Raw genomic sequence first — 51,781 nt, forward strand, 5'->3', positions numbered from 1 at the left:
AAACTCTCGGATAACCTAGCCATGGTGGCATGGTATGCCGTGACCTTGTTGGGATTAACGGGAAAAGTCCGATTCTTTTGTCAAGACGAAACAAGGATTGGTTTGAAAACCATCAGTGGTCGTAAAATAACGGCTCGTGGGGTCAAACCCAAGGCAAAAGTCCAGTGGCAGTTTCAGGCTACATGGTTATACGGCATCGTCGAACCTGCGACGGGAGAAAGCTTTTTCTATGAATTTAGTCATCTCAACACTGACTGTTTTCAAATATTTCTTGACCTTGTTTCAGAGAAATTTGCAGACAGCATAATTATCATGCAAGTTGATCAAGCTGTTTGTCATCGGGCTAAGCGTTTGCGATTGCCGAGCAATGTCATTTTGATATTTCAGCCTGCTCATTCTCCAGAATTAAATCCGATTGAGCGTGTTTGGTTACATTTGAAGCAAGGGTTGCGATTTGCGTTACCCAAAAACATGGATGAGTTGCGGCTTTTGGTCAAGAATCGCCTCTCTGAGATGACTAAATCTGTAATTGCTTCTCTTGTCGGTAGAGATTCCATACTGGATGCCCTATCTGTTGCCTCTCTTTTGTGATTTGGTATAAAGCCTATATCACTGAGAATATCCCACATAGCTCGGATTACTTCAAAGCTCGTTTGGTATGCGGTTGCGGTTGCGGATTTGGCGGCTTGGATTTCGGCTTGGGTCAATAGTTGGCTTAGTTTTTCATAGCATCGATGCTGCCATGTGTTGCCTTGATGATTGGCTTTCACCCAAATATCGGTGAGGGTTCCCCATCCTGATGCTTTGGCGAGTTCTACTTGTTGTTCTGCTGTTGCTGATGATATTGATTTGCTTAGGGCGATCGCTTCGACGGTTGCTTCGGCTTTTACTCGCAGGGGGCTATCAAAATGCTGCTCGATTTCTGGCGTGATCTCAAATATGGGTTGGTACATTTTTGGCTTTTTCACTAGTTTTTGTTCTTGCGAACAAGCGCTAGCCATAAAAAAAGACATGACAACTAAAGTCATGTCTTTTTTTGAATTGGTTCAAAAATCGTCTATTTGAGTTTGCCTTTGGTTTTTAGCCAGTTGTTGAGGTCAGCGATCGTCTCTAGGTCAAATAATGCTTCAGCTAAATTTTCTAACTGCTTTGCCGATAGCTTATTCACCTTGCCCCTCAAGCTTGGGGTGATCTGTCCAAACTTGCGACCAAGCATCCGCAGCAACATCGTGGATTGCCCTTTTACTAGACCTCTTTGCTCGCCTAGTTTTAAGCCGTGTTGCTCACCCTCTTCTCTTGCATCTTGATATACTCGCGTTTGCTTTAAATCGCTGTATGTAAACATTGCTTCAATCTCCTGCCGACTGAGTTTTGGGAATTTATATACCAACACTATCTCTATTAATTCTAGTACCTGCTCTTGAATTTCGGTATTGTTTTCTCGCTCAATCTTCTCACCTAGATGTCTTGCCATAGCTACAGCTTGACTTTCACTCGATAAAATTAGCTGAATAATCCCGATCGCAAAAGAGTCTGTCTCTCGCTCTAGTAGGTCTTCTAAGTAAACTCGCTGTATCCTTTGACAGTCGAGCATTTCCTGCACATGGCTTCTTGGCTCTGGTTCATAGCTACGCCTCGCAAAGATAGCGATCGCTTGCCATTCCTGTTGAGGACGATATTGGTTTAGGTATAGATATATTTCAGATAAGTACTCCCAGTAAAAGTCTTCCTTTTGCTGAAATTGCACTTCCAGTAAATATATCGGTTTGTCTTGGGATTTGGGGCTAAATATGCCATCAAATCGAAAGGCTTTTTCTTTCACTTCTACTGAGCTAAATTCATAGCCTTCTGCTTCAGCGATCGGGCGTTCGATTAGCTCGAAAAGCAGGGTGTGAAAGGTGTTGAATAGTTGATAGAATATCGTGTCTGTCTTCATGAACAGTTAGTTTACAGTAGCTCTGAGGATTATTCTTGCGGGATTTGCGATCGCTTGATAGTTTCATTGCTTCTCTAATTTTGCTGGTATATTCATCGCGTCGGGCGATCGCTCTTTTGTAGAGAGTTCCGTTCAGTTTGAGGAATAGTTCGCGGAATCCGAGCAGGTTACACTCATGTAAGTCTGCGGGTTGCAAGCTAATTAAGTGCGACCACCAAAAAATTCCCAACAGTATCACATTACAAAATTATGAGTCCAGACATTTCAGTGTTATCGAAGAAGATAAAATTCAGATAAGAGTTTTATCTGGCTATGGCTGCAAGCTATAGTAATGTTAATAATCAAGTGACAATGTAAAACTACGTCAGCAATTTCAATCAAGGGTGATTTTATGGAACCGATAACTGCGATCGCGGCGGCGGAAATTGTCAAAATTGCTTTTCAGGAGTTTGCTAAGTCTGGGGCTGGGGAATTGGCTAAGAAATCTGTCGGTGGGGCGATCGACTTAGTAAAAAATCTGCGCGACAAAATTAAAGCCAAATTTCAAGGCAATGAACGTGCTGAAAAAGCCTTAGCTGAGGTTGAACAAAATGGTAATTCAACGGCACTAGACAAAGTTACCAAACATCTAGATCTTGAGTTGGATGAAGATGAGGCATTTGCTACGGAAGTAAGGCAGATTGCCCAACAAATTATCAATATCCAAAATCAAAACAATTCAAGTAGGGAATATAACAACTACGGGCGCGATCAGATCAACATCGAAAATATGCAAGGTAATCAGAAAATTGGCGGGGCTTAACCATGTCTCGGCAATATGACAACCGTGGGCGCGATCAATTCAATATCGAACAGGTTCAGGGAAATGTAATAGTTCAGAACCAGCCTATTCGTTCGCGCAACGAGCTATTAATCTTGCAAGCAATAGAACAAGAAGTTGACTCTAGACTAGCGCAGTCGCTACACAATCATGTATTCGTTACTTTGGACAAGGAATCTCATCCAGAACAAGTAAAACGATTGTGGGATGCAGAAATTAAGATTGGTGCAAAGCCTCGACAACCTATCCCGCCAAAGACAAGCATTATAGAGACATTCGAGCAAACAGAAATTGCTGGACAGTTGCTAATTTTGGGCGCTCCAGGTTCTGGTAAGACAACAACGATGCTAGACCTCGCAAAAGCGCTTGTTGCCAAAGCGGATCAAGATTCAGTTCGACCAATCCCAGTACTTTTTAACCTGTCGAGTTGGACAGATCCTCGTCAGTTAATGACTGAATGGTTAGTAGAGGAACTTAAATCAAAGTATGGAGTGCGTAAAGATATTGCTAAGAAATGGCTGCAAGAGAAACTAATTTTACCAATGTTAGATGGTTTAGATGAAGTCAAAATAGAGCATCAGGAATCTTGTCTAGCAGCAATAAATCTATGGTTGCGGGGAGATTTGCGTCCGCCATCTGTAGTGGTGTGCAGCCGTCAAGAGGAGTATGCCAACTATCAGACACGATTAAATCTCAATGGTGCGATTTTGCTGCAATCGCTGACAGACGAGCAAATTCAAGAGTATTTATTGGGGGTGAATCGGACAGAACTATGGCAGTTACTACAACAAGATACAGAGTTACTGGAATTAGTCAGAACTCCGTTGCTATTGAGCATAACAATTTTGTCCTATACAAAACTTTCTTTGCATCAATGGCACACATTAAATTCGACGCAGCAACGGGTAAAACTTTTGCTGGATGCCTACGTTCAAAATATGTTCGAGAGGGAATTGAATAGTAGGGCTTATAGGAAAAAAAGAATCCCATCAGAAAAACAAACACGGCAATGGTTGAGAGTTCTCTCTCTAAAAATGCAACGAGAGTCACAGACAGAATTTTTGATCGAAAGGATGCAACCATCCATATGGCTATCAGGAAAAAAACAGAGCGGACGGTATAGGCTGGTTTTTGGGCTGATTTTTGGGCTGATTGGTTGGCTGATTGGTTGGCTGAGTGGTGGGCTGATTGGTGGGCTGATTTTTGGGCTGATTTTTGGGCTGAGTGGTAGGCTGATTTTTTGGCTGAGTGGTGGGCCGCTTAGTTCAATCAAATTAGTGGAGACATTCAACTGGTCTTTTAATGATGCGATTTCTGGGCTGCTTGGTGGGCTGCTTGGTGGGCTGCTTGTTGGGCTGCTTGTTGGACTGCTTGTTGGGCTGATTTTTGGGCTGAGTGGTGGGCTGCTTGTTGGGCTGCTTGTTGGGCTGATTTTTGGGCTGATTTTTTGGCTGATTTTTTGGCTGATTGGTGGGCTGATTGGTGGGCTAATTTTTTCAGAAATGGATGTTAAGGCTCATCCAAATCAGGGGATACACAAATCAGTAAGCAATGCTCTTCTTGTTACAGTAATTGGTGGGCTGCTTGTTGGGCTGCTTGTTGGGCTGCTTGTTGGGCTGATTTTTGGGCTGCTTGGTAGGCTGAATTTGGGGCTGCTTTTTGGGCTGATTGGTGGGCTGATTGGTGGGCCAATTGGTGGACTAAGCGGTGGTGGTGTAGCATGTATCCAACACCTTTCTTTACGTCTCATCCTTTACCACAATGGGAATATTCCATGGAATTACGCGCGTTTCCTGAACTACAGCACTGAATTACTTTTTCTCCAGCGCGTGGGAGGACGCTATCGCTTTATCCATAAGCTATTACAAGAACATTTTGCCGAGATGGAGATCTAAAGACACTATGCCTTTATTTCCTCTCAATAACAACGATTTGTCCGACATTCGCTTGATTGCTTCCGATGTTGATGGCACTCTTACCCACAATGGAAAATTCTCCTCTGATTTCATCTCAACTCTTCTCGATTTACAATCAGCAGGAATCAAAGTCCTATTAGTGACAGGTCGCTCGGCGGGTTGGGTCAGTGCTTTGGTGAATTATTTACCTGTTTCTGGGGCGATCGCGGAAAATGGTGGTTTGTTTTTACAGCCAAATGGTCAACAAAATTTGCTCTCTTCTATTCCCAATATATCTAGACATCGCATTCTGCTAGAAAATGCTTTCCATTACATTAAGCAAAAATTTCCTCATCTTCAGACTTCCACTGATAATCAATTCCGTATTACCGATTGGACTTTTGATGTCAATGATTTATCAACCGATAATATTCAAGCCATCTCTTCACAATGTCAACAAATGGGTTGGAGTTTCACGTACAGCAATGTCCAATGTCACATCAAACCACCGCACCAAGATAAAGCAACTGGCTTAGATGCTGTACTCAAAAATCATTTTCCTGAACTCAATTCACAGCAAGTCCTAACCATTGGCGATAGCCCCAATGATGAGGCTATGTTTAATCCTGCAAAATTTCCCGTTTCGGTCGGTGTAGCAAATGTTCGTCACTATCAAGACAAGATGCTGCATTTACCTAAATACATGACTCATGACTCTGAGTTTGCTGGCTTCCAAGAGTTAGCCCAGCTATTACTCAAAAATAGTGTCTTAGATGACAGAATGTAAGCGAGACAAACCTATTCAGACTGATATCTATGAAATTTTGATCTTTTTTTGATCTTTTATAGATCAGATCTAGAGCGATCGCTGTATGCTTAAATTGCAGTTTTTTATCTATAGGAGATTACTTAGTTAGTTTTCCCCTTCAAACACAAAAAAGCCAGTGACGGCAAACCACTAGCTTTCTTGTAACCCCGAAGGTTTTTAAATTTAATATCCAGGAATGGACAGATGTTGCTTGGAGGCAATTTTGTTCAGCGCTTTCTTATATCTTAACGCAAGATATAAGTTTAGCAACAGTTTTTGCTGCAAATTTTTAATAATTTTGCAAAAAGCAATTATTGATTATAGAACTGAATTCAAAAAGTCTGTTTATTTCCTGATTGAAATCGCTACAAACCTTACAATCAGGACAATTTAGATGTTTTTAAAGTCACAAGACTTGTTGGAGGAGATCTATCTAAAGATCGTCCTTGACAAGCTCATGGGAGGTCAAAACTAATGACCTCTTTAAATAACCAGTATTCTTCCCGAAAGTTTTCACCAACTAAGTCCCATAACCCCTGCCCGATCTGCGATGACATCACAGGTAAATGTCGAACTGCTTCGGAAAATCAAGATTTTGTTCTGTGTATGACCCATCCTAGTGATGCAGATCTCGCAGATTGGAAATATCTGGGTGAAACCAATGGCAGTTATTTTGCAGGCAAATATGTAAGAATGCGCCCCGAATCTGAGTCAGATCGCCAAGAGCGTCGTGATAGAAATCTAAAACTGCGGATGGCTCAACAAAAAGCAAAAAGGGGCAATCTCGCTAAGTTGCCTGATACTGCCCAACGCGATCGCCTTTATCAAAATTACTTACAAAAACTTGATTTAGATAGTTTAGATAGAGCTGATTTAGTCAGTCGTGGCTTGTCTGATGCTGAAATTAAGAGTTTAGGCGCTAAATCAACTAATTCTGGCTATATTCTGCCAATTAAGAATCCTAATGGCAAAATCCTCGGTTTTCAAATCCGTTTACGCGATGCTGCATCAGGACGCTATCGCTGGCATAAGCCTTTTGGGATATCGGCTCAACAACAAAATGGTGAGTTACCTTTAGCTTTTCATGGTGATATTCAGGTTGATTGTCAACGTGTAGTTTTAGTTGAGGGTACTGGTGTTAAGCCCTATCTTGCTGCTAAATTGCGTGGTTGTGTAGCGATCGGTGCTTCGGGTGGTCAGTTTGTTGCTAGTAAAGAAACTTTACAAAGTTACTTTGCAGAGATTGGGGCTAAACCTGAGCTAACCAGATTGGAATATGCGATCGATGCAGGTGATATTGCTAATCCATCTGTAATGCGCCGCCATGAGAAAAATCTGGATTTTTTAGCTGACCTTGGCTATACCATCGATGTTCTCTGGTGGGGTCAGATTGCTAAAACTGATGATGATATTGATGAGTTATCTGGTGATGCAGCGATTCAGCTTTTGACGGTTGAGCAGTTTTTCCAGATTGCGAATTACCAACCCAAGCCAAAGTTTTCTCCGTTCCAATGGTTGAAGGATAAACTTTTTCCCAAGAAGCCCGCTAATGGTTTTGCTAATAAATCTCAAACTAGGCGATCGCCTCAATCAGTCTTACCCCAATTGAAATATGAGGCTGGGGCAAGGATTGAAACTTGGCGCGATTCGCTATTAACTCACAAACATGTCCTAGATGCTTCAGCAACTGGTACGGGCAAAAGTTATGATGCAGGGCGTTTGCGTCCTGAGTTATTTGATGGTGTTGAACGGATTATCTATATATCTAATGATTCGCGCAATGTCACCACAGCAACTTTGCAGGATTGGGAGATTTTGCCTGCGCGTCACAATGGTTTGACTAATAAATCTGGTAAGTTACGCCGTGTTAAGTCGGGTGAGTCTGTGCATACTCAGGCGAACTGCTCTCGGACTGGAGCTATTTCGGCTCTGCGGGATAAAGGAGTTGCTGATACTAAGGTCATTTGTGAAACTTGTCCTTTACTGAATGCTTGTCGTGGCAATTCAGGTGATGGATTTGGCTTTAGACATCAAAGAGCGATCGCTTTTAATTCTAAAATCTTGCGATCGCATCCTGCGAGTTTGCCTAGTCCTAATGAGTTTGATTATTCCAAAACTTTACTGATCTGGGAGGAAGTTTCGGAAAGTTTAACAACGATGCGTCAGATTTCCGTTGGGCGTGAGGATGTGGATCAGGCGATCGCTTTGCTAACTCGTTCTGAGATTAATAACAAATTAGAGATTATTAATGTTCTCAATAAGTTGCATGGTTTATTAACCGATAAGTCTTACCACGGAATTGATTTCCAAGCGATTAAATCGGCTATCCCTGAAATTATTGATACAACTTTGCTGGCTGATTTGCTGAAACCCGATTTATCTATTCTCGATACGGTTGATGGAATTGCTGATTCTGAGTTTGAAAATGCTAAAGGGAAGGATAAGCGCGAGTTGGCTAAATTTCATGCTTTGCTAAAACGCGAAACTACTTTCCATGCTGATGAAATTAAGCAAAAGATTGACCGTGAGGTTTTGAAGCAATGGTTGGTGGAGTTTTTAGATATTCTTTCTGGGGCTATTTCCCATGGTGATTTGCATATTCAATATGAAAAGTTAACGGTTTCTTTGGGTGATTCTCGGTTGCGGGAGATTGCTCACAGGTCTTCGGCTAATCTTTATCTGGATGCCACGATTGATGTCACTGATCTGCAAATGCGTCTCAATGCTCCTGTTCATACGATTAAGCAATCTGGTCAATTGGTGATGCCGCAGGTTTATCAGGTGAATAATCTAGGGCGTTTGGGTTTGCAGCGACGTGAGGAAAAGACGGCTAAAGTTGAGGCAATTATTGCTCATCTTACTGAGCTTGATCCCACGACTAGGGTGATTGATTTTAAAAAGTTTGCTAAGTCAGATACTCATGGCTTTTGGTTCCGTGATTCCCGTGGCTCCAATGATTTTAAATCGGCTAAAACTTTTGTGATTGTCGGTACTCCTTGCGCCAATATTGCCATGCTTCGCGCTGATTATGTTGCAATGACGGGCTTACATCCAATTGATAAAGATGCTGATTTTGCGGCGTTTGTCGATCGCCATATTTTGGCGACGGTTATGCAGTGTTTTGGTAGGAAGGCAGGCGATCGCTTTCAGAATGGTGATGTTATTTACTTTTTGTCGGATTTTAATCTGGGTGATATGCCCCATACGCTTATTAAATCTGGTGATATCACTGCGGAAGCGATGTCTAATTTGGAGCTTTTGCAACTTAAGGTAAATCAGATAATTAATTCTGTAACTGATGGTGGTTTTGATTTGCTGAATGCTTCAGAACGCCAGTTATGTCAGTATTTCGGGATTAAGCGCGGGATACTGCGTTACCATTTTGATTGGATCAAATTGTTATTAGATTCTCTATATAACCAATTGATCCATAGTTTTAATGAAAGTCTAGTTTCTCTTACGGATTCTCAGGATCTTGAAATTGTTGATCTTTGGGTTGGTGCTACTGAGTTGTTTTTGACCGAAGAGATACCAATTAAGGAGACTTTGGCTGGAATATTTGAGTTTTTCACGGAACATATTCCACTCTATTTACATAGTCATGTTCTGGCAAGACTTTCAACTTATTCTCGTCATAAGTTATTCTCGACTTTGGTTGTTTTAGCGATTAATGAGTAATGGCATTGGTCAGCTAATCGGGGATAAGTGCTGAAACGTCCACTTTGTGACAATAACAAAGGCGCAAATACGTCGCGCTTTAACTGTCCAGTGCCCTTTGCCTAGTTGTTTTGCTGATACATTCTATCTATATAACCTAATCTATGCGATCGTTTAAATTCCCTTGCGCTTAACTAATTCCATGAGCTTACGTTTACGCGCATTTACTTCAACTAATTGATTTCTATAGGTGAGCCATTCCTTTTCCTGTTTTAAACCTTGATATCCATTGCGTACTTGTTCTAGCCACTCGATCGCCTGTTCGTAATCATCGGATTTGCCTCGAGTAATAATATCCTCAGCTAGAGACTTCGCTTTTGTGATGACCCATTGCGGATTAGAACTAATCACTGCTTTCATGACCCGCAATCTATCGTAAGTTCGGCAATAGCTAGTATTAGCGATCACGATCGCCTGATCAAATAGTTCCTCTTCTAAAAAGATAGCTACCTTGGCTTCAGAGGTCGCAAAGGAATCTAGTTGTAATAAATATTTTAGTAAGTTATCTTTAGTCGAGTTCCATTTATTCTTAGTCAAATCGCGAATTTGATGATAATCCGCAAGAGAAGGGGTTAGTTTAAAGGCAATGATTTTAGCATTGAGCAGAGTCCCTGATTCTCCTAAACGCTCTGCTAATTGAGCTGTCCAATCCGCAAGTTCTTTAGAGCGATAACGTTTAGCATCGGTCTCTTGTAATTGCAATCCCTTATTGGCAATATATAAAGCCTGTTTTTCAAACCCATGCTCTAGCAATTTCTGAGCTATTTCAAAAGCATCATTTTCATCATCTACATTTTCCGCAGTAGCGATCGCTTCATTATGTCGGTCTAACTTGAGCAACATAATTACATAGTCTGTAAAGAAGTCTGCATCTTTAGCAAGATTGAGGTATTCATCAAAACGCTCTTGGGCTTGCAAAATTTTGAGTCGAATTCTTCCTAATGGACGTAAATCTGTTTCGTGAACATATGCATTGGCTCCCTTTTGAATAGTTGTCCTTTTCCTTTGGGATTGAGTTGAGATTTGTACGGCTGGATGATTAATAATTTCAGGCTTTTCTTTACCTTGCAGGACTGCTTGTAAATAGGGATCATCCCAACCTTGTATCAAGGCGGCGAGGCTAAAGTCAAGTTCAGCACAGAGAACATCTTGTGTACCTTCAAATTCTGTAACCCATTTTTGCCGATCCTTGACAGAAAAATCTGTCCAGAGAATTGCTTCAGCCATTTCTAGATCGAGATGATAAACCAAGTCAGAAACATCACCCAAATAGTTTTCTATTTCTTCTGTATAGTTACATAGCTCTTCCGCGATCGCATACAACATCACAAAAGCACGAAAACTATCGCCAGCCTCTAGAAATACGTTGGCTTTTTCGATCTCTTCATAAATGATGTCCGTGAAAGGATCATCTTCATCGTAATAACTATGTTCATAATTGCGTAAAGAACTTTGTAATGAGTAGGATAGTTGCCGACGAAAAGGCGATCTGTCAATTTCGGGATGTTGAGTTTCTGTTTTACTAGTTTTTTTATTCGTCTTACTAGCTTTAGATTTACTCTCTTTAATATTGGTTAAAAGTTGGATCTGAATATCAATGAGATCTACTAAATCAGGTGATTTAGCAGTAAGGTTATGCAAAAGATTACGGGTTTGTTCTAGATCTAGCTTTTCTAACATTTCGACTAAACTAGGACGCGCTTCAATTTGAGGTCGCTCCATACCTACTAATAGAACTGCCACAATATGCTTACACCAACCACCAAAATCGTAAGGGCATGAACACTTTGCTGTTTGAATGCCGCGATCGCTAAAGCCAATGCTCACGCGATAGTATGTACTACCTGCTACTGAAGCTTGTAAAGTCTGATCTCGTAAGACTAAATCTCTCACTGCTTGCGATCGCGCGTATTCTTTACCACGCTCAAAAGATTTATCGCTTGCATTTTTGCGAATCATGGATTCACTGATCTTTAGTGCAGGCATATGCAACTCATGACGTTTGTTATCGTGATTTTACTATGAGATTGGCGATAGCCATTACTTCTAGTAACTAATTAAACTTTCCGACTTCTTTTGTTCTTTAATTCTGCTTTCGATTGCATTTTAAAGATAGACAATCAGGATTGATTTATCTCTGTCTTACCTAAATTTTAATGTTTGAGGTAACTGACGGATAACGTTACCCGTCAAATCAGAAATTGACATAAAATGCTTATAAATAGTCGATTTAATAAGCACAAATTAATCTATATCAACGCAAGAGATAGCTAGGACATAAAACCAAAAAGATGAGTGGCGGCGCAAAGTGCCACCACTCATCTTTTTGGTTTTGATCTGTCCTAAGTGAAACTTAAATTGCTATATGACTATTGAATCTATTTTAAAAGCAGCACAGTTTATAAAAAATTCCAAACATAAGTTACACTTCATAAGTGTTGTTTACCAAGATATCCTGTGACCAAGATTATTGCCCTGTTTAATCAGTCTGGTGGGGTTGGCAAAACCAGTCTAACCATGAATCTGGGATACCAACTTGCCCAACGCGATCGCAAAGTCCTGCTCGTTGATATGGACCCGCAATCATCATTAACATCATTTCTAGGGCTCGATATCTACCAACTAGACAAGACTATTTACCAGTCTATTACTCAGTACGAGAGCTTACCAATCCACCACAATATTCATGGCATGGATTTAGTCCCATCCAACATTCAGTTGAGTGCTGCCGAGATGGAATTGGTTTTAGCTGAATTTCGAGAAGTGCGTCTCAAGGATGCGATCGCTACAGTCCAAGAGCAGTATGATTTTATCTTGATTGACTGTCCTCCCAGTCTTGCTATCCTTAGCTATATTAGTCTGATTGCAGCTACCCATGTTTTAGTCCCAATTCAAACCCATTACAAAAGTCTAGTTGGTTGCAATTTGTTACTAGAAACTGTTGCGCGTGTGCGTCAAAGGGCTAACCGTAATCTTAAAGTTGCAGGTTTTATTCCCACTATGCACGAAGGTCAAACCCTGCAAGCGAAAACTAGCCTCAGTACTATTCAGACCCAACTATCATCAATTGCCACAGTCTATCCTCCCATCCCAAGGACAATCGCCTTCCCTGACTCGGCACAAATGCATGAACCTTTAGGATTACATTCCCCGAAACACCCTGTTATCGATATCTTAAATCAAATTACAGATTCATTGGAGACAATTTAATGGCTAGCAAGCGACCTTTACCAGCATATCAAATTAGCAATGTTCGCCTATTGGATGAATTGACACCAGCAACTAATCAGACAGTTAAAATAGATCTGATTCAATTGCCTATTAAACAGCCTCGACGATATTTCGATCCGCAAAAGATGCAGCAACTTGTGCAGTCGATCCAAGAACATGGCATCTTAGAACCACTATTAGTTCGTCCTTTGGCAAATGGACAATATGAATTAATTGCGGGGGAAAGAAGATTTCGAGCTGCCCAAATTCTTGAACTAGACACAATACCGATTATCAGTAAAGATGTTACGGACAAAGAAGCAATTCAAATAGCTCTTGTCGAAAATTTGCAGCGTGAAGACTTAAACCCTGTCGAAGAAACCGAGGCTATTCTAGAGTTGTTATCCCTTTCCCTTGACGTTGAGATCAGTGATATTACCTCCACCTTAAACCAAGTCGCCAACGCTAAAAAACGTGGTTTAGAATTGACGGATAACGTTACCCGTCAACTTGAAGCAATCGAATCTTTGCTAGCCAATGTTGGCAGATTTAACGCTGAATCTTTCCGCACAAACCGTTTACCGCTATTAAATATGCCTGATGTTGTTTTAGAAACATTGCGTCAGGGCAAATTAGAATTTACCAAAGCAAGAGCGATCGCTCGTATCCGCGATGAAGTTCAACGTCAAGAATTACTTGAAGAGGCGATCACTCAAAATCTTTCTCTTGCCCAAATTAAGGCTAGGATTGCTGCCGTTAACTCTGCTAAAGATACGACAGTAACAGAGCCTTCTCTCAAAGATTTGATGAGTGATGCTTTCACCGCAATGAAAAAATCAAAGGTTTGGGATAATCCTAAAAAAACTAAAAAGCTGGCTAAGTTACTAGCGGAAATCGAAACTTTAATTCAGGATGAGTAAAACTCATTGTGGTTCTGCCGAACATATACGAACTTTCTCAAGAAGTATCTCAACTAGAAAAATTTGAGCAAATTGTTTCTGGTAAAAATATCCAGATTGAGCGCATTGTTTTCACAGGACAAACTACTCCCTATGGACAATGGTATGACCAAAAACTTGATGAATGGGTAATCTTGCTTCAAGGTGAAGCCGAACTTTCCTATACGGACGATACGAGAATAAAACTAAAATCAGGAGATTATCTGCTAATTCCCGCGCATTCAAAGCATCGCGTTGAATATACCAGTGTCGAACCAGCTTGTATTTGGCTTGCCGTGCATGGTCATTTTTCACCTTAGCTAATCCAAATCTTGTTTGAATCATAAAAATTTCCTCGTTGCTCAAGTTTGAAATCACCTAAAAGTAACCCCAGCCAAATCTCTACTATTGCTAAAGGTAAAGTAGCTTGTAAATCCAACAAGCAAATAGGAGGATAATTATTTGCAATGCATTGCGCGATCGCTTCAATCCAAGCCGAAACATTCTCAGCATGAGCAGTACTAATCGCCCGTTCAAATTCCTCCTCAAAACTAAGCAAGTTTTCCTGCTCTAAAGAATGAATCAAAGTTTCCTTATCAATTTCGCCAACAATTGAATTACCATTTTTTGCCTGTTCAGGAATTTTCCTAGGTAAACTTTGCAAAGGCTCAATGAACTGCTCAAAATCCACCACCATAGACTGACGCACATAACGATCAAAAGCATCATCAGCCATGATCGGCTCGCCCTTTACTGCACGAGAATTTAACTCCTCAAATAAAAAGCTAGAGCGATCGCAAAACAAATCTGCAATCTGACATACCGCCTCTCCTACAATTCGTAACTGCGATCGCGTATCGAGATCAACCAGAGTCAGATCTAAAAGCTCAAACACACTTGGCAAATTAGCATCTTCAGGAGTTTGCCTCGCAGTTGAAATGACCTCCCACAAATTCAACTCAAGCTGTTTAACTTTCATTGTCACACCGAAAATTAATTTGAATGACAAGGGCAAGGACGCAAAGGACAAAGCCAAGGATCGAGACGTTCTTGACTTGCAAATTTCTTAATCCCATAATTTGACTCTAGCAAAACCAATACTTTCTGCACATAAGTATGTACTTGTGTCGCAACCATCCCTGCACAATGAATTGGTGGAATCGCAGCGAACTTTTCTTGTCCTTGCCAAACTTGAACAGCGATCGCATGAATTGGTGTATCAGTTCCCGACTGCCGATAAACCACTAACACAGCCCAAAAAATTGAGGCGAATTCATCAGTATTAACAACTAAATTTTCATCGGAATCACCACGTTGACGTGAGCGAATCAGATTACGGCGATCTCGATGACGAGCATAGGAACGGCGACTATAGCAAACCGCAGGATTCCAACAGCGATCGCCATCATTGCCATGAAGCTCTTGAGCCTGAGTCGCCGAAAGCATTGCACACTTTTTGCATTTATCTGGAATACTTTTAGTCATATTTAGAACAGAAATAACCTAATTGAAATCGCTAAGGCTTCTTTAGATGTGAGGTTTAAGCTCTGATATCGTATGGTAGGAAATCAAATATGTTATTAATACATATCAATCATTAGGCATACTGTACAAATATGGCAACACAAGGAAAACTGGAATTAACTATCAAAATTAATGAACTCCCTGATGATGTGTCCGTTGATAAAAATGGTTGGAAGTCCTTTGATTTAGATTGTGATGGTCAAGTCTTTAGCGTTACTGTGAAGCCCAAGGTATTTAAGAAGTTGGAAGATGCACAGGCTAATTATCCACAGTGGGTAGCGGCGATCGCAGGCAAGATGGGTGAAGCTACTGAAACAGGATTTGTTTTGCTTGAGCCAAATATCCAAGTATTTGAGAAAAAGCCTAAAGAAGCCAAACCTGCTGAAGAAGCAAGCCCCAACTAAATCTCAAGCTCTTTAAAAGTTTTCTAATTTTGGGATTTTTCAAATATGCCTAGTTATAACATTGGTTCTGTAGTTACCTGTCGCGATCGCCAGTGGGTAGTTTTACCTTCAGATAATTCTGACGTGATTAGGCTACGACCTTTAAGTGGGAATGAGGATGAGGTTTGCGGTGTTTTTAAGAAACTGGGATTAGAAGTAATCGAATCAGCCGAATTCCCTGCGCCACAACCTGAAGCAATTAAAGACCGTCAAGCGGCTTTGTTATTGATGGATGCAGCGCGGTTGAGTTTGCGGAACGGGGCAGGTCCTTTTCGGAGTTTAGGGAGATTGTCGGTTTATCCACGTCCTTATCAGATGGTTCCTTTGCTGATGGCTTTGCGATTAGAAACAGTACGCCTACTAATCGCTGATGATGTGGGGATTGGCAAGACGATTGAAGCGGGATTGATTGCAAGGGAAATGCTCGATCGCCATGAAATTAAACGAATTGCTGTTTTATGTCCGCCGCACCTATGCGATCAATGGCAAAGGGAATTGCGGGAGAAGTTTCATATTGAGGCAGTGGTGATTCGTTCGGGGACAGTGGGAAAATTAGAACGATCGCTACCTGCGGGAGATCATCATGTATTTGGCTACTATCCCCATATCATCGTTAGTTTAGACTATGCCAAGTCCGATAAGCGGCGAGCGAGTTTTTTAGCCCATTGTCCAGATTTAGTAATTGTTGATGAGGCTCATACCTGTTCGCGTCCAAGTGGTCAAAGCGCTTCGCAACAGCAGCGCCATCAGTTAGTTAATGAGATCGCGGCAAAGCAAGATCAACATTTAATGTTGCTATCAGCAACACCCCATAGCGGTATTGAAGAATCTTTTTTGTCAATTTTGGGCTTGATTAAACCAGAATTTGCGGCGATGAATTTAGAACATCTCTCAGAGAAAGAGAGAACCAACTTAGCTAATCACTTTATTCAACGTCGTCGTAAAGACGTGAAGCAATGGCTAGGTAGTGAAACCCCATTTCCTAAAAGACTATCTACGGAGATTGGTTACAAGCTGACGCGAGAATATCGGGAATTATTTAATGAGGTTTATGATTTTGCGCGAGGCTTGGTTAAGGGTGTTACTGATGATATGTCCTATGCCCAAAAGCGGGGACGTTATTGGGCGGCGTTAGCGCTGATTCGTTGTGTGATGTCATCACCTGCGGCGGCGGTGGCGACCTTAAGTAAACAGGTGGAAAAACGTGAGGTTTCGGAGCGCTTAGAGGCAGAAACGATCGATGAAGACTTGATGGCATCCTATGTTTATGATCCAACGGAACAGGAACAGTCTGCCGATGCTCAACCGACTTTAGCGATCGAGCAGGGACAGCAACAATATCGAGATAGCGATCGCAAAAAGCTCAAAGCCTTTGTCCAGTCTGCTGAAAAACTCTACGGGGCAAAGGATGCCAAGTTGCAACAGGCGATCGCTACAGTAATCACGCTTCTCAATGAAGGATATCATCCGATTATCTGGTGTCGTTATATTGCTACGGCGCAGTATGTGGCAAAGCATTTGGGCGATGTGCTGAAGCAAAAACTTGATAAAAAAGGTAATCGCTTGCGGGTGTTAGCAATTACGGGCGAGCAGTCGGAAGATGAAAGAGAGATATTTTTAAATGAACTAGGAAGCTATGAACTGAGAGTATTAGTGGCGACAGATTGCTTGAGTGAAGGTGTGAACCTGCAAGAACATTTCTCGGCAGTGCTGCACTATGACTTACCTTGGAATCCTAACCGACTAGAACAGCGTGAGGGTAGGGTCGATCGCTATGGACAAAAATCTGCGGTCGTGAAATGTGCTTTACTCTGTGGACAAGACAATCCCATTGATGATGTGGTGTTAAAAGTATTGATTCGCAAGGCGGTTAAAATCCATCGATCCTTGGGCATTACTGTGCCTGTGCCGATGGACAATGCCAACATTACCGAGCGAATTTTCAACTCTTTATTTGAATACGAATCGGCAGGTGTACAGCTTTCTATTTTTGACGCTGGCTCACAGTTGGCGCTACTGGATGCTGAAATGAATCGGATTTGGGAGCAAGCTGAGGAAAAAGTTAGCCGTACAAGGTTTGCTCAGAGGGCAATTACTTCGGAAGATGTGCAACAGGAATTAATTGAGTCCGATCGCGTATTGGGTAATGCGACAGAAATCGAGCGCTTTGTGCGATCGGCTGGTGGGCGTTTGAATGCCTTACTCATTCCTAAAACAATCCAAAAGCATCCTTGCTATCTGTTGCCAAATATCCCGTCCCAGATTGCTCCAAGTCTGTCCGCATTCTTAGGAAACCAGCAAAAGCTAACTCTTTCCTTTGTCAGTCCTACGCCAGAAGGTGTGGAGTTTATTGGGCGTAACCATCCACTAGTCGAGAGTTTGGCGCGATTTCTATTAGAAGATGTTTTAAGTAATATAGCCAATCCTGTGGCGGCGCGTTGTGGTTTCACGGTGACAGATGCCGTGACTAAGCGCACGACTTTATTAATATTGCGCTTGAGGCATTTGATCGATAGCCCAAAACAAGGATTTAAAGAGGATAAGAGCCTATTAGCTGAAGAATGTTTAGTGGTTGGTTTTACAGGCTCAACTTCAAATCCGATTTGGCTAGAGCAAAGTGAGGCTTTACGGTTAATCGAAACTGCTGAACCAGTTGCCGATCCGCCTAGTTTGGGACTGGTGCGATCAGATATGCGCGACTTGTTAGAAAGTATGGAAGATTTGCAGGAGGAATTGGAATTAATTGCGAAGTCGCGATCTCAGGATTTAGCGCAATCTCACCGTAGAGTTAGAGCAATTACGAAGGAGGGACAGGTCAAAGTGAAGGCTCAGTTACCGATGGATTTGCTCGGTGTCTATGTTTTGAAACCTAAGTAGTTCAGAGTAGTCAAGGCTTTAGCCTATTTCCACTTTAAACTCAGAGGCTTTAGCCTCGCTACGGTTAATCATCAATTTATTAAGTATCATGACCACTACTCAAATCTTCAAAAATAGTACAGGTTTGCATATCGAAGGTAATTTGATTGCTGGGGACTATCTTGCGGATCTGGTTACGGGCAGTATCAAGGGACAAGCGCCCGAAGACTTTGGCTTTGCGAAGGCGGATAAGCTGGCGGATGAGATTGCGACGGTGTGGGGTGAGGCGAAAAAGTTTTGGGCAGGATTTAAAAAATCTCGTGAAGAATCTAGTTTCTCGGAGTCAGGGACTACGGAAACGCGCAAGGCTTGGGTTGTGCCTTTGCTTTATAATTTGGGATATTTGCCCAGTTTTCGGGGTGAGGTGGAAGTTATTGATGGACAGAGTTTTGCGATTTCGCATCGGGCGGGAATGCCCTCACCCCCCAGCCCCCTCTCCCAAAAAGGGCGAGGGGGAGAAAGAGAATCAGAAATATTGTCCCCCTCTCCCAGAGGGAGAGGGGCTAGGGGTGAGGGCGAACCTCCGATTCACATTACTGGATGCAGAATAAGACTTGACCATAAGCCGCCGAGTGGAAATCCGAGGCTGTCGGCTCATGGGTTGATGCAGGAATATCTCAATCGGACTGAGCATCTATGGGGGATTACTACCAATGGTTTGCAGTGGCGATTGTTGCGTGACTCTTCTTTGATGACGAGGCTTACTTATATTGAGTTCGATCTTGAGCAAATTCTCGAAGGTGAGAATTTTGCGGACTTTGGGTTGTTTTATCGTCTGTTTCACCGATCGCGTTTACCGATAGGAATGGATGATGCCCATGAGTGTCTGTTGGAGTTTTATCATCAAGAAACTTTGCAACAGGGCGGTAGGGTACGCGATCGTCTAAGAGATGGTGTTGAAAGAGCGATCGCACAATTAGGTAATGGTTTCTTGCAGCATCCCAAAAATCAAGTACTGAGGGATAAGTTTGCAGCTAAGGAAATTAGCGATCGCGATTTTTATCGACAAATCCTGTTGCTGATCTATCGCCTTTTATTCTTGATGGTGGCGGAGTCGCGTAATTTGTTGCTGACGGGGGAAGATCCTGAAAAGGTACGAATTTATGAGGAGTATTACAGCATTGAGCGTTTACGCGCTCTAGCAGAAAAGGCGATCGTTCCTCGCCGCGAAGGATTTCAAGACCTATGGCAAGGTTTGCGGGTGACGTTTTGCCTTTTTGATGAAAATTGGCGCGGTGAGTTGTTGGGGCTATCGCCGCTAAATGGTGATTTGTTCGGCTCGACGACTTTGCCAGAGCTAAATGTGAGTGCGTTAGATAATTACGATCTCATGGTCGTCATTCGCAATCTATCGCTCTATGCACCGACCGATAAGACACAACTGCGGCGTGTTAATTATGCGGCGCTTGATGTAGAAGAGTTGGGCAGTGTTTATGAGAGTCTGCTAGATTTTCATCCACAGGTGAGTTTGTCTCAGGGTAAGTATGAGTTTTTGTTAGTGGCGGGTAGCGATCGCAAAACGACAGGAGCTTATTACACACCATCAGAGCTTGTGGCACAGTTGGTGAAGAGTGCCTTGGAGCCTGTCATTGCAGAAAGGATGAATGAGGCGAAGAATTCCCTCACCCCCCAGCCCCCTCTCCCTAGGGGCGAGGGGGAGCAAGACGAATTTCAGAACCCCTCGCCCTCAGGGAGAGGGGCTGGGGTGAGGGATTCTTGGGAAATTTCTGATGATTTGCGGAAGAAGATGCAGGATGTGGCGCGGCAATTTCGTAAAGAGCCAACTCAAAGTGAAGCAATTTTGTGGGAGGCAATTCGCAACCGTAAGCTAGAAAATCGTAAGTTTCGCCGCCAGCATCCTATTGGTACATTTATAGTTGATTTTTTCTGTAGAGAAGAAAATTTAATTGTAGAAGTTGATGGACTAATCCATGAATCTCAGCAAGAGCTAGACCGTCAACGGCAAGGACTCCTTGAATCTCTTGGGTTACATTTTGTGCGTGTCAGTAGTCAACAAGTAGAAACATCACTCTTTGAGACCTTAGAAACAATCAAACAATCTTTCTTGCTCCCCTCGCCCTCTGGGAGAGGGGCTGGGGGTGAGGGTCTTCAACAACTTCAAGAATCCGCACTCCTCTCCATTAAAGTTTGCGATCCTGCCTGTGGGTCTGGACATTTTCTGTTGGCAGCAGCACGGCGGATTGGGAAGGAATTGGCTAAAGTACGGACGGGTGAAGCTGCGCCTAGTCCTGAACCTTTGCGTGAGGCGACCCGTGATGTGATTCAGCATTGCATTTATGGAGTGGATATCAATCCCCTAGCGGTTGACCTTTGTAAGGTGGCGCTTTGGATTGAGGGTTTCGCGAAGGGAATGCCGCTTAATTTCCTTGACCATCGCATTAAGTGCGGTAACTCGTTGGTGGGTGTTTTAAATCTTGATGTATTAAAGGAAGGGATTCCTGATGAGGCGTTTAAGGCGGTGACTGGGGATGATAAGGCGCTGTCTAGTATCAAGAAGAAGGCGAATAAGCAGGAAAGGCTCAAGGATCTCAAGGGGCAACTCTCGACGGCGGGTCAGTTAGATGATGATTTGGCGGAAATTGCCTCAGCATGGCAGGAGTTGGATCGGATTCCTGAGAATACGCCTGAGTTTGTGAAGCAGAAGAAGGAGCGCTATGAGGCGAATCAACGCGATCGCAAGTGGTGGCGCAGTCGTTCGGCTTGCAATTTGTGGACGGCGGCGTTTTTTATGCCTTTGACTGAGCAGAATTTGCAGTTATTGCCAACTACGGCGGCGTTGGTGCGGTTGTTGAATGAAGAAATTCCCTCACCCCCTAGCCCCCTCTCCCAAAAAGGGCGAGGGGGAACAGGAACCGAAGAAAATCTTGCTCCCCTCTCCCCCCTTGGGAGAGGGGCTGGGGGTGAGGGTCTTCCAGCTATAGGAATCAGAGATATTGTTGATGCTGCGAATCAGTTAGCCTCTGAGAAAGGCTTTTTTCATTGGGCTTTAGAGTTTCCTGATGTGTTTGAGAATGATGGTTTTGATTGCATTCTCGGTAATCCTCCTTGGGAGCGCATCAAGTTACAGGAAAAGGAGTTTTTTGCTTTGCGGGATGGGGAGATTGCGAAGGCGGCGAATAAGTCGGAACGGGAGAAGTTGATTAAGGCTTTGCCGACTCAGAAGCCTGAACTGGCGCGGGAGTTTGAGGCGGCGAAGCATGATGCTGAGGCACAAAGTAAGTTTATCCGCGAGTCGAATCGGTTTCCTTTGACGGCGGTGGGTGATGTGAATACCTATGCGGTGTTTTCGGAGACTGCGAGGGATTTGATTGCGGGAAATGGTAGGGCTGGAATTATTGTGCCTACAGGGATTGCGACTGATGATACAACTAAAAAGTTTTTTAGTGATTTAGTGCAAAAGCAATCTTTAGATAGTTTGATAGGTTTTGAAAATGAAGCATTTATATTTTCAGAGGTACACAATGCTTTTAAGTTTTGTGCTTTAGTTATTACAGGTAAAGCGAGAATAATTAATGCTACTGATTTTATATTCTTGTGTCGTTATTTCTTTGATATCAAAGAACAAAGAAGGCATTTTACATTAACTTCAAAAGATATTGCTTTAATTAATCCTAATACACTTACCTGCCCGATATTTCGTACTGTAGTTGATGCGAAAATCATTAAGAAAATCTATCAAAATATCCCTGTTTTGGAAAATGAAAAAACGGGTGAAAATCCTTGGGATATTTCTTTTATGTCAATGTTTCACATGGCAAATGATAGTGAATTATTTCACAATTCACCCAGTCAAAACACTGTGCTGCTCTATGAAGCAAAAATGTTTTGGCATTACGATCACCGCTTTTCTACTTATGAAAATGCAAAACAAGCAGATATAAATTCAGGAAGGTTACCGCAAACGATTCCAGAAATGAAACAAGATTCTAATTTTGATATTAAATCTCGATATTGGATCAATCGGGCTGAGGTTGAAAACCGCCTTGCTAACAAGTGGAATAAGCAATGGTTAATTGGCTTTCGTGATATTACAACTGCAACAAACGAACGCACAGCAATTTTTAGTTTATTACCACGAGTTGCTGTTGGACATAAAGCACCTCTTCTGTTGACAAACGAAAAAGTCCAACTTGTTTTATGCTTATTTTCTAACTTTAATAGCTTAGTATTCGATTTTGTAGCACGTCAAAAAGTTGGTGGAACTTCATTTAGCTTCTTCATTTTCAAACAACTCCCCGTCCTCCCCCCCGATCGCTACAGCCAAAACGACATCAACTACATCACCCCCCTCGTCCTCGAACTCACCTACACCGCATGGGACATCAAACCCTTTGCCGACGACATTTGGAATCCCACACCCACCCGATCCCAGAGCGAAATCGAAGGGAGCAAAACCGAAACCCACTCCATCCTCACCCAAGTCAGCGACAAACAACAACTTGGGCTTGACCTAGAACTAGACCTCACAGGCAAAAAACAACTCGAACTCACCACCCCACCAGATCCCACCCACCAAACCCACCTCCGCCAACTCATCCTCGAACAATGGCAAGCCAACCGCGCTGCCTTCGATCAAGACCCTCACCCCCCAACCCCCTCTCCCAAAGAGGGCGAGGGGGAGCAAGACTCTTTCAGAACCCCTCTCCCCACTTGGGAGAGGGGCAGGGGTGAGGGGCTTACCGACAACCTAGAAGGCATCCCCCTTCCCCCCTTCATCTGGCACGAAACCCGTCGCGCCCAAATCCGTGCCGAACTCGATGCCTACTACGCCAAACTCTACGGCTTAACCCGTGACGAACTGCGCTACATCCTCGACCCCGCCGACATCTACGGCGCAGACTTCCCCAGCGAGACATTTAGAGTCCTAAAAAACAACGAAATGAAGAAATATGGCGAATACCGCACCCAACGCCTCGTTTTAGAAGCATGGGATAAACTGGGATATTAGGAGGAAAATCATGTCAGCCCGCGATCTATTTCACCAAGTTGTCAGGCACGCCCTTGAAAAAGAAAATTGGCAAATAACCCACGATCCCTATGGACTCCAAACAGACAGCTTTGACCTAGCTATTGACCTTGGAGCCGAAAAAATTCTTGCAGCCGAGCTAGGAGAAACTAAAATTGCTGTAGAAATCAAAAGCTTTCTCGGATCTTCTAAAATTTCTGAATTTTATGGAGCATTAGGACAATTTATAACCTATAGACTTGCCCTGCAAAAACTAGAAAGCGATCGTACCCTCTATCTAGCCGTCCCCGAAAACCTCTATGACAAATTTTTCGCCACTTCCCTAGTCCAAGAACTGCTCCAACAGAACACCATTTACCTAATTACCTACGACATCGAACAGGAGAACATAGTCAAATGGATACCCTCACCCAATACCGTCAACATATCCAAAACCTCCTAAAAGAACACGCTAGCCTAGTTTGGGATACCCGAATTCGCGCAGAAACAATCTTTGACACCGAACATGACCATTATCAACTTGTCTATGTAGGTTGGCGCAACTCCAAACGAGTCTATGGCGTTGTTCTCCACATTGACATCATTGACAACAAAATTTGGATTCAGCAAGACGGCACAGAAATTGGTATAGCCAATAAATTAGTAGATCTCGGCATTCCTAAAGCAGCTATTGTCCTCGCCTTCGATCCGCCAAACCTCCGCAAGTACACCGATTTTGCCGTTAGTTAACATATAACCATTAATCTAAAATTGCCATGTATTCACCAAATCAGACAATTAATAATCCTCTAAAAGCCCTTGATGCCCTCTATCAAACTGGCTATCGTAGCAACACCCTCGAACGTGCCCTAACTAAAATCGTTGATATCGAAATAGCGATCGCTCATCGCCAACATACCGAAATCCAAACCAAAATTCAAAACTACGAACAGCAATACCAAATAACATCCGAAGACTTTTATCAACGCTTTAATCGAGGTGAGTTAGGTGATACTGCGGACTTTGTAGAGTGGAGTGTATTTTACGATCTGCGTCAAGCAATCCGAGATCGCCTTAAAATCTTGCAACCACAAGCAGACTAATGGATGCAGAGCAATATCTAAGTGAGATTAAAACAAAACTCATTATTAGTCCTGCCATATTTTCTTTTACGGTTGTGGAAGAACAAGACTTAAGCGATCGGGGCTATTTTCGAGCTAGAGTCATTCTTGCAAATAATGATTTTCTAGAAGTCTCCGAATACTTCATCGTTGATAGCAATAAAACTATTCCACAACGCTATCGTTATCAATGGATGGATGATACACAATCTACTCTACGCAGACGATGGGATAATGTTCCACATTTTCCAAACCTGCCCAACTTTCCCCATCATATCCATATTGCCTCTGAAGGTAATGTTGAAACAAGCCAAGCAATAGGAATTTTGGAAGTATTACAAATTATTGAAAAAGAAATTGCTGAAAACTAGCCATGACCTTTAGCCTCACCTTTGCCCCAACCTTCATGCACGAACTCATTGGCATACCGCAGAATGTCGCCAAACGAGTTTCTAAAGCCACCAAATTATTAGAACGCGATCCCATCTCTGCCGAAGGGGATGCCAAAAGGCTCAAAGGTTATGAAAATGTCTATCGCATCCGTATTGGTGACTATCGTCTTTTTTATGCGATCGGTACTGGTTGGGTAAAGCTGCTGAGTGTCCGCAAGCGCAATGAGCGCACCTATGAAACCGAAATTCCTAATGTCGTAGCGCCAGAAACCACCCTCGATCTCCAGTCCGTAAAACCGAAGAAAGTCCCCTCACCCCCCAGCCCCCTCTCCCAAGCAGGGAGAGGGGGAGAAAGAGAAGATGACCTCTTGTCCCCCTCTCCCTCAGGGAGAGGGGCTAGGGGTGAGGGACTCCCTTTCGCACTTACAGAAGATATCTTGCAACAATGGCAGATTCCCGCACAATATTGGACAGCGATCGCTAAGGTGAATAGCGCTGAAGCATTGCTAGAGCTAGATATGCCCGATCGCTTTCTAAATGTGATTCTGGATAACCTTTATCCACGTTCCATTGAAGAAATAGATACACAGCCCGAATTTGTCCTCAGTCAAGCCGAAGACCTCGATCGCTATTTTGCTGGCGATCTCAGTGCTTTTTTACTCAAGCTCAGCGACGAACAAGAAAAATTAATTCAATTTGGCAGCAATGGCACAGTTCTGATCAAAGGCGGTGCAGGTACTGGTAAATCTACCCTTGCCCTCTATCGCATCAAAAAATTAGTAGAGCAGGGCTGCACCTCCATTTTATTTACCACCTATACCAATGCCCTCGTTTCCTATTCCGAGCAACTTCTAGAACAATTACTAGGCTGTCCTCCTGCGGATAAAGGCGTAGAAGTAACTACGATTGATGCGATCGCCCGCCGCTATTTCGTTACCACAGGCAAAACCACCCCATTCCTTGATCGTGATAAATGTCTATCACTATTAGCCAATGCCCTAGAGCAAGCGAATATTCCTGCCCAAAATGTATTTGATCGCCAAGTCAAACTGCAAACATTACAAAAACTGGGTTTACCCTACCTCCTCGATGAAATCTTACAAACGATCGAAAATTGGGGCATTCGCACTCTTGATGATTACATTGCCCACGATCGGCGTGGTCGGGCTGTGCCGCTGCGACAAAATATTCGTGAAGCAATTTGGGCAGTTTATGAAACATGGGAAAAGTTATTAGCTAAAAATGGCAGCCTCACATGGGAACAGCTACGCCGCCAAGCTCTTGAAGTTGCTCAAAATTTAGTTGAAAAACCCTATCAAGCGATCGTCATTGATGAAGCTCAAGATTTCTCCCCTGTCGCCCTGCGCTTTTTACTTAACCTCACTCCCAACTTCGACAATATTTACATCACCGCTGATGCTTCTCAATCCATCTATCAGCGCGGCTTTAGCTGGAAGCAAATCCATGAAGATTTGAAAGTCACGGGACGGACGCTCATCCTCAAGCAAAACTATCGCAACACCCAACAAATAGCGATCGCCTGTACCGATATTCTGCTTGGCACAGAAGCAGGCGATCCCGAATGCTTACAGCAAATTCCCTCTTTACATATCGGCGATCCTCCTTTGCTCTTCCTAAGTAACAACCAAGATCAAGAACTAGCCGCTATTCGCGATTTTTTAATAGACTCCGCCAAACGTTTTCGTCTTCCTCTGCATGGCAGCGCCATCCTCTGCCCAAATAACTACAGCGCTGAAACCTATGCCAAACAATTATCACAATTGGGACTCAAAGCCAAATTTGTCTCAGGTAAAAAGATCGATCTTAAAGCTCCCTACATTAAAGTCCTGACCCTCTATTCCGCTAAAGGTTTAGAGTTTCCCTTTGTGGTAGTCACGGGATTAGCAGCAGGTAATTTCCCAAGCTTCAACAGTGATTTACCGACAGAAGAACATTCTAAAATCCGCGATGAACAAAGGCGGTTATTTTATGTCGGCTGTTCTAGAGCTATGCGATCGCTAATGGTTTGTGGCTCCTCCTCATATCCCTCTGAATTTATTGAAAACCTCAAAGCCCCATATTGGAACCCTCACCCCCCAGCCCCCTCTCCCATGAAGGGAGAAGGGGAGTAAGACAATTTCTTGTTCCCCTCTCCTTTCTTGGGAGAGGGGCTAGGGGTGAGGGTCTTCCAAACTGACATTTAACATTACATCTTCAATTAAAATCATGTCCTCAAAACTCTCTTTACAACTGCAAAACCTGATCCAAAAGCCTGAAGCCGTGTTACATAATTTTGCGGGCATGATTGTCGATGGGAATGTGGCGATCGACTGCTCAGGAGTCGAAGCCGCAGATATTAATGAGTCTCAATTGCAAATTCTCTTTGGAGAAATCCGTGAAAAATGGGACTTCACACAACTCGGTGAATCCCTCGATCCTGCGACTATGAGCGATTCTCTGGCAGAGAAATTACTTAATTGGTTTCAAAATAAGCCAGTCGTTAAAGTTAGTAATCAAATTATTAATCTTAACGATTCTCCCTCCACTCCATCTCTCAACATCTTTGCTCAACGCGATCGCATCATCAATGAATATCGCAGCTACATCGAAAGCTTTCTCAAAATCGCCGATCCGCGACTCAAGGAATTTGTCGAACAGGAGTTAAACGATGGACATCTCTGGACACCACCACTCCTGCAACTAACTCCCGAATATCAAAAAGGACGAACCACCAGCGAACTCATTGCCGCAGGCATCTTACATCCTGACTGTTCCCAATATTTCCGCACTGATAAAGGACAACCCTTTCATTTTCGCTACCACCAAGAACAAGCCTTTGAAATTGCCCATCGTCAAGAAAACTACGTTGTCACCACAGGTACAGGATCGGGCAAAAGCTTAACTTACATCGTCCCAATTTTCGATGACCTAATCCGTAATCCTGACCAAACAGGCGTTAGGGCGATTTTGGTATATCCCATGAATGCCTTAATTAATTCCCAAGAGGAAGAGTTAAGAAAGTTTCTCAAAAATGTTCCAGACACCCATATTCGCGTTGAAAAATATACGGGTCAGGAAAGCCAAGCTCAAAAGATCGCCATCCAAAACGATCCACCTCAAATCCTGCTCACGAACTATGTAATGCTCGAACTGATGCTTTCGCGTACCCATGAAGCAAAGTTTGTCAAATCCCCAAATTTAAAATTTCTTGTCCTCGATGAGTTGCACACCTATCGCGGTCGTCAAGGCGCAGATGTAGCAATGCTGATTCGTAAACTGAAGCAACGGTGCGGTCAAAAGCTGATCTACATCGGCACAAGCGCCACCATGTCTACCCAAGGTGATCGCCATGATATCCGCAAGACGATCTCAGATGTCGCCAGTAAACTTTTTGGCTCTGAGGTAAAACCCAATCATGTGATTGATGAAACCCTCAAACGTTCCATCGATCGCCATGAGCCTGACCTTGCGGAACTAAAAGTGGCGATCGCTAATCCCTTACCCGAACCATCAGATTCTCTAACGGATCTAACGCTCTTTCGCCAACATCCTCTCCCTGCTTGGATTGAGATGAATTTTGGGCTAAAAGATGACAATGGACATTTGATTCGTCGTACTCCCATCGCCATCTCTACTGGTGCAAAGCAACTCGCTGAACTGACAGGACATCTAGTCTCTGAATGCGAACAAAAACTTACAGATGTATTACTATGGGGCAGCCGCATTAAAGACCATAAACAAGGTTTAACTTTTAGACTGCATCAGTTCATCTCACAAGGCGGCAGTGTCTATGCCACGATTGAGCCAAAAGATCAGCGATACCTTACCCTTGACGGACAATACAGCACCACAGGCGATCGCTTGCTGTTCCCGATCGTCTTTTGTCGCGAATGTGGACATGATTACTACATGGTGCGTTGCGATCGCGAAAATCATAAAATTACGCCGCTACTCCCCAACGCGATAGACTTTGACCCCGATAACACCGAAATTCAAGAAGGCTATATCACTCTTGATGAGCCTGATTTATGGAGTGACGAAGATTGCGATCGCTTACCTGATAGTTGGTTTAAGGTCACCAAAAGAGGTGGACGGGAACCCCAACAAAAATATATTGATCGCATTCCGCAAAAGCTGCGGATTCTATCCAATGGAACGATTACCGATAAATTAACCGAAGGTATTCCCTGTTGGTTTGTCAAAAAACCTTTTCGCTTTTGCCTCAACTGTGAAATTCTGCATGATGGACGCAAAGCCGAGTTTACCAAACTCTCTCGACTTAGCAGTGAAGGGCGCAGCAGTGCCACCACTTTGCTCTGTCTTTCCACTGTTGAAGAACTTAAGGCAAGTCTCGGTGAAAATAATCATGCTGCTAAAGTTCTGAGCTTTACCGATAATCGTCAAGATGCTTCATTGCAAGCAGGACATTTCAATGACTTTGTGCAAACTACATTTCTGCGATCGTCTCTATGTGCAGCTTTGGCTAAAGCCAAACTACTTACTCATGAGGCGCTGGCTCAAGCTGTATTCAAGGAAATGAATTTGCCCGAAGAGGAATACGCTAGAGAACCAGCCCCATTTGATACCAGTAAAAGAAATGAGCGAGTTTTTCGAGACCTATTGGAATATCGACTTTACGAAGACCTACGACGCGGCTGGCGATTATTACAACCGAATTTAGAACAATGTGGCTTACTAGAAATCCAATATCAAGGATTAAGAGAAACTTGTAATGATGAAGGACTATGGCAGACCATTGATCATCCTATCCTCAGTAAAGCCTCACCTCAAGAGCGCTTTATTGCAATTAAGGAACTTCTCGATTTATTGCGGCGCGAACTAGCGATCGATGCCGACCTATTAGATGTAGAACGAGTAGAACGCCTATACAAAGCAGTTACTCAATCTATTAGCGATCGTTGGAAATTTGAACTAGATGAAAATCTCTACAAAGCAAAATCGGCAATCTTCATCAAGGATAAGGATGATACTAGTTCAACTAGCAAAGCAAAAAGCAAATCATTTAGCAAATCAAATACAAAATCAAATACACAGGAGACGATCCCCCTGAGTAAACGCAGTCGATTCGGAAGGTTTCTGAGTAGCAGTGCTGCATGGTCATGGTTAACTGAATCACTCTCAGAGCCAGCCTATCAAGAATTACTAGAAAAATTAATTGCAGCTTTACGGGCTTCAGGATTTCTGTCTGGAGATGCTAAGACCGTGCAGCTTCGTCTCGCTAAAATTGAATGGCACGCTGTCAACTTAGATCAAATTCCTGTTAGCTTACTCACTACCAAGCGGCTCCAAGGTAGCACTACTAACCAAACTAACACCAATAAATTTTTCCAAACCCTATACACAAGAAACACAAGCGGTATTAAAAATCTGGAAGGTCGGGAGCATACAGGACAAGTCACTAATGAAAACCGCGCCAAGCGAGAAGAAGACTTTAGAAATGGTAAAATTGCGGCTCTATTCTGCTCGCCAACGATGGAGCTAGGGATTGATATCTCTGACCTCAATGTTGTGCATATGCGAAATATCCCTCCTAGTCCCGCTAACTATGCTCAGCGTAGTGGACGGGCGGGACGGAGCAATCAAGAAGCCCTCGTGATTAGCTACGCCTCCGTTGGCAGTGGACATGATCAGTATTTCTACCAACGTCAAGGACAAATGGTTTCAGGGGTAGTTGAGCCTCCCAAACTAGAACTTGCAAACCAAGATCTCATGCAGTCTCATGTTTATGCGATTTGGTTGGCACAAACTGGTGTTGATTTGCAAAATTCTATGAATCAGTTACTAAACATGGATGCGCCAAATTACCCTTTGAATGATGATATTCGAGCCAGATTTCAATCTACAAGTACAGGCGATCGCTTACATAGATGCATTGAATCTGTTCGAGAAGTCCTAGCCGATCAATTCTGTCAAGCCGATATTAATCGTGCTAGTTGGTACAATGACAACTGGATACGCCGTACCCTTGAAGATGCCCCTAATGCCTTCGACCGTGCTTGCCAACGTTGGCGAGAGCTATATGCTGCCGCAGTCAAGCAAAGGGAAGAAGCCAGAAAGATTAGCGATCGCTTTGCCGCAGGTGGAATTAGCAATGCCGAGAGAGACAATGCAGAGAATCTAGAGAATGAAGCCAAAAGGCAAATAAACTTATTAATAGGGGCAACTAGTAACCAAAATCGCAACTTATCAGAACAGGAGTTTTCCCCCTACCGATACTTTGCTACGGAAGGCTTTCTCCCTGGATACAACTTCCCCCGTCGTCCTATTCGCACTTATATTCCTTTTGATGGCGGGAGATTTATTTCGCGCCCTCGCAATGTTGCCATCCGTGAGTTTGCACCCTCAAATATTGTCTATTACGAAGGCAGTAAATTCCAAATTGCTAAAACCAAAATATCTGTTGGTGGCATTCAAGATGAATATACACAGGCTGCTTTTTGCTATTCCTGTGGCTACTTCCATGAAGGACAAGATGCCTTTAAGAATAGAGAAACCTGTGAGAACTGCGGCGCAAAACTTGAGGATAAAGGTAGATTAAATGCCAAAACTATACGTTTACTGGAAATGAATACGGAATCAACCAAACGCCGTCAACGCATTACCTGTGACGAAGAAGAACGCCTAAAATATGGCTATACGATGACTACCCACTTTCGCTATGCCACAAACAAACGAGAGGTTGCTAAAGTCTTAGTCCAAAGCGAGAAATCTACAGAATGCTTGATAGAACTTAGTTATGGAGAAACTGCCAATTTATGGCGCGTCAATCGAGGATTAAAAAATAACCGTGAAGAGATTGGCTTCAAGCTAAATCCTAAAACAGGTGAATGGGGCGATTTTAAAGGAGATCAAGCAGCAGGAAATCAAGTTACTAACCCTGAAGATTTACCCCATAACCAAGTTCTCCTAAAGGTACAAGAAACCTCCAATATTCTCGTAATCCAACCTCAGAATATACCCAAGGACAATCAGGATGCATTTCTCGCTACTTTGCAATATGCCTTGGAAAGAGCAATTCAAGCGGTATATATGCTCGAAGAAAATGAGTTGTCTTCCGAACGTCTTGGCAATGGTAAATATCTATTATTCTGGGAAGCTGCGGAAGGTGGTGCGGGTGTTCTATCTCAAATTATTGGCGATCCTCAAGCATTCCAACGCATTGCTAGAGAGGCTCTAGATATTTGCCACTTTACCGAAGATCAAGATAAGCCTGATTGCATTAAAGCTTGTTATGAATGTCTATTGTCCTATAGTAACCAATTGGATCATGCCTTGCTCGATCGCCATCTAATTCATGACTACTTGGATAAGTTAACAACTAGTCTAATCGAGCGTCATTCTTCAAATATCAGCAGAGAAGAACAATATCAAGCCCTTCTTTCCCAAACAGATCCAAACTCCGATTTTGAAAGACAAGTTCTTCAGGAAATTTACGACCAGCATTACAAGTTACCTGATGCAGCCCAATACTTCATTGAAGAAGCAAATATCAAACCTGACTTCGTTTACTTAAATGAGAAAATTGCTGTTTTCTGTGACGGTTCCGTTCACGACTCTCCCGAACAACGAAAAAAAGATCGGCGCGATCGCGCCAATCTAAGAGACACAGCAAATTTTTATGTGATAACTCTTCGCTATGACCAAGACTGGCGTTCAGAGATAAAAGGCTTAGAGTTGCACTAGTTTTTATATTCCTTACTTAACAACTAATTTCAAATTAACAAACGGACTGATTTCAATGACACAACCTCCTCTCCCCCAACCTCAAAGCGATCGCACACCAATCACCTTCGAGCAGTACGAAGCCTACACACCCGAAAAACTAGAGCTATGGGACGGCTTCTATGACTACGGCGACCCAGAGGATTTCAAAGGCTTTTACCTAGCAATCCTTACAAACATGGGATTACGCGCCGCCGTTAGCCATGTCCCGATCGCACAGTGGTTAGCCGCCATCCAAGAGGTAGCATTGCAAAATCCCAAGCTTGACGATGCTTTGCGCGATCGCTTAGTTCGAGGAATAGCTGAGTTGAATGCAATCGCTGAGTGTTTGGAGTAGTTATGAATCTGTTATTGAAGTTGATTGGGACAATCTTAAAGCTGGGAATCTATGCTTGTATATATTTGACACCCGTTCTAGGCGTATGGCTTGCATCTTCCCTTGCAGCATTCTCTAATCGTTCCACTTTGCTATCTGTCATCGCAGGGATATTTCTGTTTCCAGTCTTGCCTCTGCTATGGGAGCTATGGTCAAGCCACAAGCGGCGTAAATTGGGCAAGTCAGGGGAACAGACATTAACTTGGGGCGATCGCCTAACTATAAGAACTTTGGTGATTAATCTAATTGCGATCATTGCATTATTAGCATGGCAACCAAGTACTAGTTTTATAGCTCTTTCAACAAGGGGGGACTGGATGCTAGGGGGGATGCAAGGGCAACATGTAGAAGTCACGCGACAAAGCCTCTTCAAAATCGCAGGAGGTTTAGAGTGGCTTTACAACGCCTTTAACAAAAATCCCTATGAGCAATATGACGATGGTAGTAACAAGATCAAGCCAGAACCACAACCTAATCAGAAACCAGTTGACCTTAAACCTAGTAAAAATGCATGGGCATGGGATGGACAGGGTTTACATCCAGCGATCGCCAATATGCCAGCCAATGTGGAGACAAGCATTGATTCTGTTGCTAAGTACATTGTCAGTAAAGAAACTGATCCAGTTTTGCGGGTGAAAGCCTTACATGACTATGTTGCCGATCGCATTGCCTATGATGCTGAGTCATACTTTGCTGGTGTATATCCGCCACAGGATGCGGAGACAGTGTTTCGCACTCGTAAATCAGTTTGTGCGGGTTATGCACAGTTGCTAGAAGCACTAGGTAAAGCGGCGGGAGTAGAGATTGTCTATGTAGTTGGTGATGCTCGTACCCAGACTAGCGATTTAAGCGGTCAAGGTCATGCGTGGAATGGGGTTAAGGTTAATGGTCAGTGGTACTTAATCGATCCGACTTGGGATAGTGGCTATGTTAGCCGTGAGAAAGGCTTTATCAAAAACTATCGCACCGAATATCTCATGCCACCACCAGAAGTAATTGGCATTACCCATTTCCCAAAAGATCCAGCATGGCAATTACGCTCTAACCCAATTAACCAAGGTGAGTTTCTACGTCAGCCGATGATGCGTCCCAAATTTTTTGCCGATGGACTGTCATTGATTAGTCCACGGCGATCGCAAGTTGATACGAATACCAATGCCGTGATTAATCTTGCCAACCCTCAGAAACGCTGGATCTTGGCTAGTTACAGACCTAAAGGTAGTAATGATGCTCAGAATTGTGGTCAACCTGTTCAGGATAGCCAAATTTCTTGTCCGCTTCCTAGTTCTGGAAGCTATGAGGTCAGTTTATTTACTTCAACCGAGGCTGAAGGCAATTTCAGGTATGTGGGGAGGCTAGAGTTCAATAAAACTTAGCTGCACTTGCTATAGCAAGTGCATAGGAGAAAAATTATTTGTAACATAATGCGCGATCGCTACTTTACAGTCCATTTCCAATCAAGATGAAGGCTGACCAGTAAAAGGGATGAGAGAGTTGTGTCTCTTGGTTAGTTGGCACTGTTCCCACGATTCTGACACCAGCCCGATCGCTACTATTGCCTTTCTTATTACTGCGAATCATGGCGATCTGCGCTTGACGCAGTGCCTCAGATGAGGAAATGTTTTTCTGGCTGAGGTTTTTGTATAGGGCTTGCATGAGTTCGCTTGTGCCATTGTCACTGACTTTCCAGAGTGAGGCGATCGCTGCACCTGCACCACGATTTTGAATCTGATAGCCTAAGCCGAGAATCTCGATGCCATTGCCAAGTTTACCGCCGATCGCGGTTTCACAGGCACTGAGTACGACTAAGGCGACGTTGGTTAATGACCAATTTCCAATATCAGAGATAGTGGCTTTGTCTCCGTCGCCAAAGACTATAAATGAGTCTTCAGGTTTGCCGATCGCAAAGTAGCCGTGGGTGGCTAAATGGACGATGTTATTGCGCTGCATATTGGGGACGGTGGCGGCTTTGTTGAATTGTTGATCGATGAAGGTGGTGGTGTTGGGTAGTAGGGTGGCGATCGCTTCGACTTCGGTTTTGGTGGCGGGTAAGGCTCCGAAGGGAATGGAGCGATCGCCGAGTTTGATGTTTTGGCTATTGGTGGCGGCGGCGGCGAGGACTTTGGGTGGTTTGTAGGTGCGGGGTCGGAGGTTGGTGAGGGAGCTAGCGGTGATGTTGTTGATGCGATAGCGTTCGATTAGCCATTGGTTGCCGTCATGGAGGGCGGCGATAGGAATATAGCGCAGTTGTCCATCGGGGGAATAGATGATGGTTTGGATGTTTGCATCTTTTAGTTCTTTCTCAAAGGGTTTGAGCAGGTAGTTATAGAGTTTTTGTCCGTCGGCTTGGACATCGGCGGAGGAGGGATCGCGTAGGTTGCTGAGAAAGTCGGAGATGTCTTTGTTGAGGTCTTCTCGTTTGATTTTGACGGTTTTGCGGATGGGGGCGGTGTTGGCGGTGATCAGGATTAGTTCGAGGCGATCTTCGAGGATGAGTGGATAGAAGACGACGGCATTTTTGATTTCGGCAAGGCTTGCCCGTAGTCTGTTGTATTCTTCAAGATCGACGTTTTTGGCTTTTTCGAGGGTGAGTTGTTTGATTTGTTTTTGGACTTCGGGGCTATTGAGGAAGGCGTTGAATTGGGCGTTGCGATCGCTTTCTTGATTTGTTAGGTAGGCAAGTCTTTGTTCTTGTTCTTTGGTGAGGGTGTCGAGTTGTTGGAGTTTGGCGAGTTCGTTGCCGAGGGCGATGATGTTTTGTTCGGGTAGTTGATAGTCGGCTTTTTTGGCGCTGTCACCAACTTCGGCGGAGCGGAAGTAGTCGCTGAGTTCTTGGACTTTGAGGAGGTCGAGGATTTGTTGGGCTTCGAGGATGCGGTCTTGTTTGAGAAGTAAGTCGGCGAGGGCGCGATAGTCTTTTTCGATGGTGGCGAGGTAGGATTTTTGTTCTGTTTGGCTGAGTCCTGTGATATCTTTGCGAATGGTTTCGCGCACATTGACGGATTGTTTGTAAAAGAGAATCGCGAGTTCGGGTTGTTTTTGTTGAGCGAATAGATATCCTAAATTACTCAGCGTTATTCCTTCAGTGCTGCGATCGCCGATTTGCTTGAAGATGACTAAGGATTGCTGGTAGAAATCAATTGCTTTCTGGTACTGTCCGAGATTGTTGTATGCAAGACCCAGATTATTGAGAGACGTTGCTTCACCATTGCGATCGCCGATTTGCTTGAAGGTTGCTAAGGATTGCTGATAGAAATCAATCGCTTTCTGGTACTGTCCGAGATTGTTGTATGCAAGACCCAGATTATTGAGAGACCTTGCTTCACCATTGTGATCGCCGATTTGCTTGAAGGTTGCTAAGGATTGCTGAAAGAAATCAATTGCTTTTTGATACTGTCCAAGATTTATGTATGCAGCACCCAAATTATTAAATGATTGTGCCTTTCCAATGCGATCGCCAATTTGCTTTTTGATCGTTAGGGATTGTTGATAGAAATTAATAGCTCTCTGATACTGTCCGAAACTTCTATATACTTCTCCAAGATTATTGAGTAACGTAGCTTCACCATTACGATCACCGATTTGCTTTTGGATTGCTAAGGATTGTTGAAAGAAATCAATTGCTTTCTGATACTGTCCGAGATAGTTGTATGCAAATCCCAGACTACCAAGTGATACTGCTTCACCATTGCGATCGCCGATTTGCTTTCGGATTGCTAAGGATTGCTGATGTAAATCAATTGCTTTTTGATACTGTCCGAGATAGCTATAAGCTTTACCCAGATTACTAAGTGACGTTGCTTCACCATTGCGATCGCCGATTTGCTTTTGAATCGCTAAGGATTGCTGGTAGAAATCAATCGCTTTCTGGTACTGTCCGAGCTTGTTATATGCAAGACCCAGATTATTGAGAGATGTTGCTTCACCATTGCGATCGCCGATTTGCTTTTTAATTGCTAAGGATTGCTGATAGAAATCAATTGCTTTCTGGTACTGTCCGAGATAGTTGTATGCAAGTCCCAGATTATTGAGAGACGTTGCTTCACCATTGCGATCGCCGATTTGCTTTTTAATTGCTAAGGATTGCTGATAGAAATCAATTGCTTTCTGGTACTGTCCGAGATAGTTGTATGCAAGTCCCAGATTATTGAGAGACGTTGCTTCACCATTGCGATCGCCGATTTGCTTTTGAATCGCTAAGGATTGCTGGTAGAAATCAATGGCTTTCTGATACTGTCCAAGATTGTCGTATTGTAATCCCAGTCCAAGAAGTGATGTTGCTTCACCATTGCGATCTTTAATCTCGCGATAGATCCCTAGAGCCGAATCAAATACTTGAATCGCTTCTCGATAGCGACTGGTTCGATATAACTGAAGCCCTTGCTGGATTAGCCGATCTGCTTCTGCTTTGCGGTCTTTGGTTGTTTGAGCAGCAACTGACTCTAGAAAATAAATTTCAGAAAAAGGAATTGGGGTAATGGTTAAAATTAACGTTGCAAGGACAGTCAGCGATCCAAAACTAAACGATTTCAGACTCATCTTCGCGATTCTCCTCACAGGTTGCTGATTTCCAGACATATTACTAGAGATTGCCTTGCACATAATCACATCGCCTCGACCGAGTACTATCAAACTTACCAATATCTAGATATTTCGTCACCCGACCATATGCAGTTTTCAAGGCAAAGGAAAAAATTACAGTAGGTGCGAAGCATTACCGCAACCATTCACGCATATCGCCCCAATCATCAAACGGTAATGCTTCGCCCAACCCCCACAACGCAGCCAAAATTTATCAACCAGAGCGAAGAAGGGTATCGTTAAAGATGAATTTATTTGTTTTTTGCATATGCTCCCAAAGCTCAGAGAGATAAACTGACGAAACCCAGTGAGGAACATCAACGATGAAACGGATCATATCTAGCCTTTGCTTTGCAGGATGCCTCTGGACAACCGCCATCCTTCCCATCGAAATTACCAAACAAGCGATCGCACCTATCCAAGCCCAAGAAACCACCTCAACCGCCAAAAACGACAGCGAGCTTTATTACCTCTACTACGGACAAAAAATCTCCCTACGTCAGCGCGACAACGCGATCGCAGTTGCTTTTAATACCACCCAAGGAATACCACGCGGCAGTTCCTTTAGTGAAATGCTCCAGCGTGATCTGAGAGGAGGTAACACCCGCGAACTCACCCTTACTCCCCAATCCGCCAAACCTGAAATCGAAGTTAAAGCAATTGGCGATCGCTATGCCCTGATCGAATTTTCTGCGGAAACCAGTGAACAAGAACGTGAGGAAATTACTCGCAAAGCCGAAACCAGATTCTATGTTGCATCGACACTGCCTGTCCTCAATCGCAATGATGGTCAAGACAATAGCGAAGCGATCGTTCTTCCTAATGAAATTACCGTCAGCTTTGAGCCGAAACTCACCTCTAGCCAAATTCAACTGATTCTCAATCGCAACAACTTACAAATTGTGCGTCCGCTTCGGTTTACCCAAAACCGTTACATCGTGAGATCAAGAGCGGTGATGGGAACTGATATTCTCACCGCCTCCAATCAACTCAATGGCATCACAGGCGTGAAATCGGCAACACCTAACTTTGTGCAGACACTCTCCTATAAATTCCAAGAGCAACGCGCAGGCAAAATCAACTTCTCTCAAGAATCTGATGCGTCTCAGTATCTCCAAAAACTGCGATCGCGCTATGTTCTCGCCAATAACGGTACATTCTTTAGCAATCTATTACCTCTGCAATGGCATCTCAACAGCACACCCCAGCGCGGTAACTATTCATCACGCATCGATCTTCGCGCTACAGAAGCATGGAAAAACAGTAAGGGTGGGGATGGAGTTGTCGTTGCGGTCATCGATAGTCTGATCCAGTGGGATCATCCCGATTTGATTGACAATGTTTACAACACCGCAAATGCTAAAGATAAGCTTCCCAATGAAGTGATCGGTTGGGACTTCACTGGTAAGAATGGCGGCGATCCTGATACGCGCATCAGCAAAGAAGAAGTCGCGAAATTGCGGGCTGATTTCCAGAGTACCTTTCAACTGTCGAATGCCCAATTGAACAAACGTTACGAACTATGGGCACGGATGCTCAAATCAAGGAATCCTAAAAGTTCTGAGGCGGCGATCGCCACGATCATTCGCAACTATATTCGTGGTGATATCGCTTCCGAGTTTCATGGCACATGGTCGGCGGGAGTCATTGCTGCCCACTCTAAAAACGGTGAAGGCGTTTTTGGCGTTGCACCCAAGGCTAAGATTTTACCAGTGCGGGTATTTGGCTTAAATGGCGAGATTTCTAACACTAATCTGGTTGAGGCAGTTGGCTATGCCAGCGATCGCGGCGCACAGGTGATCAACATGAGCCTTGGTGGTCTGCTTCCCGATCAGGAACTCACCGACCAAATCTTCCAAATCCTAGACAACAACCCTAACTTGGTGATTGTTGCCTCCGCAGGTAATGAGAGCCTTGATGGTGTCGGTTTCCCTTCCGCGATTCCAGGGGTTTTGTCTGTCGGCTCCACAAATATTAGTGGCAATCGTTCTTTTTACAGTAGTTTTGGTGGTCGTTTGGATGTGGTTGCTCCTGGTGGTGAAACCAATCAAAATGCATTAGGTGGTATTCTCACCACTGGCGGTACATGGGTTTCGGGCTTTTGGGAAAAGGCGGATGCTCCAAAATACACATGGGAACCTGCACTCGATCCTTTGGGTAAATATGTGCGCGTACAGGGAACTTCTTTTTCTGCGCCCAATGTAGCGGGAGTAGTGGCGCTGATGCGTGGTGAGAATGCAAATATTAATCGCGAAAATCTGATTGCAATTCTCAAGCGCACTTCTAGTTATGAAGGTTTGGAAATCTCTTCATCTGATGCGAATAAGTACCGTTTGCAAGCTGCGATCGGCTTTAGTACGGTGAAAGACTTTCCCTTTGTGCGTCCGTCAGGGATTTACACCGCACCCACACCGATTTCGGCGAAGCAGTATTACTTTGGCAGTGGGTTAGTCAATGCCGAGGCAGCAGTCAAAGCTGTCCAGTAAAAGAAGAAGGCGGCGCATCGCGCCGCCTTTTTCTCTTTGGAGTTTGATCCAAGTATTACTGTCTACGTTTTGATTTTTCAAGCCCCCTAAATCCCCCAATTCTGGGGGACTTTGAAAGAATTTTATTTTCTTGTTCCCCCAGAATTGGGGGCTAGGGGGCGAATTTACAATCCATTGCCAATCAAGATAAATGCTGACCAGTAGTAGGGATGAGATAATTTTCCATCTGGGTTATTGGGTAATGTACCGACAATCTTAATACCAGCAGCGCGATCGCTACCCTCCACCCTCTTGTCACTCTTGATCATCGCAATCTGAGCCTGTCGTAAAGCCTCTGATGTTGATATATTGCCCTGCTTAATTTGCGAATAAAAAGCTTGCATCAACAATTGTGTACCACCATCTGATACTTCCCAAAGAGAAGCGATCGATGCTTTTGCTCCTGCTCTTTGGACTTGATAGCCAAAGCCAAGTATTTCGGCTCCATTGGCAGAAGTACCTAATCCTGTTTGACAAGCACTAAGTACAAACAAATTTACATCCTTTAAATTCCATTCGCTAATGTCAAATATCGTTGCCTTGCTACCATCACCAAACAATACATAGGAATCAAGAGGACTACCCGATCTAAAACTAGCATGAGTGGCAAGATGAATAATGGAATTACCAACCGCTTTATCTTTACTGGCTTGGGCTGTGAAATCTTTTTCAGTAATCTTGGTGGTATTAGCAAATGTGGTTTGAATACTATCGACTTCGGGAATGGTGGCGGGTAGTTGACTAAAGCCAGATACGAGTCTTTGATTGCTATTGCCATAGGCTCCTGCAAAGATGCTGGGATTAGTTTGAGCTTTGCGATTCTGGTCAAAGAGGCTATAGGCGATGAGGTTATTAATGCGGTATTTCTCGATTAGATATTGTTTGCCATCATAGAGGGCGGCGAGGGGAATATAGCGTAGCAATCCATCGGGAGCATAGAGAATAGTCGTGGCGTTGGACTGTTGGAGTTCAGCTTCGATAGGTTTGATGATGAGGTCGTATAGTTTTTTGCTTGAGATTTTAATGTTTTCAGAACCATTGCCTTGCAGATCGCGGCGAAAGTCAGTTACTAGTTGTTGGAGTTCTTCCTTTTTAATGGGAAAGGTGCGATTGATGGGTAGGGTGTTGGGCGAGTAGATGATTAGTTCGAGGCGGTCTTCAAGAATAAAGGGATAAATTAGGACTGCGCCTTGGGGGATGTTTTGGAAGTATGGAGGAACTTTGTTGATTTCAGATTTTGGCAGTTGTTGAAGCTGACTGGCGAGTTGTTGATTGAGTTCAGGGATTTTGTCTAAACTGAGTGATGATAGCTGGTCGCTAATTGCTTTTTCTGGTGCTAATAGTTCAATTCCTTTTTCAGTTGTGTTATTCCCTTTCACATTTTTGAGATAGTCATCAAGTTCTTGAATTTTAAGGAGGTCGAGGACTTGTAAGGCTTCGGTAACTCGTCCTTGTTTGAGTAAGAGATTAGCTAAATCTCGGTAAGTATTAACAACAGTGCGCGTAAAAGATTGTTGTTCTTCTTTACTAAGTTTTTTGATGTCTTTACGAATAGATTCTTTTACTTTAACTGATTTTTTGAAGAAAAGAATAGCCAATTCTATCTGTGATTGAGAATTTAAGGTATAGCCAATATTGTTGAGCGTTATTCCTACGCCAGCGAGATCGCCAGTTTTCTCTAAAATCAAGAGAGAGTTTTGATAATATTCTAGAGCTTTAAGATATTGTTCAAGCTTATTGTAAACCAAGCCGACATTACTAAAGACTATCCCTTCTCCAGATAGATCTCCAATCTCTTTGCTAATCGAAAGTGATTTCTGGTAATAATCGAGGGCTTTTATATACTGTCCAAGATTTTGGTAAACGCCACCAATATTACTGAGAGATGTTCCTTCTCCAGAGCGATTACCAATTTCTTTATTAATCGCAAGTGCTTGCTGGTAATACTCTAGAGTTTCTGAATATTGTCCGAGTTTATAGTAAACGCCACCGATATTGTTGAGAGATGTTCCTTCTCCAGAGCGATCGCCAATTTCTTTATTAATCGTAAGGGCTTGCTGGATATAGTTTAAAGCTTGAGAATACTGTCCGAGGAAGATATAAATCACCCCTATATTGTTAAGAGTTGAACCTTCACCAGAACGATTACCAATTTCTTTTCTAATTACAAGAGATTGCTGATAATACTCTAGGGCTTTAACATATTGTCCAATGCTACCGTAAATCGCTCCGATACTGTTAAGAGTTCTACCTTCTCCAGAACGATCTCCAATTCTTTTAATGATTTCAAGAGATTGCTGGATATAATTTAAGGCTTGGGTATACTGTCCGAGATAGAAATAAATCTCGCCTATACCAACTAAGGATGTCCCTTCTCCAGAGCGGTCGCCAATTTCTTTTTTGATTGTTAGGGCTTGCTTGGAATACTCTAGGGCTTTAGGATAATTTCCAAGGTCTTTGTAAACTCCACTAATATTGCCGAGAATCGTTCCTTCTCCATAGCTGTCACCAATTTCTTTTGCGATCGCTAGCGCTTGTTGGTAATACTCTAGAGCTTCAGGATACTTTCCAAAGTCTTTGTAAACACTACCAATATTATTGAGAGATGCTGTTTCTTTAGAACGATCACCTATTTCTTTTACAATCGCCAGCGCTTGCTGATAATATTCTAGAGATTTGGGATACTTTCCAAGATTGTTATAAACAATACCAATATTGCTGAGTGTAGAACCTTCTCCAGAGCGATCTCCAATTTGTTTTTTGATAGCTAAGGCTTGTTGGTAATACTCTAGAGCCTTAGGATATTGTCCTAGATTGGAATAAACTAAGCCAATACCAAGTAGAGTCGATCCTTCTCCAGAACGATTGTCAACTTCTTTCATAATCGCAAGGGCTTGCTGGTAATACTCTAGAGCCTTGGGATATTGTCCAAGTTTATCGTAAACTGCTCCAATATTGGTGAGAGTAGCTCCTTCTCCCTTACGATCACCAACTTCTTTGCTGATCGTAATGGCTTGCTGGTAATACTCTAGAGCTTTAGGATACTTTCCTAGATTGGAGTAAACTAAGCCAATGCCAGTTAGGGTGCTTCCTTCTCCCTTACGATCACCAACTTCTTTGCTGATCGTAAGGGATTGTTGGTAATACTCTAGAGCATTGGGATACTTCCCAAGATTGTCGTAAATCCAGCCTATATTGTGGAGAGTTATCCCTTCTCCCGAACGATTGCCTACTTCTTTTCTGAAAGCTAAGAGTTGCTGATAATACTCTAGAGCTTTGACATATTGTCCAAGCTTTTTGTAAACTACCCCAATATTATTAATGATTGTTCCTTCTTCAGAGCGCTTGCCAACTTGTTTTTTAATAGCTAAGGCTCTCTGATAATACTCTAGGGCTTTGACATACTGTCCGAGATCTTCGTAAATTCCACCGATATTGTTGAGGGCTGTTCCTTCACTAGAGCGATCTTTAATCTCTATATAAATATCTAGAACTTGCCCGAATTTTACCAAAGCATCTTTTAATTGACCTTTGTTTAATAACTGAATTCCCAACTCGTTTAACTTATATGCTTCGACTTTCCGATCTCTTTCTGTTTGTGCCCAGCCAACCTCACAAAATATCATCTGCACAGGCAAACAACCCAACACCAAAGCAATTACCACCGATCCCAACTGATTACGCATAGCTGTAAACATCCATTTACTTACAAAATTTCGCTATCAAAAATATAGTTCTCATAGGGGCAAAGCATTCCCACAGATATTTATCCGTTTAGCCAAAATCATTAAATGGGAATGCTTTGCCCAAACCTCTCAGTATAGCGATCGCCTGTTAATTGCGAAGAGGGCTTTGCATTTGCAGATCGATATTGTGGTAGTGAGTTTAGGCATAGTAGCGCAAATGTAAAGCCCTTAAGAACATATGTCCTAAACTTAAATAATTTGGTGAAAGTAGAGGATGCACAGATCTCCGACTTTTGTTGTAAATTTACAAATCCCTTATGATGGAATAGGAAAAAGTCGGAGATCTCAACTTTTTTCTATTCCACCCGAATCGTCACCGATAGAGCTGCCAACGTATTCATATCCATCGTGCTGACATCTCTCCTTTTGATATTAATACCCGCAGTTCGCGTTGCATTCGTCAGATCGCCCAGCAAACCATTAATCATGTCCTCTGGATCATCTACTGTTCTTGCTACACCGCGCTCTCCTCGGATTTTATTCAAACCCTTGAGAGCATTACGCAATGGCTGCACACTTGCCAACACCAGAATATCAAACGTATTCGATGAACCATACACCTCAAAATCAAATTTATCGCGACCTGCTCTAGGCACTTGCAAAGTATCACCTGACTTCAGTAAAGCAGCATCTTCAGCCGCACTATAATCTAATGGATATAACAGCATCAAATCACCACTAGAACTGATCGCTAAAACACCCACATAGAGATCCTGTCTTTCGCTGTTTTTGATGCTGACTTGCAGATTTGTACCAGGTTTGACCTTTTGCGAGAAGTCGATCGCTTTCGTAGCAATCGTATTGCTACTGCGACTTGTCCCCGCTCTCCCAAACGGTTGTCCTGCCCGACCAACGGGATGAATGTTCACTTGGACATTCAACTTCGACGATCGCGGATTTAGTAGAGACTGCAACACCTTACTGGCTAGCAAAAGTTTAAACTTTGATTTTAAACGCCCGATCGCCACTTCAGGAGATTCACCCGCAATACCAAAGGAGTCGTCGATTGCCCGTTCTTTGGATGGAGAGAATAAACCGATGCTAGCTAATGCAGGGACATTAGTAAGCGATCGCTGTAATCTGGGGCGATCGCTTTCTTCCACTTTACCGAGAATGAAGTCAACTTCACCTGTTCCCAATTCCACAGTTTTAATCCGATTAATTCCTTGCAATGCTTTCTGAATATTCGCCACATTACCCAGTGAAGGATCGATACCAATATTCAAGCTCAAATCGTTGGGAATACCACGCACTTCTTCCCGCAAGAGCGCTCCCTCTTTGATGGCGCTAGTATCTCCATCGATAAAAGTTCCTTTAGCCGTTAATCCATTTCGCTCATCTAGGCGTAATGTTGCCAAGGATTTTCCATCCTTCTTATCGACGATCGCAAAGATACTATCTTTACCAAGAGCATTATTTGCATCAATGCCGCCCATCCAGAAAGTAGCTTGTTTACCTTCTACTTTGATGATCGCCGCTTCAGCGGATGGTACTGCCGATGGCAGATTATAAAACAGCGCTTTATTATCAGTATCTCCTGCCTTACAGGTAGCTTTGCACTCCACCTCTGGATCTTGGTCATGGTCACGAGTAGTCCGCAAGGAAATATCAGCGATCGCACTGGTGAGATAGGTATCGCCTGTTTGCTGCCAGAGATATTTGGTCATGTAGTAGGTAAAGGCTCCTGCACTAAACCCAGAAAAACTAGCATCAATGGCGAATTGGCTACGGTTAGCGGAGGCGATGACTGTACCTTTGGCGATCGCCAGACGGCGAAGTTTAAATTCTTCGGATGACAGGCGCAATTTGCCTAGCCATTGCTTTTGATATTCCAGTTCCATTTGACTAGGAATATCATTGGAACCAGTAATATTAGTCCGAGTGATGGCTCTAATCCGTGAGTTGCCGCGCTTGCCGCCGCCTGAGTGACAGCTATCGAGTACGGCGGTGAAATTATCAGTCTTGATCGCTGACATTAACAGGAATAGAGTACGTCCCATGATGTCTGACACTTCAAAATTGTTGCCAACTTGCTTGACGGTGCGATCGATAGGTACAAAGGTGCTATTTAATCCATCGGCGGTATCGAGGTCTTTTACCCGTGAGCCATGTCCTGAATAATGGAAAACGACGACATCGCCTGCTTTCGCTTGCTTGATTAAGTGTTCTTCAAAGGATTGGAGGATACCTTCGCGAGTGGGTTTGATCGCAGTATTATCATTGACGATGAGGATGTCTTTAGGATTGAAGCCAAAGCGATGGACAAGGAGTTGATATTGCAGTTCGGTGTCGGTGACACAGCCATATAGAGGCGCATCGGGATAGGCATTAGCTCCAATCAGGAGGGCAAGTTTGCGGGGTGTGTTTTGGGCAAGGACTTTGCCATAGCGATCGCCCATGTTCAGTAGGTCAAATTGGCTCATACCCATCGCGGCGATCGCTGATCCACCAAATTGCAAAAACTGACGACGTTTGATCTGTGTCATGACTGATGCTCCTTAACTGTTTTGATGTTGCTCAATCGATCTATAGCTTTCAGCTTATCCGAGGATATGCATTTTGCAAGAAATATAGGTTTTCTTTTTAAATCTATGTTGTGACTAAGCCCCCTAAATCTCCCAATTCTGGGGAAACAAGAAAATAAGAATCTTTCAAAGTCCCCCAGAATTGGGGGCTAGGGGGCGATTAATTTAGACTTTAACTTTACAAACCATTCCCGATCGCAAAAAATGCCGACCAATAATATGGATGGGATAATGTCGAGGAATTTGGCACTGTTCCCACGATTCTAACGCCAGCGCGATCGCTACTATCTGTTCCCTTTTTATCGCTATTAATCATCGCAATCTGCGCCCTTCGCAAAGCTTCAACAACAGAGACATCGCCTTTTTTGAGTTCGTCATAAAATGCTTCCATTAGTGCTTGCGTACCAGCATCATCGACTTTCCAGAGAGAGGCGATCGCAACTCTGGCTCCAGCGGCTTGCATTTGATAGCCTAAGCCAAGAATCTCAACTCCCGATCCTAACTTGGCTCCTAGTCCCGACTGACAGGCACTCAAAACGACTAAATCGACATTGGTTAATGACCATCTGCGAATATCGGAGATGGTCGCTTTTTCGCCATCGCCAAAGATGATGAAGGAATCTTTGGGGTCACCAGTGGAGAGTTGTCCGTGGGTAGCCAGATGGAGAATGGTGTAGGAATTAGAGTTAGTGGTGGTTAATTCCTTAGTAAAGGCAGTTTCGATAAGGGTGGTGGTATTGGGAAAGCGATCTCGTATTTTCTTGACTTCGGTGATCGTGGCGGGTAATCCTGAGAAGCCTTGTTTATTGACGTTGCCAAAGGCTCCTGCAAAGATCTTGGGTGTAGAAATAGGCGGTTTATTAAACTTCGTCAGGGATGCGGCGGTGATGTTGTTGACGCGATATTTTTCGATGAGCCATTGTTTGCCATCATGGAGGGCTGCGAGGGGAATATAGCGTAATTGTCCATCGGGAGCATAGATGATTGTGTCGATTTTTAGTTCGGCTAGTTCTGTTTCAAAGGGTTTGATTAGCCATGTATACATTTGCTGTGCAGGTTTTTTGACATCTTCTGAACCTGAGTCTCTGAGTCCTGCGAGAAAATCAGTAATTTCTTGATTGAGTTTTTCTCGTTTGATGTTGATGGTGCGACGGATCGGTGTGGTTTTGGCGGTAACTAGAATTAATTCGAGGCGATCGTCAAGGATGAGGGGATAGAGGAGAACAGCATTGGGATATTTGCTGAGAATATCGGTGCGAAGGTTTTGAAAGTTGTTGGTAATATCAACGTTTTGTTGTCTTTCCTTGAGGCGCAGTTCTTCGACTAGGGTTTGGACGGGATCGCTATCGAGAAAGGCGATGAATTGATTTTGTTGCTCTTGCTCATATTTGACGAGTTTGTTTAGCCGTTCTTGTTCGGCGGCGGTAATGTTATTAGCGAGTTTGCGTTTTTGTAGTTCGTCGAGTTCAAGGGCAAGGGCGATGAAGGTTTTTTCTTGATTTCGCAGTTCTGTTCCTTGTTCGGTTTGGCTGCTGCGGGTGGGGGTACGGAGGTATTCGTTGAGTTCTTCGACTTTGAGGAGGTCGAGGACTTGTTGGGCTTCGAGGATGCGGTCTTGTTTGAGTAGCAGGTCGGCGAGGTTACGATAGGTTTTCTCGACGGTGGCTAAATAGGACTTTTGGATGTCTTTATCGAGTTTACTGATGTCTTTACGGATCGCTTCGCGGATGTTGATTGATTGTTTGTAAAAGAGAATAGCTAGTTCGGGGCGTTTGAGTTTGACAAATAATTCGCCTATGTTGTTGAGAGTTTTTCCTTGATTACTACGATCGCCTATTTTGTTGAAAATAGCTAATGCTTGCTGGTAAAAGTTTAAGGCAGTTGAGAATTTACCGAGTTTTTGATGAGCAATGCCAAGACTATCGAGGGTATTGCTTTCACCTGATTGATCTCCTAATTGCTGAAATAGAACTAAAGCTTGCTGAAGAAATGGAATTGCTTTTATTGGTTGAGTTTGAGAATATAGATAGCCAAGATTATTGAGAGTAATTGCTTCGCCTGGTTGATCTTTGATGTCACGGCGTATAGATAATGATCTTTGATAATATTCTATAGCTTTTTGATTTTGATTAAGGATGGAATAAATATAACCAATGTTATGTAAGGTTTGACCTTCACCAATGCGATCGCCTATTTCTTTTCTAACAACAAGTGACTTTTGATAAAGCTCGATCGCTAGATTATATTTACCGAGATTAGATTGCACTAAGCCAATATTATTGAGAACGGCGGCAATGCCTTGACGGTGATTCTGTTGTTCAAAAATGGTGAGTGCTTGTTGATGTGAGGCGATCGCTTCAGGATATTTGCCGAGGGCATCGTAAATGGCTCCAATATTACTGAGGGTACGTCCTTCTCCAACTCTATCATTTACCTCTCTACGAATGGCTAAAGCTTGTTGGAATGTTTGTAATGCTTCTAGAAAACTTCCTTTTAGTTGGTAGGTTCCACCGATATCGTTGAGAATACTTGCTTCACCTGTGCGATCGCCCATTTCTTTTGTTAAGATAATTGCTTGCTGCAAATACTTAATCGCATCTTCATACTTTCCTAGTTTATTGTAAGTTACTCCAATCTTTTGAAGAACTGCTTTTTCAGACAATCGGTTCTTTTGTTCTTTAAAAATTTGTAAGGCATCTTGATAGAGTTTTAGAGCTTCTTGATATTGTCTGTTGCGATATTTTTGCAAGCCTTCTCTAAGGAGAGATTCAGCAGTAGCTTTTTGAGTCACAACAAGTTTTATCCTTGTTTGATCAGTCAAATTCTGAGCCAATACTGATTGACAGAGCGCAAGCAGGAAAATTGTTGTAGCTATTCTTATAAGCATTTGAGGTTACTTTTTTTGCTCTTGAGTAGTAGAATCTGATTTACTCTCTGTGGAAGGAGAAGGAAGTAGCTTATCCAGATCGTCTTCATCAGATATTATGGAAACACTACCACTACCACCTCCATAGCCTCCACCAAGCCATTCCGTCCCTGATACATAATCAGCTTGCTTATAGAAGTTCATGGCTTTTTGGCGATCGCCTCTACTTGCATAAAAGTTCCCAATATCTATCAAGAATCCTGGATAAAAGAAGAAGCTTGGTCTATAAGAATCTCTTTCTTCTTTTTTTACTAAGTTCGCTCTTATTTCACCAAATTTCAATAGATCTTCATAAGCAATTAGAGCATTAGCTTCATCGCCAAGCCGCACATAAGTTCTAGCTATCTTATGTTTGATCAGAAATACATTTCTCAGAAAACTATGCTTATCATTTTCATCTTTAGGGGGCTTAACTTGCGAATAATAGTCAATGGCTTTTTGATAGTACATCATAGCAACTTTGTAGTTACCAACTTCTGAATATGCATCGCCTGTATCTTCATAGGCACTTCCCATATCTACATCTAAGTGTAAAGAAACAGTTCCTGTTTTTTCATCAATCAAGGAATCACGAAGTAACTTCTGAGTATAAAGAACCTTTTCTAATAGTTGATTGGAACCCTTAGCTGCTGCTATTACAGTAAATTCTTTAAGATCTTCAAATACACCTAAATATCCCATTTTTTTGCCTTGTTTTAATCCATTGATTATTAAATCAAGTGTTTTTTCATAATAAACAAGTGCTTCATTTAGATAAATCAAAGCTTCTGCTTCATTCCCCATGAGTTTATGTGCGAGCCCCATTTTTAAGAGCAGTATGCTCGTTCTCGGTTCTCTTTCTGAGCTAATTTTACGGAGTTTTAGAATTCCTTTCTTATAGAACTCAATTGCTCTGGGATATAGCTTTTTGTAAACATAAGCATCACCTATACTCCCATACCCTGATGTTGTGCAGAAATAATCTTCTGCACAAAAATTCTTATGTTCAAATAGATACTCTACTCTTGCCTCTATGTCATCTGAGTTAGAATCTCGTTTAATTAAGTATTCATATACAGGCATATCCCCTGGAATTAAACGATTTTTGACAATATTTTCAAGACTCATACGATGAGACATTATTTCAAACTCAAATTTGATATCACCAGATGCTCTTGCTAATTTTAGTGCTTGCCGCAAAGTATTAATAGCTCTGCTATGGCGATATCTCCGAGCATCTAGATAAGCAAGGCTAACTAATGTTTTTACTTCACCCTTGAGATCTCCAAGACCTTTATAGATTGCCAAAATTTGTCGATTGATTTTTTCATGCTCCACAAGTGTGAGCCTACCCCTATAGTCTATTAGCCTTAATAGCTTATCCAACTCTTGTTCTCTCATCTTTCGGTAAGTAGATTTTTTAGCCGTTGTCTCCTCTGCCAACACAATGTTGGCAGGGTACATAGAGATTGCTAACTCAACTACCATAAACCACAGCACTAGCCCTAAACTCCTACCCATCATCTACTTTTTCTCCGTCTGATTAGTTGTTTCTGGCTTCCGTTCTTTGGAAGTATCAGCAAGTAACTTACCAAGGTCATCTTCATCAGAAAGAATGGAAGCCGTCGGAGTACCACCACCCCATCCACCACGAGCAGCATGAGATTTGTTTAATATGGTTTGAGCTTTATTATAAAAAGCTATAGCTTTATCAACTTCACCGATCTGCTTGTAAAGGTTGCCAATCTCTACTAACAGTCCTACGCTATCAGAAGAAGATAAAGTATGAGGTTGTCTCCCGATGATTCTGTATAATTTTTCCCTATGTTCTCTCCAACGTGATTCGTTAGCAATGACATGCTGGCTTGTTTGTTCAAAAACTATCAAGTAACTCTCATAAGCTAGCAAATAATATTTTAAACTTGTGGACACATCCCCAATACCTGCATAAGCCCTAGCCAACTTACGATAAATTTCTATGCGCCACCTATTATCGATTTGTTTTCGTGATAACCTTGACTCAGTTTCCCTTTTGATCGCTTGTTCATAATATTGAATAGCCATCTTGTAATTTGCAACAACACTGTAGGCATCACCTATACGTCCACCATAACCGTGGTTTTCTGCTATCCGAGCTTTAATAGCCCGTTGTATCAACTCTTCTGAATTTTTTGCTATTGCAAGTACCGTAAGGTTTTCCAATCTATCATCAGTATAAATTTTCCCCTTTGTCAAAAACTCAGCAGTTGATAAATTGTTGTATTCTCTATCAACGCCAAGTCTGGAATAATAGTCCAACGCATTATTGAGAGCATCATCAGCCTGAGATTGATTTCCCATACTCTTATATAACAAAGCTGTTTTAAGGTAAAGTTGAGCTATGGTTTCATAAACATCATTTTTGTATTGAACTTGCTCTCTATCTAATAAATCAGAAGCTCTCTTTATGCTTTTAGTATAGGATTCTATGGCTTTGATATAAGCTTTTCTGGATGAATAGCTGTCACCAATATTCTGAATGGTATAGGTGTAATATCTGCGGTCTGGTACTGCAATGCCACTTAGTTTGAGTTGGATAAGTTTCTCATCCAAGGTAATTGCTCAACCTATAGCAAACAATGATTTGAGAGGATTCAAAGCGATAAGAATGGACTCAAAAGCGGAAAAGCCTTTTCTTTTTCCAGTATTGACAAT

The 51,781-nt window shown here is 42.9% G+C and carries 31 protein-coding genes; 20 read left to right on the plus strand and 11 right to left on the minus strand.

All coding sequences use genetic code 11. From position 1 onward, the window contains the following. Window positions 1-591 (plus strand): IS630 family transposase (locus H6G05_RS19665; protein ID WP_190580651.1); only part of this gene is annotated, 591 nt, incomplete at its 5' end. Between the two features lie 466 nt (window positions 592-1,057). Here H6G05_RS19665 and H6G05_RS19670 read toward each other — a convergent pair. Both H6G05_RS19670 and H6G05_RS19675 read right to left on the minus strand, forming a co-directional pair. After that, complete coding sequence (locus tag H6G05_RS19670) at window positions 1,058-1,936, minus strand: Rpn family recombination-promoting nuclease/putative transposase (protein ID WP_190580653.1); 879 nt, start codon at window positions 1,934-1,936, stop codon at window positions 1,058-1,060. Continuing rightward, window positions 1,854-2,132: a hypothetical protein gene (locus H6G05_RS19675; protein ID WP_190580655.1), complete on the minus strand. Its 279-nt coding sequence runs from the start codon at window positions 2,130-2,132 to the stop codon at window positions 1,854-1,856. Before H6G05_RS19675 ends, H6G05_RS19670 begins: the two co-directional genes overlap by 83 nt. Before the next feature lie 195 nt (window positions 2,133-2,327). On the opposite strand from H6G05_RS19675, the gene H6G05_RS19680 reads away from it, so the two are divergent. The 4 genes from H6G05_RS19680 to H6G05_RS19700 all read left to right on the plus strand — a co-directional run bounded on the left by H6G05_RS19680 (window position 2,328) and on the right by H6G05_RS19700 (window position 9,137). Beyond that, a complete protein-coding gene (locus tag H6G05_RS19680) occupies window positions 2,328-2,738 on the plus strand; it encodes a hypothetical protein (RefSeq protein ID WP_190580657.1) in 411 nt (136 codons plus the stop codon). A gap of 2 nt (window positions 2,739-2,740) precedes the next feature. After that, window positions 2,741-4,651, plus strand: a complete 1,911-nt coding sequence (locus H6G05_RS25455) for an NACHT domain-containing protein (RefSeq protein ID WP_242025670.1) — start codon at window positions 2,741-2,743, stop codon at window positions 4,649-4,651. Window positions 4,652-4,658: 7 nt separating this feature from the next. Continuing rightward, window positions 4,659-5,438 carry an HAD family hydrolase gene (locus tag H6G05_RS19695; protein ID WP_190580659.1) on the plus strand — a complete coding sequence of 260 codons (780 nt, stop codon included), beginning with the start codon at window positions 4,659-4,661 and terminating at the stop codon, window positions 5,436-5,438. 495 nt (window positions 5,439-5,933) lie between these two features. Further along, complete coding sequence (locus tag H6G05_RS19700; protein WP_190580661.1) at window positions 5,934-9,137, plus strand: hypothetical protein; 3,204 nt, start codon at window positions 5,934-5,936, stop codon at window positions 9,135-9,137. Window positions 9,138-9,290: 153 nt separating this feature from the next. Here H6G05_RS19700 and H6G05_RS19705 read toward each other — a convergent pair whose 3' ends face one another. Continuing rightward, the gene (locus H6G05_RS19705) at window positions 9,291-11,162 is read right to left on the minus strand and encodes an SWIM zinc finger family protein (RefSeq protein WP_190580663.1); all 1,872 of its coding nucleotides are present in this window, start codon (window positions 11,160-11,162) and stop codon (window positions 9,291-9,293) included. Window positions 11,163-11,633: 471 nt separating this feature from the next. Here H6G05_RS19705 and H6G05_RS19710 point away from each other — a divergent pair, with 471 nt between their 5' ends. From H6G05_RS19710 to H6G05_RS19720, 3 genes are read left to right on the plus strand one after another with little or no spacing between them, the layout of a single operon-like run. Then, window positions 11,634-12,386 (plus strand): ParA family protein, encoded by a 753-nt coding sequence (locus tag H6G05_RS19710; protein ID WP_190580665.1) that lies wholly within the window; start codon window positions 11,634-11,636, stop codon window positions 12,384-12,386. Next, window positions 12,386-13,306 carry a ParB/RepB/Spo0J family partition protein gene (locus H6G05_RS19715; RefSeq protein ID WP_190580667.1) on the plus strand — a complete coding sequence of 307 codons (921 nt, stop codon included), beginning with the start codon at window positions 12,386-12,388 and terminating at the stop codon, window positions 13,304-13,306. The genes H6G05_RS19710 and H6G05_RS19715 overlap by 1 nt, the downstream gene beginning before the upstream one ends. An 8-nt stretch (window positions 13,307-13,314) precedes the next feature. Beyond that, window positions 13,315-13,644 carry a cupin domain-containing protein gene (locus H6G05_RS19720; protein ID WP_322096405.1) on the plus strand — a complete coding sequence of 110 codons (330 nt, stop codon included), beginning with the start codon at window positions 13,315-13,317 and terminating at the stop codon, window positions 13,642-13,644. Here the strand turns inward: H6G05_RS19720 and H6G05_RS19725 are convergent. Beyond that, window positions 13,641-14,303 carry a hypothetical protein gene (locus H6G05_RS19725; RefSeq protein ID WP_190580669.1) on the minus strand — a complete coding sequence of 221 codons (663 nt, stop codon included), beginning with the start codon at window positions 14,301-14,303 and terminating at the stop codon, window positions 13,641-13,643. The two genes, H6G05_RS19720 and H6G05_RS19725, sit on opposite strands and share 4 nt — an antisense overlap. 14 nt (window positions 14,304-14,317) lie before the next feature. Further along, window positions 14,318-14,770 carry a hypothetical protein gene (locus H6G05_RS19730; protein ID WP_242025672.1) on the minus strand — a complete coding sequence of 151 codons (453 nt, stop codon included), beginning with the start codon at window positions 14,768-14,770 and terminating at the stop codon, window positions 14,318-14,320. A gap of 170 nt (window positions 14,771-14,940) precedes the next feature. Here H6G05_RS19730 and H6G05_RS19735 point away from each other — a divergent pair, with 170 nt between their 5' ends. The 11 genes from H6G05_RS19735 (at window position 14,941) to H6G05_RS19785 (ending at window position 34,181) form a co-directional block, all read left to right on the plus strand. Next, window positions 14,941-15,252, plus strand: coding sequence for a fertility inhibition FinO-like protein (locus tag H6G05_RS19735; RefSeq protein WP_190580673.1), 312 nt, complete (start codon window positions 14,941-14,943; stop codon window positions 15,250-15,252). A 45-nt stretch (window positions 15,253-15,297) separates the two neighbouring features. Then, window positions 15,298-18,168, plus strand: a complete 2,871-nt coding sequence (locus tag H6G05_RS19740) for a helicase-related protein (protein ID WP_190580674.1) — start codon at window positions 15,298-15,300, stop codon at window positions 18,166-18,168. Window positions 18,169-18,256: 88 nt separating this feature from the next. Then, window positions 18,257-23,176, plus strand: a complete 4,920-nt coding sequence (locus tag H6G05_RS25460; protein WP_242025674.1) for an endonuclease domain-containing protein — start codon at window positions 18,257-18,259, stop codon at window positions 23,174-23,176. 10 nt (window positions 23,177-23,186) lie between these two features. Then, a complete protein-coding gene (locus H6G05_RS19750; protein WP_190580676.1) occupies window positions 23,187-23,636 on the plus strand; it encodes a XisH family protein in 450 nt (149 codons plus the stop codon). Next, window positions 23,591-23,923 carry a XisI protein gene (locus tag H6G05_RS19755; protein ID WP_190580678.1) on the plus strand — a complete coding sequence of 111 codons (333 nt, stop codon included), beginning with the start codon at window positions 23,591-23,593 and terminating at the stop codon, window positions 23,921-23,923. The genes H6G05_RS19750 and H6G05_RS19755 overlap by 46 nt, the downstream gene beginning before the upstream one ends. 26 nt (window positions 23,924-23,949) lie before the next feature. Continuing rightward, the gene (locus H6G05_RS19760) at window positions 23,950-24,276 is read left to right on the plus strand and encodes a hypothetical protein (RefSeq protein WP_190580680.1); all 327 of its coding nucleotides are present in this window, start codon (window positions 23,950-23,952) and stop codon (window positions 24,274-24,276) included. After that, complete coding sequence (locus tag H6G05_RS19765; protein WP_190580683.1) at window positions 24,276-24,665, plus strand: toxin-antitoxin system TumE family protein; 390 nt, start codon at window positions 24,276-24,278, stop codon at window positions 24,663-24,665. The genes H6G05_RS19760 and H6G05_RS19765 overlap by 1 nt, the downstream gene beginning before the upstream one ends. A gap of 2 nt (window positions 24,666-24,667) precedes the next feature. After that, on the plus strand, window positions 24,668-26,818 hold the full coding sequence (locus H6G05_RS19770) for a 3'-5' exonuclease (RefSeq protein WP_190580685.1): 2,151 nt from the start codon (window positions 24,668-24,670) through the stop codon (window positions 26,816-26,818). A gap of 94 nt (window positions 26,819-26,912) precedes the next feature. Further along, window positions 26,913-32,390 (plus strand): DEAD/DEAH box helicase, encoded by a 5,478-nt coding sequence (locus H6G05_RS19775; protein WP_190580687.1) that lies wholly within the window; start codon window positions 26,913-26,915, stop codon window positions 32,388-32,390. A 55-nt stretch (window positions 32,391-32,445) separates the two neighbouring features. Beyond that, a complete protein-coding gene (locus tag H6G05_RS19780) occupies window positions 32,446-32,766 on the plus strand; it encodes a hypothetical protein (RefSeq protein WP_190580689.1) in 321 nt (106 codons plus the stop codon). Between the two features lie 2 nt (window positions 32,767-32,768). After that, complete coding sequence (locus tag H6G05_RS19785; protein WP_190580691.1) at window positions 32,769-34,181, plus strand: transglutaminase domain-containing protein; 1,413 nt, start codon at window positions 32,769-32,771, stop codon at window positions 34,179-34,181. A gap of 64 nt (window positions 34,182-34,245) precedes the next feature. Here the strand turns inward: H6G05_RS19785 and H6G05_RS19790 are convergent, their stop codons facing one another. After that, entirely contained in the window at window positions 34,246-37,344 is a 3,099-nt protein-coding gene (locus tag H6G05_RS19790; RefSeq protein ID WP_190580693.1) for a CHAT domain-containing protein, read from the minus strand. 365 nt (window positions 37,345-37,709) lie between these two features. On the opposite strand from H6G05_RS19790, the gene H6G05_RS19795 reads away from it, so the two are divergent. Further along, a complete protein-coding gene (locus H6G05_RS19795; RefSeq protein ID WP_190580695.1) occupies window positions 37,710-39,872 on the plus strand; it encodes a S8 family peptidase in 2,163 nt (720 codons plus the stop codon). A gap of 164 nt (window positions 39,873-40,036) precedes the next feature. On the opposite strand, the gene H6G05_RS19800 is transcribed toward H6G05_RS19795, so the two are convergent. From H6G05_RS19800 to H6G05_RS19820, 5 genes are all read right to left on the minus strand, one after another. After that, on the minus strand, window positions 40,037-43,609 hold the full coding sequence (locus H6G05_RS19800; protein ID WP_190580697.1) for a CHAT domain-containing protein: 3,573 nt from the start codon (window positions 43,607-43,609) through the stop codon (window positions 40,037-40,039). A gap of 344 nt (window positions 43,610-43,953) precedes the next feature. Continuing rightward, on the minus strand, window positions 43,954-46,143 hold the full coding sequence (locus H6G05_RS19805) for a caspase family protein (RefSeq protein ID WP_190580699.1): 2,190 nt from the start codon (window positions 46,141-46,143) through the stop codon (window positions 43,954-43,956). Window positions 46,144-46,360: 217 nt separating this feature from the next. Beyond that, window positions 46,361-48,973 carry a CHAT domain-containing protein gene (locus H6G05_RS19810; RefSeq protein ID WP_190580701.1) on the minus strand — a complete coding sequence of 871 codons (2,613 nt, stop codon included), beginning with the start codon at window positions 48,971-48,973 and terminating at the stop codon, window positions 46,361-46,363. A 102-nt stretch (window positions 48,974-49,075) separates the two neighbouring features. Next, the gene (locus tag H6G05_RS19815) at window positions 49,076-50,575 is read right to left on the minus strand and encodes a tetratricopeptide repeat protein (RefSeq protein WP_190580704.1); all 1,500 of its coding nucleotides are present in this window, start codon (window positions 50,573-50,575) and stop codon (window positions 49,076-49,078) included. Window positions 50,576-50,611: 36 nt separating this feature from the next. Continuing rightward, window positions 50,612-51,679: a tetratricopeptide repeat protein gene (locus H6G05_RS19820; RefSeq protein ID WP_190580706.1), complete on the minus strand. Its 1,068-nt coding sequence runs from the start codon at window positions 51,677-51,679 to the stop codon at window positions 50,612-50,614. Window positions 51,680-51,781 lie beyond the last annotated feature (102 nt).

Origin of the sequence: Phormidium tenue FACHB-1050 (assembly GCF_014696925.1) — a bacterium.
Classification (GTDB): Bacteria; Cyanobacteriota; Cyanobacteriia; order Pseudanabaenales; family Pseudanabaenaceae; genus Pseudanabaena.

Coding starts and splice junctions, on each gene's coding strand:
- H6G05_RS19725 (WP_190580669.1), bottom strand. CDS start 14,303: ATGAAAGTTAAACAGCTTGAGTTGAATTTGTGGGAGGTCATTTCAACT.
- H6G05_RS19735 (WP_190580673.1), top strand. CDS start 14,941: ATGGCAACACAAGGAAAACTGGAATTAACTATCAAAATTAATGAACTC.
- H6G05_RS19765 (WP_190580683.1), top strand. CDS start 24,276: ATGGATGCAGAGCAATATCTAAGTGAGATTAAAACAAAACTCATTATT.
- H6G05_RS19680 (WP_190580657.1), top strand. CDS start 2,328: ATGGAACCGATAACTGCGATCGCGGCGGCGGAAATTGTCAAAATTGCT.
- H6G05_RS19800 (WP_190580697.1), bottom strand. CDS start 43,609: ATGTTTACAGCTATGCGTAATCAGTTGGGATCGGTGGTAATTGCTTTG.
- H6G05_RS19670 (WP_190580653.1), bottom strand. CDS start 1,936: ATGAAGACAGACACGATATTCTATCAACTATTCAACACCTTTCACACC.
- H6G05_RS19780 (WP_190580689.1), top strand. CDS start 32,446: ATGACACAACCTCCTCTCCCCCAACCTCAAAGCGATCGCACACCAATC.
- H6G05_RS19740 (WP_190580674.1), top strand. CDS start 15,298: ATGCCTAGTTATAACATTGGTTCTGTAGTTACCTGTCGCGATCGCCAG.
- H6G05_RS19785 (WP_190580691.1), top strand. CDS start 32,769: ATGAATCTGTTATTGAAGTTGATTGGGACAATCTTAAAGCTGGGAATC.
- H6G05_RS19775 (WP_190580687.1), top strand. CDS start 26,913: ATGTCCTCAAAACTCTCTTTACAACTGCAAAACCTGATCCAAAAGCCT.
- H6G05_RS19755 (WP_190580678.1), top strand. CDS start 23,591: ATGGATACCCTCACCCAATACCGTCAACATATCCAAAACCTCCTAAAA.
- H6G05_RS19705 (WP_190580663.1), bottom strand. CDS start 11,162: ATGCCTGCACTAAAGATCAGTGAATCCATGATTCGCAAAAATGCAAGC.
- H6G05_RS19730 (WP_242025672.1), bottom strand. CDS start 14,770: ATGCTTTCGGCGACTCAGGCTCAAGAGCTTCATGGCAATGATGGCGAT.
- H6G05_RS19770 (WP_190580685.1), top strand. CDS start 24,668: ATGACCTTTAGCCTCACCTTTGCCCCAACCTTCATGCACGAACTCATT.
- H6G05_RS19700 (WP_190580661.1), top strand. CDS start 5,934: ATGACCTCTTTAAATAACCAGTATTCTTCCCGAAAGTTTTCACCAACT.
- H6G05_RS19805 (WP_190580699.1), bottom strand. CDS start 46,143: ATGACACAGATCAAACGTCGTCAGTTTTTGCAATTTGGTGGATCAGCG.
- H6G05_RS19715 (WP_190580667.1), top strand. CDS start 12,386: ATGGCTAGCAAGCGACCTTTACCAGCATATCAAATTAGCAATGTTCGC.
- H6G05_RS19750 (WP_190580676.1), top strand. CDS start 23,187: ATGTCAGCCCGCGATCTATTTCACCAAGTTGTCAGGCACGCCCTTGAA.
- H6G05_RS19790 (WP_190580693.1), bottom strand. CDS start 37,344: ATGAGTCTGAAATCGTTTAGTTTTGGATCGCTGACTGTCCTTGCAACG.
- H6G05_RS19695 (WP_190580659.1), top strand. CDS start 4,659: ATGCCTTTATTTCCTCTCAATAACAACGATTTGTCCGACATTCGCTTG.
- H6G05_RS19795 (WP_190580695.1), top strand. CDS start 37,710: ATGAAACGGATCATATCTAGCCTTTGCTTTGCAGGATGCCTCTGGACA.
- H6G05_RS25460 (WP_242025674.1), top strand. CDS start 18,257: ATGACCACTACTCAAATCTTCAAAAATAGTACAGGTTTGCATATCGAA.
- H6G05_RS19760 (WP_190580680.1), top strand. CDS start 23,950: ATGTATTCACCAAATCAGACAATTAATAATCCTCTAAAAGCCCTTGAT.
- H6G05_RS19815 (WP_190580704.1), bottom strand. CDS start 50,575: ATGGTAGTTGAGTTAGCAATCTCTATGTACCCTGCCAACATTGTGTTG.
- H6G05_RS25455 (WP_242025670.1), top strand. CDS start 2,741: ATGTCTCGGCAATATGACAACCGTGGGCGCGATCAATTCAATATCGAA.